Origin of the sequence: Micromonospora sediminicola (genome assembly GCF_900089585.1) — a bacterium.
Classification (GTDB): domain Bacteria; phylum Actinomycetota; class Actinomycetes; order Mycobacteriales; family Micromonosporaceae; genus Micromonospora; species Micromonospora sediminicola.
The window spans coordinates 500,259-555,916 of record NZ_FLRH01000003.1; the positions used below are offsets into that span (position 1 = coordinate 500,259).

52 protein-coding genes and 1 tRNA gene (2 of these 53 cut by a window edge) are annotated in these 55,658 nt (G+C 72.9%); 24 read left to right on the plus strand and 29 right to left on the minus strand.

All coding sequences use genetic code 11. The features are described 5' to 3' along the window. Window positions 1-954: the 3' portion of a sialidase family protein gene (locus GA0070622_RS02845; protein ID WP_091568027.1), read on the plus strand. It extends 231 nt beyond the left edge of the window; the window shows 954 of its 1,185 coding nt (coding positions 232-1,185); its start codon lies beyond the left edge, outside the window; its stop codon occupies window positions 952-954. 52 nt (window positions 955-1,006) lie between these two features. Here GA0070622_RS02845 and GA0070622_RS02850 read toward each other — a convergent pair whose 3' ends face one another. The 6 genes from GA0070622_RS02850 to GA0070622_RS02875 all read right to left on the minus strand — a co-directional run bounded on the left by GA0070622_RS02850 (window position 1,007) and on the right by GA0070622_RS02875 (window position 8,626). Beyond that, window positions 1,007-3,091 (minus strand): carboxypeptidase-like regulatory domain-containing protein, encoded by a 2,085-nt coding sequence (locus GA0070622_RS02850; RefSeq protein WP_091568031.1) that lies wholly within the window; start codon window positions 3,089-3,091, stop codon window positions 1,007-1,009. 148 nt (window positions 3,092-3,239) lie between these two features. After that, complete coding sequence (locus GA0070622_RS02855; RefSeq protein WP_091568035.1) at window positions 3,240-3,902, minus strand: DUF5701 family protein; 663 nt, start codon at window positions 3,900-3,902, stop codon at window positions 3,240-3,242. A 49-nt stretch (window positions 3,903-3,951) separates the two neighbouring features. Then, window positions 3,952-4,713, minus strand: coding sequence for a LytR/AlgR family response regulator transcription factor (locus GA0070622_RS02860; RefSeq protein ID WP_091576795.1), 762 nt, complete (start codon window positions 4,711-4,713; stop codon window positions 3,952-3,954). Between the two features lie 31 nt (window positions 4,714-4,744). Continuing rightward, complete coding sequence (locus GA0070622_RS02865; RefSeq protein ID WP_091568039.1) at window positions 4,745-5,968, minus strand: sensor histidine kinase; 1,224 nt, start codon at window positions 5,966-5,968, stop codon at window positions 4,745-4,747. A 10-nt stretch (window positions 5,969-5,978) separates the two neighbouring features. Continuing rightward, window positions 5,979-7,484, minus strand: coding sequence for a sugar transferase (locus GA0070622_RS02870; RefSeq protein ID WP_091568043.1), 1,506 nt, complete (start codon window positions 7,482-7,484; stop codon window positions 5,979-5,981). Window positions 7,485-7,765: 281 nt separating this feature from the next. Beyond that, window positions 7,766-8,626, minus strand: a complete 861-nt coding sequence (locus tag GA0070622_RS02875) for an Fpg/Nei family DNA glycosylase (protein WP_091568049.1) — start codon at window positions 8,624-8,626, stop codon at window positions 7,766-7,768. Window positions 8,627-8,762: 136 nt separating this feature from the next. On the opposite strand from GA0070622_RS02875, the gene GA0070622_RS02880 reads away from it, so the two are divergent. Further along, window positions 8,763-10,031: a glycosyltransferase family 4 protein gene (locus GA0070622_RS02880; protein WP_091568051.1), complete on the plus strand. Its 1,269-nt coding sequence runs from the start codon at window positions 8,763-8,765 to the stop codon at window positions 10,029-10,031. A 62-nt stretch (window positions 10,032-10,093) separates the two neighbouring features. Here GA0070622_RS02880 and GA0070622_RS02885 read toward each other — a convergent pair whose 3' ends face one another. The 4 genes from GA0070622_RS02885 to GA0070622_RS02900 form a co-directional block, all read right to left on the minus strand. Then, window positions 10,094-10,816: a CDP-alcohol phosphatidyltransferase family protein gene (locus tag GA0070622_RS02885; protein WP_091568054.1), complete on the minus strand. Its 723-nt coding sequence runs from the start codon at window positions 10,814-10,816 to the stop codon at window positions 10,094-10,096. Continuing rightward, window positions 10,791-11,858 (minus strand): iron-containing alcohol dehydrogenase family protein, encoded by a 1,068-nt coding sequence (locus GA0070622_RS02890; protein ID WP_091568057.1) that lies wholly within the window; start codon window positions 11,856-11,858, stop codon window positions 10,791-10,793. Before GA0070622_RS02890 ends, GA0070622_RS02885 begins: the two co-directional genes overlap by 26 nt. Further along, a complete protein-coding gene (locus GA0070622_RS02895; protein WP_091568060.1) occupies window positions 11,846-12,577 on the minus strand; it encodes a phosphocholine cytidylyltransferase family protein in 732 nt (243 codons plus the stop codon). The genes GA0070622_RS02890 and GA0070622_RS02895 overlap by 13 nt, the downstream gene beginning before the upstream one ends. Window positions 12,578-12,663: 86 nt before the next feature. Next, entirely contained in the window at window positions 12,664-13,113 is a 450-nt protein-coding gene (locus GA0070622_RS02900) for an NUDIX domain-containing protein (RefSeq protein WP_245666107.1), read from the minus strand. Window positions 13,114-13,225: 112 nt separating this feature from the next. Between GA0070622_RS02900 and GA0070622_RS02905 the strand changes: the two genes are divergently transcribed. Continuing rightward, a complete protein-coding gene (locus GA0070622_RS02905) occupies window positions 13,226-13,618 on the plus strand; it encodes a CBS domain-containing protein (RefSeq protein ID WP_091568068.1) in 393 nt (130 codons plus the stop codon). Window positions 13,619-13,701: 83 nt separating this feature from the next. On the opposite strand, the gene GA0070622_RS02910 is transcribed toward GA0070622_RS02905, so the two are convergent. The 8 genes from GA0070622_RS02910 to GA0070622_RS02945 form a co-directional block, all read right to left on the minus strand. Next, complete coding sequence (locus tag GA0070622_RS02910) at window positions 13,702-16,773, minus strand: malectin domain-containing carbohydrate-binding protein (protein ID WP_245666108.1); 3,072 nt, start codon at window positions 16,771-16,773, stop codon at window positions 13,702-13,704. Between the two features lie 218 nt (window positions 16,774-16,991). Next, window positions 16,992-18,038 carry a glycoside hydrolase family 26 protein gene (locus tag GA0070622_RS02915; protein WP_091568076.1) on the minus strand — a complete coding sequence of 349 codons (1,047 nt, stop codon included), beginning with the start codon at window positions 18,036-18,038 and terminating at the stop codon, window positions 16,992-16,994. Window positions 18,039-18,106: 68 nt separating this feature from the next. Further along, entirely contained in the window at window positions 18,107-19,654 is a 1,548-nt protein-coding gene (locus tag GA0070622_RS02920) for a lipopolysaccharide biosynthesis protein (RefSeq protein ID WP_245666109.1), read from the minus strand. Continuing rightward, window positions 19,642-20,502 carry a sulfotransferase domain-containing protein gene (locus GA0070622_RS02925; protein ID WP_091568082.1) on the minus strand — a complete coding sequence of 287 codons (861 nt, stop codon included), beginning with the start codon at window positions 20,500-20,502 and terminating at the stop codon, window positions 19,642-19,644. Before GA0070622_RS02925 ends, GA0070622_RS02920 begins: the two co-directional genes overlap by 13 nt. Continuing rightward, window positions 20,499-21,725, minus strand: a complete 1,227-nt coding sequence (locus GA0070622_RS02930; RefSeq protein WP_091568086.1) for a hypothetical protein — start codon at window positions 21,723-21,725, stop codon at window positions 20,499-20,501. Before GA0070622_RS02930 ends, GA0070622_RS02925 begins: the two co-directional genes overlap by 4 nt. Further along, window positions 21,725-23,191 (minus strand): O-antigen ligase family protein, encoded by a 1,467-nt coding sequence (locus tag GA0070622_RS02935; RefSeq protein ID WP_091568089.1) that lies wholly within the window; start codon window positions 23,189-23,191, stop codon window positions 21,725-21,727. The genes GA0070622_RS02930 and GA0070622_RS02935 overlap by 1 nt, the downstream gene beginning before the upstream one ends. Next, a complete protein-coding gene (locus GA0070622_RS02940) occupies window positions 23,188-24,183 on the minus strand; it encodes a DUF3048 domain-containing protein (RefSeq protein WP_091568093.1) in 996 nt (331 codons plus the stop codon). Before GA0070622_RS02940 ends, GA0070622_RS02935 begins: the two co-directional genes overlap by 4 nt. Further along, on the minus strand, window positions 24,180-26,054 hold the full coding sequence (locus tag GA0070622_RS02945; protein WP_245666110.1) for a Wzz/FepE/Etk N-terminal domain-containing protein: 1,875 nt from the start codon (window positions 26,052-26,054) through the stop codon (window positions 24,180-24,182). Before GA0070622_RS02945 ends, GA0070622_RS02940 begins: the two co-directional genes overlap by 4 nt. A gap of 337 nt (window positions 26,055-26,391) precedes the next feature. Between GA0070622_RS02945 and GA0070622_RS02950 the strand changes: the two genes are divergently transcribed. Next, window positions 26,392-27,171 (plus strand): core-2/I-branching beta-1,6-N-acetylglucosaminyltransferase family protein, encoded by a 780-nt coding sequence (locus GA0070622_RS02950; RefSeq protein ID WP_141561954.1) that lies wholly within the window; start codon window positions 26,392-26,394, stop codon window positions 27,169-27,171. Window positions 27,172-27,213: 42 nt separating this feature from the next. Here the strand turns inward: GA0070622_RS02950 and GA0070622_RS02955 are convergent, their stop codons facing one another. After that, window positions 27,214-28,203 carry a sulfotransferase gene (locus GA0070622_RS02955; protein ID WP_091568104.1) on the minus strand — a complete coding sequence of 330 codons (990 nt, stop codon included), beginning with the start codon at window positions 28,201-28,203 and terminating at the stop codon, window positions 27,214-27,216. 236 nt (window positions 28,204-28,439) lie between these two features. Between GA0070622_RS02955 and GA0070622_RS02960 the strand changes: the two genes are divergently transcribed. Genes GA0070622_RS02960 through GA0070622_RS02975 form a run of 4 tightly spaced genes read left to right on the plus strand, consistent with a single transcriptional unit; the run spans window position 28,440 to window position 31,340 of the window. Continuing rightward, complete coding sequence (locus GA0070622_RS02960) at window positions 28,440-28,880, plus strand: glycosyltransferase family 28 protein (RefSeq protein ID WP_091568107.1); 441 nt, start codon at window positions 28,440-28,442, stop codon at window positions 28,878-28,880. Between the two features lie 56 nt (window positions 28,881-28,936). Next, window positions 28,937-29,470 carry a glycosyltransferase gene (locus GA0070622_RS02965; RefSeq protein ID WP_091576798.1) on the plus strand — a complete coding sequence of 178 codons (534 nt, stop codon included), beginning with the start codon at window positions 28,937-28,939 and terminating at the stop codon, window positions 29,468-29,470. Further along, window positions 29,458-30,429, plus strand: coding sequence for a sulfotransferase family protein (locus GA0070622_RS02970; RefSeq protein ID WP_091568112.1), 972 nt, complete (start codon window positions 29,458-29,460; stop codon window positions 30,427-30,429). The genes GA0070622_RS02965 and GA0070622_RS02970 overlap by 13 nt, the downstream gene beginning before the upstream one ends. Then, on the plus strand, window positions 30,426-31,340 hold the full coding sequence (locus GA0070622_RS02975; protein ID WP_091568117.1) for a glycosyltransferase family 2 protein: 915 nt from the start codon (window positions 30,426-30,428) through the stop codon (window positions 31,338-31,340). The genes GA0070622_RS02970 and GA0070622_RS02975 overlap by 4 nt, the downstream gene beginning before the upstream one ends. A gap of 10 nt (window positions 31,341-31,350) precedes the next feature. Here the strand turns inward: GA0070622_RS02975 and GA0070622_RS02980 are convergent, their stop codons facing one another. Further along, window positions 31,351-32,502, minus strand: a complete 1,152-nt coding sequence (locus GA0070622_RS02980; RefSeq protein ID WP_091568122.1) for a glycoside hydrolase family 26 protein — start codon at window positions 32,500-32,502, stop codon at window positions 31,351-31,353. A gap of 96 nt (window positions 32,503-32,598) precedes the next feature. After that, the gene (locus GA0070622_RS02985; RefSeq protein WP_245666112.1) at window positions 32,599-33,414 is read right to left on the minus strand and encodes a 3'(2'),5'-bisphosphate nucleotidase CysQ; all 816 of its coding nucleotides are present in this window, start codon (window positions 33,412-33,414) and stop codon (window positions 32,599-32,601) included. Window positions 33,415-33,616: 202 nt separating this feature from the next. Here GA0070622_RS02985 and GA0070622_RS02990 point away from each other — a divergent pair, with 202 nt between their 5' ends. Together GA0070622_RS02990 and corA are read left to right on the plus strand one after the other, a co-directional pair. After that, window positions 33,617-34,711, plus strand: a complete 1,095-nt coding sequence (locus GA0070622_RS02990; RefSeq protein WP_091568130.1) for an aminotransferase-like domain-containing protein — start codon at window positions 33,617-33,619, stop codon at window positions 34,709-34,711. A gap of 362 nt (window positions 34,712-35,073) precedes the next feature. Then, on the plus strand, window positions 35,074-36,222 hold the full coding sequence (gene corA, locus GA0070622_RS02995; RefSeq protein WP_091568134.1) for a magnesium/cobalt transporter CorA: 1,149 nt from the start codon (window positions 35,074-35,076) through the stop codon (window positions 36,220-36,222). Window positions 36,223-36,297: 75 nt separating this feature from the next. On the opposite strand, the gene GA0070622_RS03000 is transcribed toward corA, so the two are convergent. Further along, on the minus strand, window positions 36,298-37,119 hold the full coding sequence (locus GA0070622_RS03000; RefSeq protein WP_091568138.1) for a hypothetical protein: 822 nt from the start codon (window positions 37,117-37,119) through the stop codon (window positions 36,298-36,300). 84 nt (window positions 37,120-37,203) lie between these two features. On the opposite strand from GA0070622_RS03000, the gene GA0070622_RS03005 reads away from it, so the two are divergent. Both GA0070622_RS03005 and GA0070622_RS03010 read left to right on the plus strand, forming a co-directional pair. After that, window positions 37,204-37,734: a peptidylprolyl isomerase gene (locus tag GA0070622_RS03005; RefSeq protein ID WP_091568142.1), complete on the plus strand. Its 531-nt coding sequence runs from the start codon at window positions 37,204-37,206 to the stop codon at window positions 37,732-37,734. A 25-nt stretch (window positions 37,735-37,759) separates the two neighbouring features. Then, on the plus strand, window positions 37,760-38,704 hold the full coding sequence (locus GA0070622_RS03010) for a rhomboid family intramembrane serine protease (RefSeq protein ID WP_091568146.1): 945 nt from the start codon (window positions 37,760-37,762) through the stop codon (window positions 38,702-38,704). Window positions 38,705-39,425: 721 nt separating this feature from the next. On the opposite strand, the gene GA0070622_RS03020 is transcribed toward GA0070622_RS03010, so the two are convergent. Beyond that, on the minus strand, window positions 39,426-39,860 hold the full coding sequence (locus tag GA0070622_RS03020) for a PH domain-containing protein (RefSeq protein WP_176558966.1): 435 nt from the start codon (window positions 39,858-39,860) through the stop codon (window positions 39,426-39,428). Window positions 39,861-39,960: 100 nt separating this feature from the next. Between GA0070622_RS03020 and GA0070622_RS03025 the strand changes: the two genes are divergently transcribed. The 6 genes from GA0070622_RS03025 to GA0070622_RS03050 all read left to right on the plus strand — a co-directional run bounded on the left by GA0070622_RS03025 (window position 39,961) and on the right by GA0070622_RS03050 (window position 45,395). Then, on the plus strand, window positions 39,961-41,133 hold the full coding sequence (locus GA0070622_RS03025; protein ID WP_091568155.1) for a thiolase family protein: 1,173 nt from the start codon (window positions 39,961-39,963) through the stop codon (window positions 41,131-41,133). Between the two features lie 106 nt (window positions 41,134-41,239). Then, window positions 41,240-41,752 carry a hypothetical protein gene (locus GA0070622_RS03030; RefSeq protein ID WP_091568159.1) on the plus strand — a complete coding sequence of 171 codons (513 nt, stop codon included), beginning with the start codon at window positions 41,240-41,242 and terminating at the stop codon, window positions 41,750-41,752. Between the two features lie 69 nt (window positions 41,753-41,821). Then, entirely contained in the window at window positions 41,822-42,514 is a 693-nt protein-coding gene (locus tag GA0070622_RS03035; RefSeq protein WP_091568163.1) for a response regulator transcription factor, read from the plus strand. Further along, window positions 42,507-43,949, plus strand: a complete 1,443-nt coding sequence (locus GA0070622_RS03040; protein WP_091568167.1) for a sensor histidine kinase — start codon at window positions 42,507-42,509, stop codon at window positions 43,947-43,949. Before GA0070622_RS03035 ends, GA0070622_RS03040 begins: the two co-directional genes overlap by 8 nt. A 56-nt stretch (window positions 43,950-44,005) precedes the next feature. Then, window positions 44,006-44,605, plus strand: a complete 600-nt coding sequence (locus GA0070622_RS03045) for a hypothetical protein (protein ID WP_091568170.1) — start codon at window positions 44,006-44,008, stop codon at window positions 44,603-44,605. Window positions 44,606-44,684: 79 nt separating this feature from the next. After that, on the plus strand, window positions 44,685-45,395 hold the full coding sequence (locus GA0070622_RS03050) for a glycosyltransferase family 2 protein (RefSeq protein ID WP_091568173.1): 711 nt from the start codon (window positions 44,685-44,687) through the stop codon (window positions 45,393-45,395). 67 nt (window positions 45,396-45,462) lie between these two features. Here GA0070622_RS03050 and GA0070622_RS03055 read toward each other — a convergent pair whose 3' ends face one another. Continuing rightward, window positions 45,463-46,347 (minus strand): transketolase family protein, encoded by an 885-nt coding sequence (locus GA0070622_RS03055; protein WP_091576801.1) that lies wholly within the window; start codon window positions 46,345-46,347, stop codon window positions 45,463-45,465. Between the two features lie 14 nt (window positions 46,348-46,361). Further along, window positions 46,362-47,045, minus strand: coding sequence for a transketolase (locus GA0070622_RS03060; protein WP_091568178.1), 684 nt, complete (start codon window positions 47,043-47,045; stop codon window positions 46,362-46,364). Window positions 47,046-47,091: 46 nt separating this feature from the next. On the opposite strand from GA0070622_RS03060, the gene soxR reads away from it, so the two are divergent. Then, window positions 47,092-47,535: a redox-sensitive transcriptional activator SoxR gene (gene soxR, locus GA0070622_RS03065; RefSeq protein ID WP_091568183.1), complete on the plus strand. Its 444-nt coding sequence runs from the start codon at window positions 47,092-47,094 to the stop codon at window positions 47,533-47,535. A gap of 4 nt (window positions 47,536-47,539) precedes the next feature. Here soxR and GA0070622_RS03070 read toward each other — a convergent pair whose 3' ends face one another. Continuing rightward, window positions 47,540-48,514, minus strand: a complete 975-nt coding sequence (locus GA0070622_RS03070; RefSeq protein WP_091568187.1) for an NAD(P)H-quinone oxidoreductase — start codon at window positions 48,512-48,514, stop codon at window positions 47,540-47,542. Between the two features lie 71 nt (window positions 48,515-48,585). On the opposite strand from GA0070622_RS03070, the gene GA0070622_RS03075 reads away from it, so the two are divergent. The 3 genes from GA0070622_RS03075 to GA0070622_RS03085 all read left to right on the plus strand — a co-directional run bounded on the left by GA0070622_RS03075 (window position 48,586) and on the right by GA0070622_RS03085 (window position 49,948). Continuing rightward, window positions 48,586-48,672: transfer RNA gene (locus GA0070622_RS03075), tRNA-Ser, on the plus strand. 50 nt (window positions 48,673-48,722) lie between these two features. Beyond that, window positions 48,723-49,373: a DNA alkylation repair protein gene (locus GA0070622_RS03080; RefSeq protein ID WP_091576804.1), complete on the plus strand. Its 651-nt coding sequence runs from the start codon at window positions 48,723-48,725 to the stop codon at window positions 49,371-49,373. A 41-nt stretch (window positions 49,374-49,414) separates the two neighbouring features. Then, the gene (locus tag GA0070622_RS03085) at window positions 49,415-49,948 is read left to right on the plus strand and encodes a YbhB/YbcL family Raf kinase inhibitor-like protein (protein WP_091568190.1); all 534 of its coding nucleotides are present in this window, start codon (window positions 49,415-49,417) and stop codon (window positions 49,946-49,948) included. Window positions 49,949-50,041: 93 nt separating this feature from the next. Here GA0070622_RS03085 and GA0070622_RS03090 read toward each other — a convergent pair whose 3' ends face one another. After that, the gene (locus GA0070622_RS03090; RefSeq protein WP_091568193.1) at window positions 50,042-50,752 is read right to left on the minus strand and encodes a class I SAM-dependent methyltransferase; all 711 of its coding nucleotides are present in this window, start codon (window positions 50,750-50,752) and stop codon (window positions 50,042-50,044) included. Window positions 50,753-50,959: 207 nt separating this feature from the next. On the opposite strand from GA0070622_RS03090, the gene GA0070622_RS03095 reads away from it, so the two are divergent. Then, window positions 50,960-52,726, plus strand: coding sequence for a DUF6311 domain-containing protein (locus GA0070622_RS03095; protein ID WP_091568198.1), 1,767 nt, complete (start codon window positions 50,960-50,962; stop codon window positions 52,724-52,726). Between the two features lie 14 nt (window positions 52,727-52,740). Here the strand turns inward: GA0070622_RS03095 and GA0070622_RS03100 are convergent, their stop codons facing one another. After that, window positions 52,741-53,523, minus strand: a complete 783-nt coding sequence (locus GA0070622_RS03100; RefSeq protein WP_091576806.1) for a hypothetical protein — start codon at window positions 53,521-53,523, stop codon at window positions 52,741-52,743. Between the two features lie 322 nt (window positions 53,524-53,845). Here GA0070622_RS03100 and GA0070622_RS03105 point away from each other — a divergent pair, with 322 nt between their 5' ends. Then, window positions 53,846-55,375 carry a peptide deformylase gene (locus tag GA0070622_RS03105; RefSeq protein ID WP_091568203.1) on the plus strand — a complete coding sequence of 510 codons (1,530 nt, stop codon included), beginning with the start codon at window positions 53,846-53,848 and terminating at the stop codon, window positions 55,373-55,375. Window positions 55,376-55,441: 66 nt separating this feature from the next. On the opposite strand, the gene GA0070622_RS03110 is transcribed toward GA0070622_RS03105, so the two are convergent. Beyond that, window positions 55,442-55,658, minus strand: partial view of a globin domain-containing protein gene (locus tag GA0070622_RS03110; protein WP_091568206.1) — the end only. 905 nt of this gene lie beyond the right edge of the window; the window shows 217 of its 1,122 coding nt (coding positions 906-1,122); its start codon lies beyond the right edge, outside the window; its stop codon occupies window positions 55,442-55,444.

The following is a 55,658-nucleotide window of genomic DNA, read 5'->3' on the forward strand; positions in this document are numbered from 1 at the left end:
CCGGGCATGCCCGGCGACTTCACGCTCACCGGTCCGGAGTCCGGCGTCGACGTACGCGTCGAGCCCTGTGTGCTCCGCTTCGCCCGGACCATCGACCGGGGGCGGACCTGGACCGACTGGGACGAGGCGCGGTACGAGGCCGACGACTGCGGGCCCGGCTCCACCCTGGAGTACTCGGTACTCGGCGACGGTACCTATCTGGTGCGCGACGGTCTGCGCCGTCTCTCCACCGACTACGGCCGCACCTGGCAGGACGCGGAGCGGGCGATCATCCCGGTGCGGGCGTTCCCCGCGAACACCCGCCCGGTGCACTGCCAATTCATCTGTCCGGCGATCGACGAACCACTGGCGGTGGACCCGTCCACCGGTCTTGTCTACCGGCTCAGTGGAACGCCACCGTCGCCGCTCCAGCTCGCCAGCCTCTATCCCGCGTCGGACGGCAGCATCTGGACCACGTACGACCCCGGCCGCGGCACGGTCGCCGCCCGCAGCACCGACCGGGGGGCGACCTGGAAAACCTGGAGCCCGGCGGCGGGTCGGAGTGTGCTGGCGCTCGTGGGTGTCGACAGTCAGGAGGGCTACCAGGTCGTGTCCGGCCCGGACGGCGAGGTGGCACTGGAGCGGACCACCGACGGAGGGACGACCTGGTCGACCACCGGGACCAGCCTGGGGAGAGGGCTCCAGTGGGACCTGACGGTGGGCGCGGACGGATCCCTGCTGGTCGTCACGCAGTCCGGTCCGGAGGGCAACCGGACGACGAAGATCCTGGTCAGCCGGGATGACGGACGGAGCTTCACGACGACCTACGACGACGGCATGCCGGTCGCGTCGGTGAGTGTCGCCCCCGGCTACGCCTGGCTCTTCAGCCCGGGTGGCCCGCGCGGCGAGGCGGATCACCTGTTGCTGACCCGGGACGGGCGTACCTGGGACCGGTTCCTGCTGGCGTCCCCCTGAGCCGCCGCGAGGGCCGGTCCCACCGGACCGGCCCTCGCGGAGGTCGTCCGGATCAGCTGGTCGGGACCACCAGGTCCGCGGTGAGCGTGCCGGTGGCCGGCACGACGAACAGCCCCAGCTTGCGGGTGCCGTCCGCGCCGGTCACCAGGTAGCGGCCGGAGTAGTCCTGGTCGGCGAGCCTGACGTCGTAGGTGAAGTAGACGCGCTGCTTGCCGGTGACCCGCATGGTGAACCGCCCGTCGGACATCCAGCCGGCGCCGGCGATGTCGCCGGTGTCGGCGCTGCGGGCGATGACCCAGCCGCTGGTGAACGGTGCGCCGTCCGGGTCGGTGAACGTGCCGGTCACCGTGGTGCCCGCCCGCATGGTGGTGTCGTGGGTCGCCGTGCCGCCGGCGGTCACCGTCACCGGCGTGGCGGTGTAGCGGCTGACCGCGTCACCGGACCAGTGGGGGGCGTACGGGTGGGCGCCGAACACCACCGGCCAGTCGTACGGGCCGAGCCGGTCGAGCGTGTACCGGCCCTGCTCGTCGGTGGTGGCATCGTTGACACCCACACCGGGGTGACCGGTCAGCACCGAGACGTCGACCGAGTTCGCCGGCTTGCCCGTGGCCGCGTCCGTGACCGTGCCGGTGATCCGGCCGGCCGGATCGAGCCGGACCTGCGGCCCGGCCGTCACCGTGCCGACGGTCGCGGCGACGGTGGCGGCCTGCCGCTCGTCACCGGTGCCGCCCTCGGCGCCCACCCACTGCCGGCCGTAGGAGGTCTGGCCCGGGTCGGCGAAGAGCCGGTAGGTGCCGGCGGCCAGCGGACCCACCCGGATCCGACCGGCCTGGTCGCTGCAGTTGCCGTGCCCGTCCACCAGCCTGGCCTGCTTGGGCAGGAAGGCGTCGAGGCAGACGTCGGCCACCGGCCGCCCGGTGGCCCGGTCGACGATGGTGGTGCTGATGGCCGCGCCCGGCCGCAGCTTCGGAGCGACCTCGGTGGTCTGGCCGGCCACCACCTTCACGCCGGTGAGCTGGCGGGCGAAGTGCAGGCCGTCGGGTGAGTGGAGGTAGAGGTCGTGCCGGCCCTGCGGCAGGCCGGTGAGGGTGACGACGCCGGTGCCTCCGCTGCACGTCTCGTCCGAGTTGACGCAGAAGTCGGCCACCGGGGCGCCGCTGACCGAGTCGACGGCGCGGATCCGCACGGATCCGGTACCGACCAGCGCGTCGGTGATCCGGGTCCGCTGGCCGCCCCGCACCACCACCAGGTTCGCGTCGGTGTAGTCGAGCTTGCCGCGGTAGTACTGCGTCCGGTCGCCGGCCTCGAAGCGCACCTTGTAGGAGCCGGCCAGCAGCGCCGGGACGGTGAAGGTGCCGTCGGCCCCGGTCTGGGTGTCGACCCCGCCGTACATGTTGGCGGTGTTCACCGCGACCTGGGCGGAGGCGAGCGGCTCGCCGGCCGCGGTGGTGAAACGGCCGGTGAGGCTGCCGGTGGGCAGCACCGTCTCGTCGACGACGGTCTCCTCGTCGGCGGTCACCCGGTAACGGCCGGCGTCGACCTCGTCGAGCTTCCCGGGGACGTACTGGGTCTGGTAGGAGCCCTCGATCGGCCGGAAGGAGAGGGTGTAGCTGCCGGGGACGGCGGCGATCCGGAAGCGGCCGTCCTCGTCGGTCGACCCGTAGGCGTGCTCCGAGTTCTCGGACTCGTCGGCGAAGACGCTCAGCCAGGCGACGGGTGCGCCGGCGGCGTCGGTGATCCGCCCGGTGAGCAGCCCGGTGGCGCGGAGCTGGTCGTCGGCGGTGACGCTCTCGCCGCTGCCGACCGTCACCGGGTCGGCGTCCCAGATCATGGCCTTCTGCCGGTAGTACTGGTCGGGGCGGTCGACCGGGTGGAAGCCGACGATGTAGCGACCGGCGTCCAGACCACCGACCGACCAGCGGCCGTCGTCGTCGGTGGTGGTCCAGCCCGCCGTGGCGTAGCTGTCGGCGTCGAACACCTCGACCTGGGCATCGGCCGCACCGGCGCCGGCGCTTGTGGTCAGTCGTCCGCTGACCGTGCTGGTCTCCGCGGCCTGCGCCGGGGTGACCCCGGGCAGGACCAGGAGGCCGGTGACGACGGCCGCCGCGGCGGCACGACGTGCGAGGGCAAAACGCATCTGCGTCCCAACGTGAGAGTGGTCGGGGCGACCCCACGCAGGCTCCGCCCACGCCGCCCCCCGCGCCCCGTCCGGGATCGGCTCGGAAAGGATAGCGACAAGGTGTGACAGGCATCGATCAGCCGTACCGGCGGGATCGACTGTGGACTCACTCCAGGCCGACCCGGACCGGGTGGGCGGTGGCGGAGCCGAGCCAGGTGTGCGGGTTGCCGAACCAGCACCAGCCGAGCTTCGGCGCGCCCTGGCTGATCCAGAGCGCCGGCACCCGCTTGTCGCCGCAGCGCGAACCGACCAGCGAGAAGCACCGGTTGCTGGCCAGCGCCTGCGGGCGCAGGGTGACGAGGGCCAGTCCCTCGTCGATGGTGATCGGCAGCCGGCCCTTCGCGGTCATGTCCTCCAGCGCGGCCGACGGTGTCTGGTTCCGGTACTCCTCGCCGCGGTCCACGTCGAAGAGCAGGTACGCCGGCCCGGGCGGCACCTCCAGCTCCTTGATCGGGTGGAACGTGGGCAGGTCGTCGGCGGGAAAGTTCCGGTCCAGCACGCCGGGCTTGCGTCGGCCGGCGAGCGTGGTGAGCGCGATCCGCTCCGGGACCGGCGTCAGCTCCCGCGTGGTCACCAGCAGGAACGGCGCTCGCGCGTCGGTGGGGGCGGCCAACCCGACGGCGCCGGCGACCGCCGCGTCGCGCAGCGGGCTGAGCAGGGTGCGGAACGCCTCCTCGGCGCGCCCGGCGAGGGCCGGGTAACCGAGCCGGACCAGGTGGTCGAGCTGGCGGTCGAATTCGGCGCCCGGGTCGAAGCGGTCGTCGGTCATGCCCTCTCCGCTCTCTCGTACCGTCTGCCGTACATTGTACGTCAGGGCGTCAGCGGCTCCAGTCCTGCTTGGCGGCGCGGACCAACTTGTCCTTCAACTCGCGGGTGTGCCGGCGGCTCACCGGCAGCTCGCTCCCGTCGATCACCACCACGTAACCGGAGTTGACCAACCGCAGCTCGGCGATGAGCCGCAGCTGCACCAGGTAGGAGCGGTGGATCCGGACGAACCCCGCATCCGCCCAGCGCTCGGCGAGCGTGGCCAGCGAGACCCGGACCAGATGCGACCCCTCCGCGGTGTGCAGCCGGGCGTAGTCGCCCTGCGCCTCCACCCAGCGCACCGCCGACCGGGGCAGCATCCGGGTGGTCCCGGCCAGCTCCACCGGGATGGTCGGATCCTCCTCCGCCCGGGCCAGCGCCGCCGGGTGCGACGGCACCACCCGCGAGCCGATCACCCGGCGCAGCGACTCGGCCAACCGCTCGGCGCGGACCGGCTTGCGCACGTAGTCGGTGGCGCCCAGGTCGAACGCGTCCACCGCGCCGTCGTCGTACGCGGTGACGAAGACGATCGCCGGCGGCCGGGCGAACCGGCGCAGCACCCGGGCCAGCTCCATGCCGTCCAGCCCGGGCATCCGGATGTCGAGGAACACCACGTCCACGTCGTCGTCGCGGAGCACCCGCAGCGCCTCGGTGGCGTCCCCGGCGGTGTGCAGCCGGGCCACCCGGGGATCGGCGCGCAGGTGGTAGGCCAGCTCGTCGAGCGCCGGCGGCTCGTCGTCGACCGCCAGCACCCGCAGGAATCCGGAGGCGCTCACCACGCCGACCCGGTTCGCTCGCTCCGCTCGCTCACGACGACACCCGGACGCCCGGATGGAACTTCGGCACCCGCATGCTGACCTTCGTACCCGAGCCCAGGCCGGTCTCGACGACCAGGCCGAACCGGTCCCCGAAGGCCGACCGGAGCCGCTCGTCGACGTTGGAGAGGCCGACGTGCTGCCCCGGGTCGTCGGCCGGGTCGCTGCCCGCGCCGGAGACCTCGGCGATGCCGGCGGTCAGCGTCGTCGGATCCATCCCCACTCCGTCGTCCTCCACCGTGATGTGACACTCGGCGCCCGCGTCCCGGGCCTCGATGCTCACCATGCCGGTGCCCGGCTTGCGGGACAACCCGTGCCGGACCGCGTTCTCCACCAACGGCTGGAGACAGAGGAACGGCAACGTCACCGGCAGCACCTCGGGGGCGATCTGCAGGCGCACCTGGAGCCGCTCGCCGAAGCGGGCCCGCTCGATGGTCAGGTAGCGGTCGATCGAGCGCAACTCCTCGGCGAGCGTGGTGAACTCCCCGTGCGCCCGGAACGAGTAGCGGGTGAACTCGGCGAACTCCAGGATCAGCTCCCGGGCCCGCTCCGGGTCGGTGCGCACGAACGAGCCGATCGCGGTCAGCGCGTTGTAGATGAAGTGCGGGCTGATCTGCGCGCGCAACGCACGGACCTCGGCCCGGGCCAGCCGCTCCCGCGACGAGTCCAACTCGGCCAGGGCGAGCTGGTCCCCCGCCCAGTGCGCGGTCTCCAGCGTGGCCTGCACCAGGCCCGGCGCCGGTCGCTCGTCGGCCACCGCCACCAGCGCCCCGACCACCCGCCCGTCCGCGCTCAGCGGCGCCACCACCGCGCCGCGCACCGGACAGTCGACCAGGTCGCAGTGCAACTCCGACTCGTGCAGCACGGTCGAGCGCCCGCTGCCGACCGCCCGCCGGGCCGCCGCGACCAGCTGGTCGGTGTGGTGCGCGCCGCGCCCGTCGATGGCCAGCAGTGCGTCCCGGTCGGTCAGCGCCAGGCCCGCCGCGCCCACCAGGGCGCGCAGATGGCGTACGGCCTTCGCCGCGTCCGCGGTGCTCAGGCCCGCGCGCAGCGGCTCCGCGGCGAGGCCCGCCGTGTGCAGCACCTCGTACGTGGCCCGCTGGGTGGCCGTGGCGATGCCCCGCCGGGCACGCAGGCGCAGCACCGCCCAGAGCGCCGCGGCCAACGCGGTGACCAGCGAGACGACGGCGAAGACGGCCGAGAGGTTGCCACCCACGCAGCGAAGGCTAGTACGCGCCCTTGCGCGCCAGCACCACCCCGACGGTCCGCCACAGGATGCTCAGGTCGTAGGCCAGCGACCAGTTGTCGACGTAGTAGAGGTCGAGCCGGACCGCCTCGTCCCAGGAGAGGTCGGAGCGGCCGGAGACCTGCCACAGCCCGGTCATGCCCGGGCGCACCAGCAGCCGGCGCCGGACATCGCCCAGGAAGTCGCCGTCGTCGGCGGGGAGCGGACGCGGGCCGACCAGCGACATCTCGCCCCAGAGCACGTTGATCAGCTGGGGCAGCTCGTCCAGCGACGAGGCCCGCAGGAAACGGCCCACCGGGAAGACCCGGGGATCCTGCTTCATCTTGAACAGCATGCCGTCGGTCTCGTTCTGGTCGACCAGGCCGGCCAGCCGCTCCTCGGCGTCCACGTACATGGTGCGGAACTTCCAGACCCGGAAGGTACGCCCCTCGTGCCCGACCCGGGGCTGCCGGAAGAAGACCGGACCGGGGTCGGAGATCCGGATGGCCAGCGCGATCGCGGCGAACAGCGGGGTCAGCAGCAGCAGGCCCAGGCCGGCGGCGACCCGGTCCATCAGGTTCTTGACCAGCAGCGCCGGCCCGGAGAGCGTCGGCTCCTCGACGTGCAGCAGCGGCAGGCCCTCGATGGGGCGGATGTGCACCCGGGGACCGGCGATGTCGGTGAGCTGGGGCGCGACCACCAGGTCCACGCCGGAGCCCTCCAGCTGCCAGGCCAGCCGGCGCAGCTCGCCCGGCTCGGCGCTGGCCGAACCGCAGACCGCGATGGTGTCGCCGCCGACCTCCCGGACCAGGGCCAGCACGTCGCGGCCGGCGTACACCGGCACCGGCGTCTCCATGCCCCGCGCGGCGGCGTACCCGTCGGTGAGGTGGATGGCCACCGGCACGAGACCGACGTTGGGGTTGCGGGTGACCGTGGTGAAGACCTCCAGGCACTCCGGCAGCGTGCCGACCAGCACCATCCGGTGCCCGGCCTGACCGATGCGGCGGCGCAGCGCGTGCAGGCAGGCCCGGGCGATCATCCGGCCGAACAGGATGAGCAGCATGGCGCCGAGCAGCGCGAACCCGACGGTCCACCGGGACAGCGTCGTCTTGGTGGCGAAGGCCAGGAACGAGACGGTGGCGGCGACCGCCACGCCGGAGCGGATCACCCGCTTGTACTCGTCCGGCCCGAGCCCCAGGTAGCGCCGGTCGTACGTCCGGTTGCCCCAGAGGATGAGCACCCAGCCGAGCGGCAGCAGCAGGAACGCCACGGTGTAGAACCAGGCGGCGGGCGCGTCCCGGAAGCCGGAGTCGGCCTGCTCGAAGATCTGCACCGCCAGGAAGCTGGCGAGAGCCGCCGCGCCGAAGTCGAGCAGCAGCAGAGCGGCGATGTAGGGGCGGTGCCAACGGGAGACCCGACGCCGGGCGCGGGCCCACGCCGACCGGGGTACGCCGTTGTGCGACGGCGGAGTCGGCGGCTGGATCTCAAAGCTGTCGACGTGCCGCACGCTCTTGCTCCGGCCTGTGTCGGTTACCGGGCGCTGGAGGCTTGTCGTCACCTCAACCCATGTCCTCCCGCATGACCCGCGTCCTCACTCGCCGTGAGGACCCGGGTCGCTCACCGTCCCAGTCTCCCACGTTGCCCGTGGGGATCTGGCCGGCTCCGAGTCAGTTGTGAAGCCGGGGACCGAGCCACTATACCGATGGATGGCGGCTCGGGTAGAGCCGGCGACCGGGACCTTCGGCGATCGCCGGACGATTCCGCTCAGTAGTCGGCGGGTGCGGTTACTCACCGTACGAGACGGGACAACCTTCGGTCAGCCAGCGGTTTGCCGCCGGTCTGACAGGTGGGGCAGTACTGGAGGCTCGAGTCGGCGAACGAGACCTCCCGCACCGTGTCGCCACAGACCGGACAGGGCAGGCCCTTCCGGGCGTGCACCTTGAGGCCCGAGCGCTTCTCACCCTTCAGCTCCGCGGCCCGCTGCCCCATCGACCGCCGCACCGCGTCGCCGAGCACCGTCCGGGTCGCCGCGTGCAGGGTGGCGAGCTGGTCGTCGGTCAGCCGGTCGGTGATCGCGAACGGGGAGAGCCGCGCCGCGTGCAGGATCTCGTCCGAGTACGCGTTCCCGACGCCGGCGAGCACCGCCTGGTCGGTCAACACGCCCTTGACCTGCCCCCGGCGGCTGCGCAGCCGCTCGGCGAACATGGGCAGGTCCGCCTCCAGCGCGTCCGGACCCAGCTTCGCCACGCCCGGCACCTGGGCCGGGTCGGTGACCAGGTAGGCGGCCAGCTTCTTCTGCGTGCCGGCCTCGGTCAGGTCGAAGCCGGACCCGTCGTCGAGGCGGACCCGCACCGCGATCGGTCCCTTGCCGGGCCGCAGCGGCGTCGTGGACGCGAACGCCTCCCGGTAGTGCAGCCAGCCCGCCCGGGCCAGATGGACCACCAGGTGCAGGCCCTCGTCGAAGCGGACGTCGAGGAACTTGCCGTACCGGCCGGCTCCGGTGACCGTCCGCCCGGCGACCGTGCTCGGCGGCGGGTCGTACGTCTTCAGCGCGTTGATCGAGGCGACCTCGAAGCGGTCGACCCGCCGCCCCACCGCCCGCTCGCGCAGGTAACCGGCGAGCGCTTCCACCTCCGGTAGTTCAGGCACGGGACAACGGTAGCCTTCTTTTCCGTGAGCGCGAGGAATGAGCTTGCGAGTCCCATGCGCGAGCGCGAGGAGTGAGCTTGCGAGCCTCGCAGTCGCGAGCAGAGATCGGCACAGTCGCGAACGAAGGGCAAGCTCCGTGAGAATCGTGGTGGCGCACAACCGGTACCGGGAAGCTCAGCCCTCCGGCGAGAACACCATCGTCGACGCGGAGATCGCCGAGCTCACCGCCGCCGGCGTGGAGGTGCTGCCGTTCCTGCGCAGCTCCGACGAGATCCCGTCGATGTCCAGGGCCGCCAAGGCGCTGCTGCCGATCTCGCCGATCTGGGCCCCGAAGGCCCAGCACGACCTCGACCGCCTGCTCACCGAGCACCGGCCGGACGTGCTGCACCTGCACAACCCGTACCCGTTGCTCTCGCCCTGGGTGGTGCGGACCGCGCACCGGCACGACGTGCCGGTGGTGCAGACGGTGCACAACTACCGGCAGGTGTGCTCCTCCGGCCTCTACTTCCGCGACGGCGTGATCTGCCAGGACTGCCGCGGCCGGGCGTTGGGCGTGCCGGCGGTCGTGCACCGCTGCTACCGCAACTCCCGGGCGCAGAGCGCGCTGATGGCCACCACGCTCGCCGTGCACCGGCCCACCTGGAAGTCGGTGGACCGCTTCATCGCGCTGACCACGGCGGTCGCCGACCATCTGCGGGACTACGGCATCCCGGACGAGCGGATCGTGGTGAAACCCAACGCCGTGCCCGACCCGGGCACCCCGGCGCCGGTCGGGAACGGCTTCCTCTTCATGGGCCGGCTCAGCCCGGAGAAGGGGCTGGACCTGCTGCTGGCGGCGTGGCGGCGGCACCCGGTGGGCACGCTCGGCCCGCTGCGCATCGCGGGTGACGGCGAGCTGCGCCCGCTGGCCGAGGAGGCCGCCGCCGAGCGGCCCGACATCCACTACCTGGGCCAGCTCGACCGGGCCGGGGTGCGCGCCGCGCTGGCCGACAGCTCCGTGGTGCTGGCCACCTCGACGTGGCACGACGTGCTGCCCACCGTGATCATCGAGGCGCTGGCCGCCGGCCGGCCGGTGCTCGGTACCGCGCTCGGCGGCATCCCGTACCTGGTGGGCGCGGACACCCCGCGCGAGCCCGCCGGCACCGGTCCGGCCGAGGTGGCCACGGCGGCCCCGGGCGACGGCCGGGTCGCGTTGCCGTCGGGGGTGCAGCGCGGCGAGGCCGGCTGGGTGGTGGCGCCGGAGGTCGAGGCGTTGGCCGCCGCCCTGCCGCTGGCCACGGCCGAGGCGCCGGTGCGGGCGGGCGCGGCGCGGAGCCGCTACGAGCGGACCTTCCACCCCGACGTGATCACCAAGCGCCTGATCGACATCTACGCCGGCCTGGCCGGCCGGCGGCTCTCGAGCTGACCGCTGTGAAAAAGGGGCCCTTCTTATGCACGAGGCGTTAAGAAGGGGCCCCTCCTTACACCTCAGCGCAGGGAGGCGCGGGCGGAGAACGCGATGCTGGCCAGCAGGAAGCCGCCGTTGACCACCGTGAACGCCACCACCACCCAGAACGCGAGCGCGGGCGCGAACACCAGCACCAGCCCGGCCAGGAAGATCACCGCGCCGTAGTCGCGGACCAACTTCACCACACGCACCGGGAACGAGGTCGAGGTGACCATGCTGGCCGCGTTCGGGCCCGCCTGCATCACCGAGGTGACCAGGTTGACCATCCAGGTGCCGGCGAAGACCGCGACCAGCCAGACCGGGGTGGACGGGCGCTGCGCCACGGCCGTGGCGGACAGCGCGGCCACCAGCGCGATCTGGGCGGCCACGTCGCAGAGCACGTCGACCCGGGCGCCCGCCGCGCTGCCCTGACCGGTGACCCGGGCGAGCTGCCCGTCGGCGCAGTCCAGCGCGTACGCGACCTGCCAGCCGACCAGGGCGACCAGCCCGACCAGCCAGGCCGGGACAGAGCCGGCGGCCACATCGTCGGCGAGCGCGACCACTGCCACCGAGGCCCCCAGCCCCAACACCAGGTTGGTCAGCGTCAGCGCCGTCGGGCGCAGCCCCAGGCGCTGGGCGACCAGCGCGAAGGCCGCCCCGATCCACTGGCTGATCGACTCGCTGAACAGGCCGCCGCCCCGGTTGACCCGGTGGAAGTCGGCGACGGTGGGACGGGGCTCAGCCAAGGTGGTCGCGGAGGGCACCGGCGTAGTCTGCCAGCCGCTCCCGGGTCTCGGTAGACGACATCGCGAGGTGTTCGAGGATGGTGTAGCGGTCCGGTCGGGTGGCCGGCGCGAACTGCACCGCCTCGACGAACTGGTGGTCGGTCAACCCCACCTCGGCCGGCAGCCGGGGCAGCCCGTGCCGGGCCAGGCAGGCCGACATCTCGGTGAACCGGCGCTCGTCGCCACGAAGGAACGTGCAGAACAGCGCGCCGAGCCCGGCCAGCTCGCCGTGCGAGGCGGTGCCGGGGAAGAGCGCGTCGACCGCGTGCATGATCTCGTGGCAGCCGCCGCTGCACGGGCGGCTGGTGCCCTCGATGGCCATCGCCAGACCGCTGGAGATCAGCGCGTCCGCGAGGACCGTGACGAATCCGTCGTCGGTCATGTCGCCCGGATGGTTCAGCACCGCCTCCGCGCCGGCCCGCGACAGCGAGGCGGCCAGCCCGTCGAACGGCTCGCCGCGGACCGTACGGGCCAGCTCCCAGTCGGCCAGGGCGCTGATGTTGCTCACCACGTCGCCCACGCCGGCGCGGTTGTGCCGCTCCGGGCCGGCCTCCACGAAGTCCAGGTCGACGATCACCGCGATCGGGATGTGCACGCCGTAGGAGCCCTTCAGGCCCTCGGTGATCAGGCTCGCCACCGGGGAGGCGATGCCGTCGTTGGCCAGGCTCGTCGCCACCGAGACCATCGGCAGCCCGCGCCGGGTGGCCGCGTACTTGGCCACGTCGATGGTCTTGCCGCCACCGATGCCGACCACCGCGTCGTACGAGCGGGCGCGCAGCTTGCCGCCCAGCTCGTCGGCGGCGTCCAGGGTGCCCCCGGCCACCGTGAACACGTCCGCCGAACGCAGCGACGGCCGGAGCAGTTCGGCGATCTTCTCGCCCTGCCCCGGACCGACCACCACGGCGACGTCGCCGCCGGCCGAGATCCGGCCGTCGGAGAGGATCGCCGCCAGGTCCGCCACCGCGCCCCGCCGCACGTCGATGTGCAGCGGGGTGAGGACGCTACGGGCTAGTAGCGGCACGCGATCTCCCGCGCCCGGGCCAGGTCCTCGTGGTTGTCGACCTCGACCCAGGAGACGTCACCGATCGGCGCCGCCCGCACCTCGCCGCCCCGGTCGGCGAACTCCTGGTAGCCGTCCTCGTAGTAGAGGTTCGGGTCGCGTCGCCAGGTCGCCTCCAGCGCGTCCGCGAGCGCGTCGGCCACCTGCGGCTCGATCAGCGTCGCGCCGATGTACTCGCCGTACGCCTCGCCCGGGTCCATCAGCTTGGTGATCCGGGTGAGCTGGCCGGCGGCGTCGAAGGTGGTCTTCATCTCCTCCTCGGCCAGCGCCTTGAGCGTGTCGACGGCCAGCAGGATGCCGGGGCCACGCTCGGCCAGCAGCGTCTTCTCCACGCTCACCGGGTGCACCGTGTCGCCGTTGACCAGCAGCACGCCGCGGGCGAAGTGCTCCCGGGCCAGCCAGAGCGAGTACGCGTTGTTCCACTCCTCGGCCTTGTCGTTGTGCACCAGCGTGAGCGTCACGCCGTACTTCTGCTCCAGGTCGGCCTGCCGCTGCCGGACCGCGTCCGCCGCGTAGCCGACCACGATCACCACCTCGGTCAGCCCCACCTCGGCGAGGTTGCGCAGCGCGATGTCGAGGATGGTGGTCTCCCCGTCGACCGGCACCAGGGCCTTGGGCAGGGTGTCGGTGTACGGCCGCAGCCGGCGCCCCGCACCGGCGGCGAGCACCATCCCGATCATGCCGACACGCTCCTCTTCTCGACCGGATTCCACGTGGCGAGGATATCGTCGGCGGCCGGACGGCCGTGGTGCAGCCCGTGATCGCCCTACAGCCCGATGGAACGGAGGGCGGCGAAGCCGTCCTCGGCGATCCGGCGGATCAAGCCGTCGTTGACGTCCCGGTGCTCGTCGAGCAGGGCGACGTCCGACTCGGCCAGCCAGCGGAACTCGGTGTGCTTGCCGGCCTCCAGCCGGGGCCGGCTGAGGTCGCCGTCCACCCGGACCAGGAAGTCGGTCTCGACCCGGGCCAGCCCGTCGTCGGCTGTGTACCGGTATTCGCCGACCAGGCCGAGCACGTGCGACACCGCCCAGCCGGTCTCCTCGGCGACCTCACGACGCAACGCGTCGTCGATCTCCTCGCCGGGTTCGAGGTGGCCGCCGACGATGTCCCAGCAGTTGGGGAAGATGCGCCGCTCGGGGGACCGGCGCTGGATGAAGATGCGGCCGTCGTCGTCGACGATCAGCGCGCCGGCACAGCGGAGGGGCTCGGTGGGCACCCTCCGACAGTAGCCATCCGCACCGATTCCGGCGATGCCCGTTCTTGTCCCGGTACGCATCGATGGCCCACCATGTCCGTACCCAGTCGCCGTCCCACAGGAGTGATGTGTGATGCAGGTTCGGGAAGCGATGTCCAGTGAGGTTCTCGTGGTCGGCCCGGAGCACACGCTCCGCCAGGCGGCCCGGATGATGTCGGCCCGCGGTGTCGGGTCGGCGGTCGTGATCGACCCGGACTCCGAGGGGGTCGGGATCATGACCGAGCGCGATGTGCTGAAGGCGATCGGCGCCGGGCTCGACCCGGACGTCGAGCGTACCGGTGCCCACCTGACCTGGGACGTGGTCTACGCCGGCCCGGACTGGACGGTGGAGGAGGCGGCCGCGGCGATGGCCCGGGGTGGATTCCGCCACCTGGTGGTGCTCGACGGCCGGGAGGTCGCCGGGGTGATCTCGGTGCGGGACCTGATGCGGGTGTGGGCGCGGGAGCACGCGCCGACCGGGACCTGACCCGGCCCGAAACGGGCGATGGCCCGGCCGATACCGGCCGGGCCATCGTCGCTTGCGGTGCTGTCAGGTCGTGTCCGCCCCGGTCAGGGGCCGACGAAGACCGCGGTGCCGCGCCAGTCCACGTCGTCCACGCCGGGACCGCTGCGGACCGTGGCGGAGCCGGTCGGCACGCCGTCCGACCACGCCATCGAGGACAGGTTGCCGGTGGTCCGGGAGACGACGTAGAGGTTGTCGCCGTCCAGGAACAGACCACCCGCGTCGGCGAACGCCGTGGTGCCGGCGACCGTGGCCCGCTCCGCGCCGACCGTGCCGGTGTCCGGCGTGAAATAGCGCCAGAACAGGGTGCTCTGACCGGCCAGCGAGTAGTAGAGCCGGCCGCTCTTGTAGAACATCGCGGTCACGTTCGGCAGCTCGGCGGCGAAGTTGACCGTCATGCCGGCGTACGTCTGGCCCTCCGGCGCGGAGCCGGTGATGACCGTGTCCCACTTCGCGTCGTGGTAGGGGTCCAGCTTCTTCGGGCTGCCGAACTCGGCACCGTCGAAGGAGCGCTTGTAGAGGTCGCCACCGACGCCGTAGAACAGGTCACCGCCGACCCAGAACGCGCCCTTGACGGTGGACCAGCGGGTGTTGTCCGGGTTCGCCACCGACATCGCGTTGCCGACCGTCGTCGCGCCGTCGTACGACCGCTTGGTGATGCTGTCCACCGTGGTGGCCGGCGGCACCGGCGGGAGCTTCACGATCTCGATGCCCTGCACCAGCGGGTTCTCCAGGACCCGACCGAAGTCGATGTCGATGTTGCCGTCGCTGGTGATCGAGAACGCCCGCATGGTGCCCTTGTTGGTGGCGCCGATCGCGGCGATCGGGTCGAAGCTGTTCAGCTTGAGCACACCGTCGATGCTCACGTTGAACTTGCGCTTGCCCGCGGTGGCGGTGCCGGCGTACCGGTTGGCCAGGTAGAGGCGCACCTGCACCGGCGTGCCGGCCGGGACCGGGAAGTCCCACTGCATGTCCGGCGTGGTCGTCTGGTCCCACCGCTCGCTGTTGAACAGCTCGACCGGGGTGCCGGCCGGGACGGTGGCGTCGACCGAGGCGTTCGTGGTGTACGTCGTGACCGTGCTGCCGTCGTTGTGGTAGGTGCTCGGCGCGGCCAGCGAGTCCCCGGCCCAGGCCGGGCCGTTCGCGCCGGCCAGCTGGTCGCCGCCCGCGTTCACCCGGTAGAGCACGTCCGAGGCGTCCGGCGTCGGGGCGGTCTTGACCACCTCGATGCCCTGGATGAGCGGGTTCTCCAGCACCCGGCCGAAGTCGATGTCGACCACGCCGTCGCTCACCAGCGAGAAGGACCGCATGGTGCCACGGTCGGTGCCACCGGCTTCGGCGACCGGGTCGAAGTCGTTCAGCTTGAGCACGCCGTCGATGGTGACGTCGAGCTTGCGCTTGCCCACCGTGGCGGTGCCGCTGTAGCGGTTGGCCAGGTAGAGGCGGACGTCGACCCGGGTGCCGGCCGCGACCGGGATGTCCCACTGCATGTCCGGCGCGGTCGACTGGTCCCACCGCTCGGTGTTGAACAGCGTCGCCGGGGTGCTCGCCGGCACGGTGCTGTCGAACGTGGCGTTGGTGGTGTAGGCCTTCGCGCTGTTGCCGCCGTTGTGGTTCGGGCTCGGCGCGGCGTCGGTGTCGGCCGCCCAGTCCGGGCCGCCGTCGGTCGCCGGGATGGCCGGGCCACCCGCGTTCACCCGGTAGAGGACCTCGGTCTGCGCCGCCCGGCCGGCCTGGTAGACGTCGCCGGGCAGGCCCTTGGTGCTGGTCGAGTGGGGTGCGTCGCCGCCGTCCAGCGGGAAGAACGCGATCTTCTTGCGCAGGTGCTCGCCGGCGCCGATGTAGTCCTGGTCGCTGCCGAGCCAGAGACCCTGCGGGGTGACCATCATCTCGGTCACGCCGTAGCCGCGCGGGTGGCGCCCCGGGTTCCAGGACAGCGGCAGGCCGCTGGCCGGGTCGAGGGCCGCGATGCTGGCCCGCGGCACCGCGCCCGGTCCGGCCTTGTCGCGGGCGATCGGGTTGTTCGACCAGCGGAAGTGACCACCGACGTAGATGGCCTTCTCACTGATGCCGACGGAGAGGAACGTGTCACCGCCGCTGAAGTTGGTCCAGGTCGGCTGCTGGCCGCCACCGGTGGCGTCGGCCTCCCAGCGGGCGGCCGAGTCGCAGAGCGTGCCCGGGTAGGACGCGCCGGTGGTGACCACCACGAAGTACTTGCCGTCCGGGGAGAACTGGACGTCGCGGACCCACGAGTCGAACGCGGCGTACTTGCAGGCGCCGGAGTAGCCGTCCGTGTTCCAGTCGGCGACGGTGGCTCCGCTGTCGCCCAGGTTGATCCGGACGATCTGGTCGTGCACGACGCCGTCGGCCTTCTTGAAGTTGCCGATGACGACCATCTGCTTGCGGTCGGGCGAGACGGCGAGCTTCTCCGGACCCACGCCCGCCTTGGCGGTGCCGGTGCTGCCCTCGGTCCAGTTGTGGTTCTCGGTCAGGTTGGTGGTCAGGTAGTCGTCCACCGCGCCGGTGCTGGCGTCGATGGAGGCCAGGCCGCCGCGGTTCACGCCGGTGCCCGCGGTGGTGAAGATGCCACCCACCAGCAGGCGGTCGCCGACCTTGACGATGTCGTTGACCAGACCGTTGAAGGCCGGTCCCTTGAACGTGGTGACCAGCGAGCCGTCGGCGATGTTGAGCAGCGCCAGCTTCCGGCGGTTGACGCCGTTGACGGTGTTGAACGAACCCGCGATGTAGACCGTGCCGGCGGTGGGCCCGGCGACGACGGCCGAGACGTCACCGTCGATGACGGGCGCGAACGCGGGGTCGACGATGCCGGTGGCCTTGTCGAAGGAGAGCAGCTTGGTGCGCGGGATGTCCTGGGACTTGTCGCGGTTGCGCACCTCGGTGAAGGACCCGCCCGCGATCACCTTGCTGCCGGCGTCGTAGATGGCGTAGACCGCGCCGTCCTTGATGTTCGGCGTGGTGGTGGCGGGGGCGCTGCTGACCATGGTGCTGTGGTCCGGTGCGGCCAGCGCGGGGCTGGCCGACAGCACACCACCGACACCGAGGAAGGCGGCGGTGACCAGCGCGAATGATCGGCGCGTGGTCGCGGGAAGATTTAGCACGGGCAGCTCCGGAGGAGTGACGGAGAACGAGGTGGCCGGCCCGGCCGATCGGACGAGGGGTGCAGGGGTCGCCGATCGGGGGCGCACGGCCGGTTGACGCGTGATGGGCACACAATTCCGCATTTCAGCTATGGCGTCCACCCCGGATGACCTTTATACCCGTCCACACGACCTGACGGATACCGGGAGAGGTGAACCGGCCACACGAACGGTGGAGGTCAGTTCACCGGGCCCCCCGGCGTGGCCGTCGGCGCGGGCGCCGAGAAGTACGGGTCGCCGGCCAACTCGCGGTACGCGGCCAGACCCTCCGGGTCGTCGTCGAAGGTGCTGTCGTACGTGGTGCCCTTGGTCTGCTTGGCCGAGAAGTAGACCACCGCCTTGATCTGCGGGTGCTGCTTGATGTAGGTGCGCGCCTCCCGCAGCCACGCCGCCCGCTGGCCCGGCCCGCCGTCGTGGGTGACGCCGAACTCGCCGATCAGCACCGGTCGCGGCCGCTGCCGGGCGAAGGCCATGAAGGTGTCCATCTGCTCGGCGAAGCCGTCGTAGTTCTTGCCCGGGTAGACGTCCGTGCACAGCCAGTCGACCTGGTCGTCACCAGGGTAGTAGGCGGCGGCGTCGCGGCTTGAGTCCACGAAGCCGAGCACGTGCGGGCACCACACCCAGCCGGCGTTCGTGGCCCCCTCCTCGGTGAAGATGGCCCGGATGTGCTTCCACGCGGCCACGTAGTCCTCGGGCGACCGGACGCTCTGGCGCAGGTTGGGCCGGTCCATCTCCCACCGCCACCGCAGCAGCACCGGAACCCCGAAGTCCTTGATCTTCTTGGCCCGCTGCCGGATCAGCTGGTCGTACACGCCGTCGCTGATCGACCGGGTGTCCGCGCCGGACCAGGAGATCATCTGCAGCATCTGGGCGGCCTGGAACGCGTTCTCGGTCGGGCCGGGGAAGTCGTCCTCCCACTCGTGGAACATGTGCGCCAACGTCACCTTGCCGCCGGTCTGCTCGCCGAAGGCGGTGAGGGCGCTGACCCGACCGTCGGGCGTCTGCCAGGTCGGCTTCACCCACGCGCCGAGCCAGGCACCCTGCGCCGGCATCTCCGGGCCCCGCCCGGTGGTCTCCAGGCCGCCCACCGGCCGGGGCTTCACCGGCGCGGTCTGACCGCCGGTCGACGGGGCCGGGGTGAGGGGCGCGGGCGCCTCCCGCTGACAGGCGGTCAGGGCGAGTGTCGCTCCGATCAGGAGCGCCGCCGAACTGCGGACCCACTTCATGATTGCCGTGCCTCCCCGTGTTGGTGCCACCGGCCGGGCCGGTGGTCGATGTCGTGTGGAGTCGCCGGTCATCGCCCCCGGTTGCGCCGCAGCGCCCGCAGGGCGTCGAGCTGGAGCACGCCACGGAGCCGCCAGACCGCCACGGCGTAGCCGGCGCCGCCCAGTGCGGCGACCACCAGCAGGGACGCCATACCCGGATCGGTGACCGCGTGCAGCGCCAACGACGGCGCACCGAAGCAGGCCAGCGCCAGCCCGGCGGCGGTGAGCGTGCCCCGACCGAACGGATGCAGCCGGAACGCGCGGTGCAGCTGGACCAGCGGCACCAGATTGGTGATCAGGATGGACGCGGACCAGGCGATCGCCGCACCCATGACGCCGTAGCGCGGGATGAGCAGCACGTTGGCGACCACGTTGACCACCGTGCCGGAGAGCGCGTTGTAGAACGTCCAGGCCGTCTTCCCGGCCATGTTCAGCACGGTGTCGACCATGCCGCAGCCGGTGGCGACCAGCATCGTCAGGGCCAGGTAGACGGTGACCGTCCGCCCGGCGTCGTAACCGGAGCCGAACAGGGACAGCATGGGCTCGGCGAACGAGGCGAACAGCAGGTAGGCGGGCCAGGCCAGCAGCACCAGCCACGCGGTCGCGGCCTGGTACAGCCGTCCGGCCGCGGCCCGGTCGTCCCGGGCCAGATGCTCCGCCAGCCGGTGCTGGACGGCGGTCGACAGGGCCTGACCGGAGAGCTGACCGAGGGTCAGGAACCGGGTGGCCGCCGTGTAGAGCGCCGCCTCGGACAGCCCGCGCAGCGCGCCCAGCAGGACGATGTCGAGCCGTTGCACCACCATCTGGGCGAGCCCGCTCAACGCGCGCGGCCCGCTGTACCGCCAGTACGGGACGAACTCCTGCCGCCAGCTCACCGGCGGCGGCGCGTCCGGGCCGGCCGAGCGTTCCGCCCGCCGGACCAGGCGGGCCAGCCAGAACACGGCGGCGAGCGCGGCCGGCACGTACGGCAGCGCCCACGCCAGCGGCAGCGCCGTGGTGGCGGAGAGGCCGAGCACGGCGACCACCAGCACGGCGAGGAACTGGAGCAGGGTGCGGCCGAGCCGCTCGATGAGCAGCAGCGGACGCATCTTGCCGAAGCCCCGGCAGGCGGACAGCGTGAAGTCGCAGAGCGCGGCCACCGGTACGAAGAGCAGCAGCGCACGCAGCGCGGGCACCGCGCCCGGGACCGGCTCGGCGAAGGTCAGCTCGACGATCCGCGGGGTGAACAGCCAGCCGACCGTCGTGAGCAGAACGCCCATGACCAGCAGCGGAAGCAGTCCGGCCAGCACCGAGGCCCGGATCCGCTCCGGCTGCCCCAGCGTCCGGTAGCGGCTGATGAAGTAGACCGAGCCGATGCCCGTGCCGAGGCGGGCGGCCGCGTACGCGATCATGAACGCGCTGGTGGCGGCGAAGAACAGACCCGCGTCCGCCATCGACCAGCCACGGGTGACCACGATGTTCAGCCCGAAGCCGGCGACCGCCGCCACCGCCACGCCGAGCAGGTTCAGCACCCCGTGCCGGGCGGCCCCGCCCAGCTCGGCGCCCGCCGCCGGTCGGGTGGGAGTTACCGTCGCCACGACGGTACGCGTCCCCACCAGGCGGCGAGCCGTTCGTCGTACGGCGTGAAGTGCGCCTCCAGCCGGGCACGCAGCTCCGGGTCCATCGCCGAGCGGGACCGCGAGTTGTGCTTGCCGAACGAGATGTCCGCCCAGTGCGGCAGGCCGAGGAAGTCGCAGACCCCGTCGAAGGCCGGCCGCGGGTCGGCGAAGAAGTCGTCGGCGTCGATCACGTGCAGCCGGTCCCGCCCGAAGATCGACTCCAGCCGCTCCAGCTGCTCGACGTACTGCCCCCGGGTCAGGTAGGCGTTGTGCTGGTAGTGGTGGCTGTGCGCGGTCGGGTCGGCGAGCAGGCGCTCCCGCTCGCCGGCGATCCGGCTCTGCTCCAGTTCGAGTGCCCGCTCGAACGTCTCCGACTCGAAGCCCCGGGCCGACTCGTGCGCGTGCGCCGAGTACGCCCGCTCCACCGGGTCGCGCAGCAGCACCAGCAGCCGGACCTCGGGCAGGTCGGCGGCGATCCGCTCACCGGCCAGCGGGTGGAACATGTAGTACGGGCTCGACTCGCCGGTCACCCCGCGCACACCGAGCTGCGCGCGTACCGCCTCGGCCCGGCGGTTCGTCGGGAAGTGCCCGAGGTACCAGTCCATGCCCCGGTCGTAGCCGGTGTCGAAGTAGTGGACGCCCTTGTGGTAGACCGCCGGCAGCACGCCCGGGTGCTGGGAGAGCGTCTTGAACAGCGACGTCGTGCCGCACCGCTGGGCGCCCACGATCAGGAAGTCGGGGGTCATCCGCGAGTTCGCCGTCCACCGACCGACCGTCCGCGTCACCGACCGCACGGCCCGTCGGGCCTTGGCCTTGGCCAGCGTCATCTCAGCACTCCTCCCGCACCCGGCCGGGTCGCCAGGTGATCCTCCACCGCCGGCAACAGCCAGGCGGCCACGTGTCCCAGCCGGGCGCCGGCCTCGGCCTGCCGGTCGCGCAGGTAGCGCGCGGCCAGCTCGACCAGGTAGAGCACCGCCACCAGGTCCTCGGTGCGGGCCGGCGGCGCGAACGGGGCGAGCGTGCCCGCCGCCCCGCCCAGCAGCTCGCGGGCCGCCGTCGTCGGCTCCACCCCGGCCTTGGTGATCGCCGTCTGGAGCCGTCGGTGCAGCGCGTCGTAGCCGACCGGCACGCCCGCCGCGAACCGCTCCCAGTCCCAGACGAGCATCCGCCCGTCGGCCAGCGCCGCGCTGTTGCCGCCGTTCCAGTCGCCGTGCCAGGCGCCGAGGTCGAGCGTCGGGTCGAGGTCGACGACGGTGGCCAGCACCGCGCGCAGCCGCGCGGTCTCCGGCCGGTCACCCAGCGCCTCGACCTCGGCGGCGAGACGGTCGGCGTAGCCGCTGCCCGCGAGGGGTCGGCGGTCGACGCCCAGGCAGCGGCTGACCGCCACCATCGCCTCGCGTTCCCGCTCGGCGGCCGCCGCCGGCGTCGCCCGGGGCAGCCCCACGGGAAGTGCGCTCTGCACGAGCAGGGCGTGCGGGCCCCAGGCGCCGTGGTGCAACACGTCGGCCACCACGATCCCGGGCAGGTCGACGGTGGCCAGCCGGCGCAGGACCTCGGCCTCGGCGTCGACCAGGCCACGGGTGAGCGGGTCCACGCCCAGTTTGGCGTACCCCAACGGTCGGCCGTGGTCGTCGAGCAGCTGGATCACCGGCTTGCGGTTGGCGCGGGCCGGACCGATGTGCACGCTCAGCAACGCCGGGCGGCCGAGCACCTCGGTCAGGTGCTCCTCCAGCGTTCCGCCGGTCGCCCCGACCTGGAGACGGTCCCGGAAGGCGAGCCGGCCGAGACCGGTGCGGAAGGCGGTGGCCAGCAGCGACCGGCGCAGCCGGGCCCTCGTACCCACCGCCTCCGTCGAGTGCCGGACCGCGCTGGCCGCGGCCCGCCGCGAGCCGGCGGGCACCAGCAGCCGGGGTCGCGCGGCCGAGGGCACCACGGCGTAGCCGGCGCCGCCGCGGCGCAGCGTCGGGCCGGCCGGTTCCGGCCAGACCACGGCCGCCAGCTCGGGCAGGTACGCCGCGCGCGCGTCATCGACTCGTGGGGTTGCGGTCATCAGCGGGTCCGTTCCCGTCGGTTGGTCGGCACGGCGGACGCCACCGCGGCGAGCGCCTCCCGGCGCAGCGTCCGCAGGTACTGGTCGTTGCGGGCCAGCACCGCCACGCTGATCAGGCCGTACGCCAGCGTGGTGTTCAGGGCGCCGTAGAGGAACTGGAAGAACAGCATCAGGATCAGCACCGCGCTGCCGGCGATGCCGATGGCGGTATGGTCGCGTCGGAACCGCCACAGGCACCAGAGGAAGAACGCGCTGTAGCAGAACGCGCCGACCCAGCCCTGGCCCACGAGCAGGTTCCAGACCTGCCCGTTGCTGCCCAGCTCCCGGTTGCCGCACTGCTGGCAGTCGGCCGACTTGCCGATCGCGATCGACCGGTTGCTGCCGATCAGCGCCCGGTTGGCGCCGTAACCCAGCACCGGCGAGTGGTTGGCCGCCTCGACCGCCCCGTTGGACAGGGTGGCCCGGATCTCGTCACTGTGCCCGTTCTGCATCCGCTCGTCGAGCAGCCCGCCCAGCGGTGAGGCCAGCACCAGCACCCCGGCCAGCGCGGTAGCCAGCGCCATGCCGGCGAGGACCGCGATCCGGCCGCGCAGCGCCAGCCGCAGGGCGACGTAGACGGCGGCGATCACCAGCCCGATCCAGAGACCGCGGTTGAGGGAGAACACGATCGGGAAGATCGCGGCGGCCACCATCAGGTATCCGCCGAGCCGGCGCAGCCCTCGGCCGTACACCACCCAGCCGACGAGGAACCAGATGAGCAGGATGCCCATGTTCTCGCCCCAGGTGTTCGTGTACTCGAACGGGGCGGCCGGACGCGGGGAACTGGCTTCGCCCTCCAGCACCTCCTGCACCTGGGCCACCTCGACGTGCATGAGCCGGTTGACGAACGGCTCCTTGGCGATGACGTCGGGCAGGATGTAGTTGAGCGGGGCGGTGAACTTCAGGTCGGGCAGCAGCGCGCCGACGTAGCCGCCGATCACGGTGACCACGGCCAGGAACCCGAAGAGCCGCAGCATCCGGATCCGCGGCAGCTCCTTCTCGCTCAGGTTGAGCACGTAGAGCATCGTGATGGTCAGCGCCGTGTAGTTCATCACCCGGATGCCCCAGCCGATGTACCGGCCGAAACCGTCCGGGGCCAGCGTGTTCGGCGCGGTGACGTCCAGCATCAGCCCGGAGAGCACCACCCAGGCGAGCAGGATCAGCCAGAACCCGAAGCCGGGGGGCACCCGGATGCGGTCGCGCCGGCGCAGTTGGAACGCCATCGGCACGGCGAGGATGGCGAAGATGAACGACGGCAGGCCGAGCGCCCACCACACCGGGTAGAGCACGAAGAGCGCGATCAGCGGCCACGCGGTGGGCAGACCTCGACGTCCGGCGGCGCGTACGCCGGCCGGCGCCCCCGTCGGCACCGGATCACTCGGCACCGGCTCCGGCCGCGAGGGCTGGAGCGGGACGAGCGTCTTCATGTGACCGCTACCCGGGCCGTCGTCGGCGCGTAGACGATCCAGGTGGTGCCCGGCTGCGGGCGGACCTGGAATCCGGCCAGGTCGGTGACGTTGCAGACGAGCTTCTGCCCGGGCTTGCTCCACTGCGCCTTGGCGCTCGACGGCCCGGACACGACCAGGGCCGCGCCCTTGCCGTAGACGTTGGCGCTCGGCAGGGAGCGCGGGCTGGGCTTGCGGACGTTCAGCGTCCGGTATTCCATCGTGAGCACGACCACCGAGGCGGCGGTCACGGAGGTCTTGCCGACCCGTCCCGACCACTGCTGCTTCGCCTGGTCGTACGTCCAGGTCTGGGTGCGGTGACCGGACGCCGAGACGGTGAGTTTGCTGGCGGGCGCGACGTCCCGGGTGGCCAGCGCCGTGCCCGTGGTGGCGTAGTCGAACAGCGGCGCCGGTGCGGCGCCGCCCTTCGGCGCGGTGGCCCGCAGTGCCGTCGTGGAGGTGTTTCCGCCCGGGAACGCGGAGCTGCGCTGCGCCGGCGTCACGCCGCTCAGGTCGGCGGCCTTGAGCTGGCTGACGAAACCGGTGGGACCACCGTCGTAGCCGAGCCAGGGGCGGAGCACGCCGACGCTGCGGATGTCGACCGGGCGGATCTCGGCCACCGGGCCGATCTTCGCGGCGTCGCGGGACTGGTAGACCGCGCTCAGGTGCAGGCTGCCCGACTCGGCGAACTCCTGGTAGACCAGGTCCGCCGCGTCGAGGCCGGTCGCGGTGCCGGACTCGCTCACCCGGATCGGCACCGCCAGCGCCTGCCGCGCCTCCACTCCCGGCTGGGTCAGCGGCTGCCCGGAGAGCGGCCCCGCCGGCAGGCTGGGCGTCGGGCTGGGCTTCGGCGCCGGGGTGCCCGGGTCGACCAGGTCGGTCGCACCCGGGGGCGGCGGGTCGCTGCACGCGGCGCCCAGCGCGACGATCAGCACCCCGACGGCCGACGCCACGACAGACCGTCGGAGCCTCACTCCTGGTCCTCCACCGGGTCGAAGGCCATCGAGAGCCGGCCCTGGCCGTCGACACCGTCGATGTCACGCTTCGACCGGTAGACGGTGGACGGCGGCTGCCGGACCGCGCCGCCGGCCTGGACCGGCGCGGGCGGGCCGGGCTTGGCGGCGGGCACGGCGCTCGGGGCCGGGTTCGGGTTCGAGGTCGGCTTGCGAGGGCCCGGGGCCGGCTTGCGCGGGGCGGAACCACCGGACGACGAGCCGACCGGCCGGGGCAGGATCATCGTGCTGTCGCTGGTCGGCTGGCCACCACCCGGGCGGAAGACAGGCTCCGGGCGCGGTCGGGGCGACGGCCGGCGCTCGTCCCGCTGGTTCTCGGCGGCGGGGGTACCGCCGGCGGCCGGGCTGCCGGCCTGCTCCGGCAGGCGGGGCGCCATCACGCTGCCCAGCACCGGCGCGTCCACCTGCTCGAACTGCTGGAGGGCGGCGGTGATCTCGCTGGTCCGGGTCCGCCCGCTCTCGATCACGAGGATCACTCCGTCGACGTGCCGGGCCAGGGCCTGCGCCTCGACGGCCTGGGTGGGTCGGGCGGTCTCGATCAGCACGTGGTCGAAGCGGTCGGCGAGCTCGTCGAGGATCCCCAGCATGGTGGCGACCGGCAGCTCCACGTCGGTGTCCAGCTCGCCGGGCAGCAGGGCGCGCAGCGTGTTCAGCCCGGGGGCGGGGGTGAGCGCGGCGAGCGCGCCGACGTCGTGCCGCAGCACGTCGGCGAGGGTGTGCCGGGGCTTCGCCCCGCCGAACATGGCGGTCAGCGGCGAGTCGGGCCGGGTGGTGACGATCGCGACCTGGGCGCCGGTGCGGGCGTACGCGGCGGCCAGGTTACCGGCGACGAAACCGGCGGCCGGGCCGGGCGAGGTGTCGGTGAGCAGCAGTTGGCGGCCGCGCCCCGGCCGGGGCTCCGACATGATCGAGAGCAGCACGTTGCGCAGCCGGCCCAACTCACGCGAGACCCGGTGGGTGGGCGGCAGGATGCTCAGCGACGGCGCGCGGAGCGGCAGCTCCAGCAGCGTCGACAGGCCCGTGCGGGCGGTCACGTCACGACCCCGCCGGACGCGGGTGTCGAGCCGGTCCAGGACCAGGGCGAGCACGATGCCGAAGAGCAGCCCGGCGCCCATCCCGCTGGCCAGGTTCAGCGTGCGGTTCGGCGAACTGGGCTTCCGGGGCAGGGCCGCGTCGGAGATGATCTGGCCGGCGTCGGGCGCGTTGTCCTGCAGCGGGCTGAGCCGCTCGTTGAGTCGGGTCAGCTGGTTGGTGAGGACCTGCTTGCTGGCCTCGGCCTGGGCCCGGGCGGCGGAGTTGGCCGGCGCCGCGGCGATCTTGCCGGCGGTCGCGGTCAGCTGCTTGTTGACCTCGGCGATCTGCTGGGTGATCGAGGTGATCTCGTTCTCCACCGCCTTGGCCGCCGTGGCGAGCCGCAGGTCGAGGTACGCCTGCGCGAACGAGTGCGAGCCGTTCTGCGCCGCCTGCGGCGTGGTGCCCTCGTACGAGATCTGGAGCACCTGGCTGTTCGGCGGCACGGTGACCGACAGCGACCGCACCAGGTCCTCGTTGCTGGTGCTGGTCTTCAGCAGGGCGCGGGCCCGCTCGGCCACCACCAGGGAGCGGACCACCTGCGCCTCGGTGTCGAGGTTGACCTTGGTGCCCGGCACCGCGTCGGGGCCGACCTGGCGCACCAGCACCGACGTGGTGGAGGTGTAGGTGGGCGTCTGCAGCTTGGTGACGAGCAGACCCGATCCGATGCCGAGCAGGGCCGCGAGCGCGAGGATCCACCATCGGCGGCGGAGCCACTCGAGGTAGGACATCAGCGTGGGCCCGTCCGCGTCGTGCTGCACATCGGGGCGGTGAGGTGAGGGCATCGGAGTGTGTCGCTCCCTTTCGACCGGACCGGCCAGTCAGCCGTGGGACGTCCGCGCCACGGTGAATTCTGAGTCTCCCTGATCGGAGCGGAGAGTGGAAGTCGCCGAGGGTCCGCCACTTCTGCCCGGAGGGTGCCGGGACGATAATGCACTGGTGCGCTTCTGCTATCACATCCAGAGTCACCGTTCGCCCGACCAGCTGACCAGGCTGGTCCACGCGGTGAAGCGGTACAGTCCGGACAGTATCGTGCACATCAGCCATGACGTGAACGGGGCTCCGCTCGACCTCTCCGAGCTGCGCACACTACGCGACGTGACGGTTCAGTACCACGAGGGTGGTTACGGCGACTTCAGTCACGTCGATCGCTACATGGCGGCCGTGGACTGGCTGAACGGTGAGGGTGTGCAGGTCGACTGGTTGGTGAACATCACCGGTCAGGACTACCCGATCCGTCCGCTCGACCAGGCGGAGGCCGAGCTGATCGGCTCCGGCGCCGACGGGTTCATGGAGTACTGGGACGCGTTCGGTCCGGAGAGCCACTGGCCGCAACGTCGGGTCCGCTCCCGCTACCACTTCCAGCACCGTCGGCTGCGCGGGCTCAGCCCGCGGGCCAAGAAGCTGCTCCGGCCGGTGCAGGCGGTCAACCGGATCCAGCCGCTGATGCGGGTGCACGTGTCGTACGGGCTGGTGGTGGGTCGGCGGGCCCGCACCCCGTTCGGGCCCGACCTGCGGCTGCACGGCGGGTCGGCGTTCTCGTCGTTGACCTGGCCGGTGGTGGCCTACCTGCGGGAATACTTCGACCGGCGGCCGGACGTGGTCGACTACTTCCGGCACTGCCTCTCGCCGGTGGAGGCGGTCTTCCAGACCATCGTGTGCAGCGCGGACCGGTTCAACCTGGTGCCGGACTGCAAGCGCTACTTCGACTTCCGGAACAGCACGTTCAACCACCCGAAGTCGCTCACCGCCGACGACCTGCCCCGGGCGTTGGCCAGCGGCGCCCACTTCGCCCGCAAGTTCGACTACGAGCGCAACCCGGAGCTGCTCGACGTCCTCGACGCCCACCTGGCCGCCGCGGCGACCCCGAGGGCCTGACCGGTTCCGGCGGGCCGGCGACCGGCCCGCCGGACCGGCGGCTCAGCGGTAGTCGTACCGCCGACGCAGCGGCCAGGTCATCGCACCGACCATCCGGCGGCGGCCGGGCGCGTACTCACGACGCCACTTCTCGTCGAGGCTGAGCGCGATCGGCCCGGTGCGCATCCGGATCCGTCCGCCGGCCACCGCGTGCGACCCGGCCTGCTCGAACTCGGTGCCGTGCAGGAACGACAGCGGGTCGACCTGGCCGGTCACGTCGGCCGTCAGGGCGGCGATCCGGCCCAGCTCCGTCCGTGGGTCGCGGACCAGGTCCTCGTACCGGACGACCACCCGCGGGACGCCGGACCGGGCGAGCGACGAGATCATCGCGTTGACGGTGACCCAGCGCCGCGCGGTCAGCCGGGCCGAGCGCTGGTTCATCCGGCCCTTGGTGGAGGTGCCCTCGGGCAGCTCGACGAGCTGGCTCCAGGAGTAGGCCACCCCGCGCGGGTCGCGGAGGATGTGCACCAGCCGCAGGTCGATCTCCGGCGCGCGGGCCAGGATGTACGCCAGCGAGGGGCGCTTGGTCGAGTCGACCACCACCTTGGCGCCGGACACCTCGGCGATCGCCCGGTAGAGCTTCGTGATCAGCGTCGTGTAGCGCTCCAGGTCCTGCCGGAAACCCGGCACGACCCGGGCCCCCTTGATCATCGGAACCTTGCCGGTGGCGTCGACCCGGCGTTGCAGGGCGCGGACCTCCTGCACGTCGATGTTCGCCCAGCCGCCGTACGCGCGCCGGCCGACCTCACCCCAGAACGGGCACTCGTCGAAGTGTTCCCCGCAGGCGCAGCGGAAGTTCCGTTCCACCCCGGACTGCCACAGGTAGAACAACTCGCCGACGTCGCAGTGGTCGACGAACTGGCCGAGCATCAGGTCGAGCAGGGTGGAACCGCTGCGCGGCATCCCGCAGACGTAGAGCACCGTCACCCGGTCGGTGCCGGACGGAGCGCCCGCCCCGGAACCGTCCGCTGCCGCAGGCTGCTGGGCCGTCATCGATCGCTTCTCCTCGTCCCCGGTGGATGTCAAGCGGCAGTGTAGGCGCGATCGGAGGAGCCGGGGATTGGCGGAATGCGTGAAGGAATCCGACCGGCAGGACGTGAATCGTGACTCCCACTTCTGTTCCGCGTGCGCTGCCGTTAGATTGTTCCGGCGCTCAGCTGACCGTCCCACGGAAGTGGCACGGGTGTGCGGTGGGGGAGGCGGTTGGAGACGTGGAGCCCGGTGAAGTCATGCTCGTGGGTTCCAGTGGCGGGCACCTTGCCCAGCTGCTGGCGCTCGCACCCTGGTATCGCAACCGCGCTCGTTCCTGGGTGACCTTCGACACCCCGGACGCGCGCTCGCTGCTCGACGGGGAGCAGGTCGTGTGGGCGCACCACCCCACCACCCGCAACGTGAAGAACCTGGCCCGGAACATGCTGCTCGCGGTCCGGACGCTCAAGCGCCGCAACATCGACGCGGTGGTCACCACCGGCGCCGGTGTCGCGTTGCCGTTCGTCGTGGTGGCGCGGCTGCGCGGGATCCCCACCGTCTACATCGAGGTGTACGACCGGATCGACAGCCCCACGCTCACCGCCCGGCTCTGCCGCCCGTTCCTCTCGGCGATGCTGGTGCAGTGGGAGGAGCAGCGCCGCTTCTATCCCGACGGCACCGTGGTGGGGAATCTCCTGTGACCTCGTTCATCCCCCGGCAGCGGCAGACCGACCCGGAGCCGGACACCGTGCTGGCCATGGTCGGCACCGACGTGCACAGGTTCGACCGGCTGGTCGGCTGGCTGGAACGCTGGTGGACCGCCCGCGCCGACGGTCCGCGGCAGGTCCGGCTGGTCCTCCAGTACGGCAGCAGCACCCCGCCGGACCTGCCGGACGCGGTGCCGTTCCTGGCCCACGACGAGTTGCAGCGGGCGATCGCCGAGGCGAACGTCGTGGTCTGCCACGGCGGGCCGGCCACCATCACCGAGGCCCGACGCAACGGCCACCTGCCGATCGTGGTCCCGCGCGACCCCGCCCACCACGAGCACGTCGACAACCACCAGCAGCTCTTCTCCCGCCGGCTCGGCTCCGCCGGCATGGTGCGGCTGGTCGAGACCGAGGCCGACCTGGTCGAGGCGCTCGACAAGGCGCTCGTCGACCCGGCGACCTTCCGGCTGGACGCCGACCCGGACCGCCCCGACCCCCGCGCCGCCGCGGCGGCGCGCGTCGGCCAGATCGTCGAGGACCTGGTACGCCAGCGTGCGTCGGGACGACGCCGGTGGTGGCGGTGACCGCGCCGGTCCGCGTGCTCTTCGTCGGCGGCCTCGGACGCAGCGGCTCCACCCTGCTGGAGCTGATCCTCGCCCAGCACCCCGACGTCTGTGCCGTCGGTGAGGTGGTGCACCTCTGGGAGCGGGCCCTCGGTGGCGACGAACGCTGCGGCTGCGGCGAGCGCTTCACGGTCTGTGGCTTCTGGCAGCAGGTCGGCGACCACGCGTTCGGCGGTTGGGACGCGGTCGACCGGGACGAGGTGCTGGCGCTCAAGGCCGAGGTCGACCGGACCCGGCACATCCCGCAGCTGGCCCGGGGCGACCTGCCGGCCGAGCAGTTGGCCGCCGTGCGCCGCTACGCCGACCTCTACACCCGCATCTACCGGGCGGCGACCGAGGTCACCGGCGCCGAGGTGGTGGTGGACTCCAGCAAGCACGCCTCGACGGCGTTCGCCCTGCGCTGGGCGCCCGATCTCGACCTGCGGGTCGTCCACCTGGTCCGGGACAGCCGGGCGGTCGCCTACTCCTGGGCCAAGCAGGTCCGCCGCCCCGAGGTGGTGGACGGCGAGGCCTACATGCCGACCTTCTCCCCGTTCACGGTGAGCAGCCTGTGGACCGCGCAGAACGCGGCGTTCCACCTGCTCGCCCAGCGGGTGCCGGTGGTCCGGCTGCGCTACGAGGACTTCACCGCCGACCCGCGCGGCACCGTGACCCGGGTGCGCCGGTTCGCCGGTCTCACCGACACCCCGGACGCGCTGCGGGTCCTCGACGAGCCGCCCGTGCCGCTGGTCCGGGCGCACAGCATCGCCGGCAACCCGCTGCGGTTCAGCGCGGGTCCGCTGAAGGTGCGCCAGGACAACGCCTGGCGGGAGAACCTGCCGACGCGCAGCCGGGCCGTGGTCAGTGCCGCGACGCTGCCGCTGCGCCTGCGCTACGGATACCTCGGCGGCGGCCGAACCAACAGCACGGAGGCGTCGTGACCGGGAGCAACCCACCGCAGGTGACCGCCGTGGTCCCCACCCGGGACCGGCCGGTGCTGCTGCGCGCCGCCCTCGACGCGATCCTGGGACAGGACTACCCGGGCGGGATCGACGTGGTGGTCGTCTACGACCAGTCCGAGCCCGACCACACCCTCGCCGAGGACCCGCGGATCCGGGTGATCACCAACAGCCGTACCCCCGGCCTCGCGGGTGCCCGCAACACCGGCATCCTCGCCGCCGAGGGTGAGCTGGTCGCGTTCTGCGACGACGACGACGAGTGGCTGCCCGGCAAGCTGGCCGCCCAGGTCGCCGCGCTGGAGGCGACGGCGGACGGCGCGTTCGTCAGCTGCGGCATCCGGGTCGACTACGACGGCCGCCAGGTCGACCGCTCGTTGTCGATGGAGCGGGTGCCGCTGGCGTCGCTGCTGCGCGACCGGCACACCGAACTGCACCCGTCCACGTTCCTGATCCGGCGGGACGCGCTGGTCGACGCGATCGGGCTGGTCGACGAGGAGATCCCGGGCAGCTACGCGGAGGACTACGAGTTCCTGCTCCGGGCCGCCCGGCACGCGCCGCTGGTCAACCTGACCGAGCCGTACGTGACGGTGCGCTGGCACAAGCGGTCATACTTCGCCCAGCGCTGGGAGACCATCTCCACCGCGTTGCAGTGGTTGCTGGAGCGCTACCCCGAGTTCGCCACGGTGCCGGCGGGGGAGGCCCGGGTCGCCGGGCAGATCGCCTTCGCCCAGGCCGCGATGGGCAACCGTCGGGAGGCCGTCCGCTGGGCCCGCCGCACGCTGGCCGGCAACCCGAAGGAGGCCCGCGCCTACCTGGCGCTCGCCGTGGCCAGCAAGGCCGTGGACCCCGACCGCGTCCTGCGTACGCTGCACAAGCGCGGCCGGGGCATCTGAGCCGGAGCGGTCAGGCGGACGCCGAGCACCAGGCGCGCCAGGCGTCCCTGCTGGGTTGGTCGGTGAGCCGGAAGTCTCCGCCGGACACCTGGTAGTCGTAGTACGCCACCCAGAGCGGGCGCTGCCCGTTCAGGTAGCTGCTCATCGATCGGATCCAGGCGGCGCGGCCGGTGCCGCTGTCCCCGGCGATCCGCACGCTGCCGGTCTCGGCGAGGCCCCAGGGCTTGCCGAGCTCCTTCGACTTGCTGATCATCGGTCCGAAGACCTTGGCCGGCTCGGTGTAGCGGTTGTACTTGCCGCCGCTGTTGTAGCAGTCCCAGCCGAGCACGTCGACGACGTCGCCGCCGGGGTAGTAGTCGGTGAAGCTGCGCCGGGAGTTCGGGTTCAGCGTCCAGCACATGAGGATCAGCGTCGCCCGCAGCCGCGGGTTCTGGGCCCGGTCGGCGAGGCCGGCCACCCGGCGCCAGGCGGCCCGGAACTGGGCGGTGGTGTAGTTGCCGCTCTCCACGTCGTTCTCCGGCTCGTGGAAGTACGACCAGTAGACGTCGTGGTCGCGCGGGATCGAGGCGAACCACTGCGTCAGCCGGGCGTCGTGCTTACCGGCGGCGACCTCCGCCGGCGGCGCCTTGAAGGACACCACCACGGTCCGGTTGACCACGTCGGCGCGGCTGCCCGACCAGGCGGGCGGCAGACCCGGGTAGAACACCCGGACCATCCGCAACGGGCCGTAGGTGCGGTCGGAACGGGCCACGCCGGCGCTGAAGCTCTCGCCGCCGACCAGGTGGATGCTCGCCCCGGGCAGGGTGGCCCGCGGCGCCGGGAACGGCTGGAAGCCGGGCCTGGCCGACGGGGACTGGCCGGGCGAGAGGCTCGGGTTGGCGCCGAGCCCGGCGACCCCACCGGTCGGACGGGCGGACAGGGACGCGGCCCCGCCGGGCGTGGCCGCGACGCTTCCCGGCCCGTTCGCCTCCGGGGCCGGCTGCCGTGCGGGCTCCCGCTCCTGCGTGACCGCGACGGCGACCGTCGTGCTGAGCAGGACGACGGTCGCGGTGACGGCGACGAGCCAGCCGCGCCGGTAGAGGCGGCGTGGCCGCCGGCCCGGGGGTGGGGTCGGGGCCGGGTGGGCATCGCGAACGGGGGCGATTGACGGGCCGGGTCCCATGATCCTCCTCCGGATCGGCGTGTCAGCTGTCTCCCGGCTCAGCACCGGCGTCACCGCATAGTGCAACGAGCGAGGCGGCAGGTCGGTGCGGTGCCGTCACAGCAACCGGTCGATGGCCTTCAGCAGCTGCTCGGCCTGCTCGGGCCGGCAGACGAGCAGGTCGGGCAGGCGGGGGTTGGCGGCGTTGTAGCGCAGCGGTGACCCGTCGATCCGGGACGCGTGCATCCCCGCCCCGAGCGCGACCGCCACCGGGGCGGCGGAGTCCCACTCGTACTGCCCGCCGGCGTGCACGTACGCGTCGGCCTGGCCGGTCACCACCGCGCAGACCTTGACACCGGCGGAGCCCATCGGCACCGCCTGCGCGCCGAGGTCCTCGATGAGCTGGGGGACGAACGCGGGCGGCCGGCTGCGGCTGACCGCGATCCGCAGCGGACCGTCGACCGCGGCGGGTGTCGGCTCGCCCGTGCCCAGGATCAGCGGGGTGCCGTCCGCGCCGGTCCGCGCCGGCATGCCGACGGCGCCGGCGGTCAGACCGCCGTCCGGGCCGGCCGAGCGCTCCCAGAGGGCCACGTGGACGGCCCAGTCGGTGCGCCCCTCCTCCGAGAACTCCCGGGTGCCGTCCAGCGGGTCGATGATCCACACCCGGTCGGCGTCGAGGCGGGCCGCCCGGTCGCCGGTGGAGAAGTCCTGTCGGGAGTCCGCCTGCTCCTCGGAGAGCACCGCGTCGGTCGGCCGGTAGCGGGCCAGCGCGGCCAGCATCAGCTCGTGCGAGGCCTGGTCGCCGGCGTCCTTGAGCGCCCGCGGGTCGGCGAAGCCCTGGCCGGCGCGCAGCGCGGTCAGCGCCTCGCCGGCGCGTCCGGCCAGCCAGCGCGCGAAGGCCTGATCGTCGAGCCGGTCGATGTCGTCGGACACCTTGCCATCCACCACCTTGTCTGATGTCGACGGGCGGCCGGCGGGTGCCCGCCGCCCGGACCGCACCATCTTGGCCGGTGGGGCGAGTGGACAACAAGTACGGGGGCCGAAACGGTACGCCCGGCCCACCGAGTTCTGCCCGCATGTTGAACTTCGCGTGTATGCCGGTCGGACCGCCGGATGCAGGCCCTAGGCTCTGCGCATGACCGCCGAGCAGCTGATCTCCTTCGCCCGTGGGGCTCCTTCGCTGGACATCGTCGATGTCGAGGGGCTCAAGGCCGCCGCCGTCCGCGCCTTCGACGCCGACCCCGCCGGGGTCACGGCGTACGGCACCTCCGTCGGTTACCCGCCCCTCCGCCGCTGGATCGCCGAGAAGCACGGTGTCGAGGCGGATCAGGTGCTGGTCACGAACGGCTCGCTGCAGGCCGACGCGTTCCTCTTCGACCACCTGGTCCGGCGCGGCGACGCGGTGGTCGTCGAGCGCCCCACGTACGACCGCACGCTGCTCAACCTCCAGCAGATGGGCGGCGAGGTGCACGGCGTGACCATCCAGCCGGACGGCCTCGACACCGCCGAGCTGCGCAAGCTGCTGGAGTCCGGGGTCCGGCCGAAGCTGGCCCACGTGATCCCGAACTACCAGAACCCGGCCGGCGTGACGCTCTCCCTGGAGAAGCGCCGTGAGCTGCTCGATCTCGCCGCCGAGTACGAGTTCACCATCTTCGAGGACGACCCGTACGCGGACATCCGCTTCCGGGGCGAGCCGCTGCCGTCGATGCTGTCGATGGACAGCCGCGGCGTGGTGGTGCACGCCTCCAGCTTCACCAAGACGGTCTGCCCGGGCGTGCGGGTCGGCTACCTGGTCGGCCCGGCGGAGCTGATCGCGGCGATCGCCAAGCGGGCCACCAACCTCTACATCTCGCCGGGCATGGTGGCCCAGGCGATCGTGCACCAGTTCTGCGTCTCCGGGTCGATCGAGCAGTCCATCCGGACGGTCCGTACGGCGCTCGGCGAGCGGGCCGCGGTGCTGGCCGAGTCGCTGCGCCGGCACATTCCGGAGGCCCGGTTCGTCGAGCCGGACGGTGGCTACTTCCTCTGGGTCGAACTGCCGGAGGACGTCGAGGTCGACCGGCTGGCGCCGGCCGCCGCCGAGCGCGGCGTCGCGGTGGTGAAGGGCAGCGACTTCATGGTCGACGGCGGCCGGCACGCGCTGCGGTTGGCCTACTCCGCCGTGACGGCGGACCGGATCGACGAGGGTGTCCGGCGGCTCGCCGAGGCGATGGCGGCGGTTCGCGGCTAGTTTTCTGTCGGGTTTTTGACAGAACGGCCCTGCTGGCCGGCTCGGCTCTCCCGCTGGGCCGGCTGGCGGCCCACAATGCTGCGAGCGCCGCTCACCTTTTCCCGGTGACCGGCCCGCACGCCCCGGGCGGCAGTTCCCCGCCCCGGGCCGGGCCGGGGGCGCGCCCAGGCATCACTCCCGCCCCCAAGGGGTGCCGGGTGGGCCGTGTCGCCCCTCACCCCCCTGACGCGGCCCGGCCCGCCCGGCGCCACACCGCGTGACGCCCGTCGCAGCCGCCCGTCCGGGCCCGCGTCCGCCCGTGCCGCGCCCGCTCCCGATCGGCGTAACCTGCAAGCCGCAGCTTCGCGGAGAGGGGGCGAGAGATGACGGACCGGGTGGCACGCGACCGCACCGCCGGGGAGAACGGCGGCCGGGCACTCCGGCCACGCGCCTGGGCCGCCCCGGTACGCGCGATGTCCCGCATCCTCAACGCCGACGGCTCCCCGCGTACGCCCCAGCCGGCCGGCCCCGGCCGCAGCGGCATCGTCGACTGCGGGCTCTACGTCGACGGCGAGCGTCAGCCCGGCCGCCCGCAGTACGCCGAGGCCCTGGCCGCCGCCCGCCGGGAGCGGGACGGCTTCGTCTGGCTCGGCCTGCACGAGCCGGACCTGGCCGAGATGACCGAGATCGCCGCCACGTTCGGCCTGCACGAACTGGCGGTGGAGGACGCGGTCAAGGCCGAGCAGCGCCCGAAGCTGGAGCACTTCGGGGAGATCGTCTTCCTGGTGCTGCGCACCGCCCGCTACTGCGAGCACACCGAGCTGACCGAGAACTCCGAGGTGGTGGAGACCGGCCAGGTGATGCTCTTCATCGGGCCGAACTTCGTGATCAGCGTCCGGCACGGGGACGCCTGCCGGCTGTCGCCGGTCCGGGCCGACCTGGAGGCGAAGCGGGACCTGCTCCGGCAGGGGCCGTGGGCGGTCGCGTACGCGATCACCGACCGGGTGGTCGACCTCTACCTGGAGGTCGCCGACCGGCTGGAGGACGACCTCGACGTGCTGGAGGCGGACGTCTTCGACCGCCAGAGCAGCGGCCGGATCCAGCGGATCTACCAGATGAAGCGGGAGCTGGTCGAGTTCAAGCGCGCGGTGGTGCCGTTGCAGCGCCCGCTGATGACGCTCACCTCCCAGGTCAACCGCGCGGTGCCGCAGGAGGTGCGCCGCTACTTCCGGGACGTGCAGGACCACCTCAGCCGCACGGTCGAGCAGGTGAACTCCTACGACGACCTGCTCAACTCGATCCTCCAGGCCCGGCTGGCCCAGGTCACCGTCGACCAGAACAACGACATGCGCAAGATCGCCGCCTGGGCCGCGATCGGTGCGGTGTGGACGGCGATCGCCGGCATCTACGGCATGAACTTCGACAACATGCCCGAGCTGAGGTGGACGTACGGCTATCCGGGCGTGTGGGCGCTGATGCTGGCGGCGTCCTTCACGCTCTACCGCCTGTTCCGCCGCAACGGCTGGCTGTAGGCACGCCGCCCGCAACGGGAAGCGCCGGCCACGCGGGACGTACCCGCGCGCCGGCGCTGCTCCGAGAACCGGGGGTCAGCGGCGACCGCTGGCCTTCGCGGCGCTCTTGCCGTTCTGGGTGGCCTTGGTGATGTCGTCGGCCGGACGGCCGCTGACGTCCCGGGCGCCCTCGGCGACCGAGGGGACCTTGCTGTTCGGGTGGATCACCGGGTCACCGGCGGGGGCGGTGGTCGACGAGCTGCTGCCGTTGGCGACGGCGGAGCTGCCGGCGCCGGTCGGGCCGGCCTGGGTCACCTTCGCGCTCGCGTCGGGGGTGTCCACCACGATCGTGTCCACGTCCTCCCGCATCGGCTCCAGCTTGTCCTGGCCGGTCGGGCCGAGCGTGCCGGTCGGGTCGTACTCGGCCCACTCCTGCTGCTCGCGGCGGCGGCGCATGGCCATCGCCCCGGCCAGGCCGGCCACGGTGCCGGCGATCAGCAGGCCGGTGGTCATGCCGCGCGACCTGCGCTGCTTCTTCTTGCCCACCTTCATGTTCTTCGCCTTCTTCGTCATCGCGGACTGCTTCGCCGCCACGGCCCGGCGACCGGTCGACGCCTTGCCGGCGGCCTCGGTCCGCGCGTTGCGCACGGCGAGGACCACCGGGGCGAGAGCGGCGACGCTCGACGCGACGCCGCTGGACGCCCGATCCCGGACCAGGACGGCGGTGGGTGCGACGGCGACCCGGGCTGCCTGGACCCGCGGACCGACAGTGGCCCCGGCGCCCTTCGCCGCGTGCGTGGCGGCCTGCCGCAGGTGACCGATGCCCTGGTTCAGCTCGGCCTTCGCGAGCTGGCCCTGGGTCTTTCGCCGCCCGATTCCAAACACGGTCCCACCTCCTGGGAGTTGTTCCTTCGTCATCCTCCACCTTCGGATGCCTCCGCATGGCCAGATCGGGCACATGGGAGGATCCGCAAGGAACTGACCAACGAGTGAGGAGTACCCGTGGCCGAGGCTGTCTACGCCACCTTGCACACCAACGCCGGCCCGATCCGGCTGGAGCTCTTCCCGAACCACGCGCCGAAGACCGTCCGCAACTTCGTGGAGCTGGCCGAGGGCACCCGGGAGTACACCGACCCGCGGACCGGCCAGCCGGGCAGCGGGCCCTACTACGACGGCACCATCTCGCACCGCGTGATCAGCGGCTTCATGGTCCAGATGGGCGACCCGACCGGCACCGGGCGCGGCGGCCCGGGCTACAAGTTCGCCGACGAGTTCCACCCGGAGCTGCGCTTCGACCGGCCGTACCTGCTGGCGATGGCGAACGCCGGGCCGGGCACCAACGGCTCGCAGTTCTTCATCACCGTGGGGCCGACCCCGCACCTGAACAACCGGCACACCATCTTCGGCCAGGTGGCCGACGAGCAGTCCGCGAAGGTGGTCGACTCGATCGCCAACACCCCGACCGGGCCGAGCGACCGGCCGCTGCAGGACGTGGTGATCGAGCGGGTCGAGATCGAGCGGCAGCCGTCCTGAGCGTCACGCGGGTACCTTTGCTCGCATGACTGAGCGCTCCGGGCAGGCAGGTGACGCCACCGAGGGGCCGGTGCCGACCACTCCGGTCTGCTACCGGCACCCCGATCGGGAGACGTACATCCGGTGCACCCGCTGCGACCGGCCGATCTGCCCCGAGTGCATGCGGGACGCCTCCGTCGGCCACCAGTGCCCGGAGTGCGTCGCCGAGGGACGCCGCAGCGTGCGGCCGGCGCGTACCGCCTTCGGTGGCGGTGCCGCCGGCCGCCAGGGCTATGTGACCAAGGCCCTGATCGCGCTGAACGTGCTGGTCATGCTGCTCTCCATCGCCTCCGACCGGGGAGGTGACGCGGCCGCCGGTGGCTCCGGCTTCGGCGGCCTGATGGGCGGCTCGACGCCGCTGACCAACTGGGGTGCGGTGCTCGGCCAGGCGATGTTCCCCGACGGCACGGTCGGCGGGGTGGCCGAGGGCCAGTGGTACCGGCTGGTCACCGCGATGTTCCTGCACTACGGCCTGGTGCACCTGCTGCTCAACATGTGGGCGCTCTGGGTGCTCGGCCGGACGCTGGAGGCGGTGCTCGGGCCGCTGCGCTTCCTGGCGCTCTACCTGATCGCCGGGCTCGGCGGCAACGTCGCGGTCTATCTCTTCAGCGCCCCGAACCAGCCCGCGGTCGGCGCGTCGACGGCCATCTTCGGCCTGTTCGCCGCCATCTTCGTGATCATGCGTCGGCTCGGCCGGGACACCTCGGCGATCGTGCCGATCCTGGTGATCAACCTGATCTTCACGTTCACCGTGCCGGGCATCTCCGTGGCCGGGCACCTCGGTGGGCTGGTGGTCGGCGCGGTGATGGCCCTGGTCCTGGCGTACGCCCCGCGGATGCGGCGGACCGTCTTCCAGGCGGCGGGCGGCGCGATCCTGCTGGTGGCGCTGATCGGCCTGGCCGTCGTCCGCACCGCGGCGCTGCTCGGCTGACCCGCTGCCGCTGCCGCGGCTGACGACGCCGGTTTCGCGCGAGCAGGTCCGGCGGTCGAGGTCTGACACTGCGCGGGCAGGGCCGTGCAGTGGGGCACCGCTCGGCCACGTTGCCGTCGGCCAGGTTGCCTTGGGGGCTTCCTCTTCGGCGGTTCCCTTGGGACGCGTCCCCCTCGGGCTTGTTCCTCTGGGCGCGTCCACCTCGGGCGTGGCCCTTGAGACGTCGCGTCTCGGGCGTGTTCCCTCGAGGCATGTCGCGTCTCGGCGGCAGTGTGCCCGAGAGCGATATACCGCTCAGTCATAATTATGACTGAGCGGTATATCGCTCATCAGTGATGAGTTGTCCCGGTGGCTCCCGCTCCTGCGGCTTCCACCGCCATTCCCGGTCCGGCTCCGCCCTTCCCGGGCCGGCCCTTATCGGCCCGGCACTTCCCGGCTCGGCCCGCTTCGGCCCAGGCCCGCCCGGCCCGCCCGGCCCGCCCGGCCCGCCCGGCCCGCCCGGCCCGCCCGGCCCGCCCGGCCCGCCCGGGCCCGCCCGGGCCCGCCCGGGCCCGCCCGGTACGCCCGGTACGGCCCGCTCGGCTCGGCCCGTCTCGGTCCCGTCCGAGCCGCGACGCCCGGCTCTGGCGACCGGCTCGGTCCGCCGGGCCCGCGCCTGAAGGCGCGCGATCACCCGAGCCTGACGGCGGCGGGCGGCGCGCGTGAACGGTCGGTGTGTGGGTCAGCGTGCGGCGGCGCGGGCGGCGGTGAGCGCGGCGGCCACCTCGTCCAGCGGCGCGTCCAGGTCGCGCCGGCCGTACAGGTGCAGCGACTCCCCCGCGTCGATCTCGAGGGTCTCGGCGGTGAGTCCGCGGCGGCTGCGCCGGTCCAGCCGGATCGCCTCCACGGTCGCCCAGGGCAGCCGGCGGCGCCCGGCGAACCCGCGGAGCACGGTGATCCCCTCCGGGTCCACGGCGAGTCGGACCGGCGCGACGACGTCGCGCAGCGCCCAGACGAGCAGCCCGGCGGCGGCCAGGCCGGCGAGCGCCGGGCGGACCGGGTCGCCGGCGGCGAGCAGCAGGCCCAGGGCCAGCAGGAGCAGCGCGCCGAGCGCCTTGACCACCGGCGACGTGCGCGGCACCCGCCACTGTCGGGCCGGTGACGACTGTGGATCCATCCGACCAGCATGCCAGCCGCCGGTGTCCGCAGGGCGGGGGAGGACGACCGGTCGGGTCAGCACGTAGGATCGGGGCAAGCGAGGTTACCGGGGAGTAGACATGAGTGACGCGGTCATCGTCGGCGCGGTGCGGACCCCGGTCGGGCGACGCAAGGGCAGTCTCGCCGGCGTGCATCCGGTCGACCTGTCGGCGCACGTGCTGCGCGCGCTCGCCGAGCGCACCGGCATCGACCCGGGCCAGGTCGACGACGTGATGTGGGGCTGCGTGTCGCAGGTCGGCGAGCAGTCCTGGAACGTGGCGCGCAACGCGGTGCTGGCCGCCGGCTGGCCGGAGTCGGTCCCCGGCACCACGCTCGACCGGCAGTGCGGGTCCAGCCAGCAGGCGCTGCACTTCGCCGCCGCCACCGTCCTCTCCGGCCAGGCCGACCTGGTCGTCGCCGGCGGCGTCGAGTCGATGACCCGGGTGCCGATGGGCTCCAGCGTGGCCGGCGGGTTGCCGTTCAGCCCGGCGATCCTGGAGCGCTACCGCGGCGTCGAGGGCGTCGCCGAGGACTCGCCGCTGCCGTTCAACCAGGGCGTCGGCGCCGAGCTGATCGCGCAGCGGTGGCGGTTCTCGCGTACCCAGCTGGACGATTTCGCGCTGGCCAGCCACGAGAAGGCGGCCGCCGCGCAGGACGCCGGCGCGTTCGACCCGGAGCTGGCGCCGGTGGCGCTCGCCGACGGCGGCAAGTTCGCCGCCGACGAGGGCATCCGTCGCGACACCTCGCTGGCCAAGCTCGGCGAGCTGGCCACCCCGTTCCGCCCCGACGGCGTGGTCACCGCCGGGTCCGCGTCGCAGATCTCCGACGGCGCCGCCGCGCTCGCGGTGACCACGAGCGAGTGGGCCAGCCGGCACGGCCTGCGTCCACTCGCCCGGGTGCACACCGCCGTGGTCGCCGCCGACGACCCGGTCGCCATGCTCACCGCGCCCATCCCGGCCACCGCGAAGGCGCTGCGCCGCGCGGGGCTGGGCATCGAGGAGATCGGGGTGTACGAGGTGAACGAGGCGTTCGCGCCGGTGCCGCTGGCCTGGCTGGCCGAGACCGAGGCCGACCCGGAGCGGCTCAACCCCCGCGGCGGGGCGATCGCGCTCGGCCACCCGCTCGGCGGGTCCGGCGCGCGGATCATGACGACGATGCTCCAGCACATGCGGGACAACGGCATCCGCTACGGCCTCCAGACGATGTGCGAGGGCGGCGGGATGGCCAACGCCACCATCGTCGAGCTGCTCTGAGCCGGAGTCGGCGGAGTCGCACCGCGGGTGCGATTTGCACGGGTGGAAGTTCCAAAAATCGGGCGTGACCCATATCACCCCTGGTCAGCCGCTCGTTGCACCGGGCATGGACGTGTTCTCGCGAACGTTCCTTCCGGCCGCCGCCGAGACCGGCCTGGCCACCCAGACCGTCACCCGACACATGCCGGTGTTCCGCCGGTGCGTCGGCTCCGGCGACGCCACCATCCTGGTCACCCGGTGCAGCCGCCCGGACCACCCGGTCGGCGGCGAGTACCTGATGCTCCTCACCCACCGCCGGCTGGTGGTCACCCGGCAGACCCGGGTGTTGCACCGGCTCCGTCTGCACCTCAACACCGAGCTGCGGGAGCTGAGCAACGTCACCTGGAGCCCCGACCCGCGGGCGCACAGCCTGGAGCTGGCGGCCACCGCGATCGACGGGGTCCGTGAGCGGTTCCTCATCCGTACCCACCACCCGAAGCAGGTGTGGCAGCTCGACGCCCTGCTGAACCACGCCTTCCGCACCCGGCTGCGGACACCGGCGGAACGGCTCGTCGCCACCATCGGCGACTCCCCGACCGCCGCCCGACCCGCCGTGCTCCACCCGGCGCGGGCGCGCTGACGTTCTTCTTACCTGACCCGAACGTTCCCCAGACCTTCCCGGGCACCACCGAGCGGTCATCATGGGCCGGTGACCGCCGACGCCGCACAGCGCGGGCTCGTCCTCGTGGTGGAGGACGAGCCGGCCATCGCCGACCTGGTCCGGCTCTACCTGACCCGGGACGGGTTCGGCGTACACCTGGAACGGGACGGCGACGCCGGCCTGGCCGCCGCGCGGCGCCTGCGCCCGGTGGCCTGCGTGCTCGACATCGCGCTGCCCGGCCTGGCCGGCACCGAGATCTGCCGGCGGCTGCGCACGTCGGGCGACTGGACGCCGGTCATCTTCCTCACCGCCCGCGACGACGAGGTGGACCGGGTGGTCGGGCTGGAGCTGGGCGCGGACGACTACGTCACCAAGCCGTTCAGCCCGCGCGAGCTGGTCGCCCGGGTCCGCGCGGTGCTGCGCCGCACCTCGGGCACACCGGCGACCGCCGAGCGACCACGGGTGCTCGGCGCGGTCACCCTCGACCCGGGCCGCCGCACGGTCACCGCCGGCGGCGTTCCGGTGCAGCTCACCTCCACCGAGTTCGACCTGCTCGCCCACCTGATGGCCCGGCCCGGCCGGGTGTTCACCCGGGAGGAGCTGCTGGCCGGCGTCTGGGGGTACGCGGCGCACGCCGGCACCCGGACCGTCGACGTGCACGTGGCGCAGGTCCGGGCGAAGCTCGGCCCGGCCAGCGTGATCCGCACCCACCGCGGCGTCGGGTACGCGGCCGATGCCTGACCACCCCACCGTCGCGCTGCCGGTCGTCGGCCCGCCTGCGCCGCCCGCCCGCCGCCGGAGCGCGCACACGCTGACCGCCCGCGCGGTGCTCGTCACCTGCGCCGTCGCGCTGGTCTCGGTGCTGGTCACCGCGCTGGTCGCGGTTCCCCTGGCGGTGCGCGGCGCCGAACGGCGGGACCAGGAGGCGCTGGCCGCCCAGGCCCGACTCGCCGCCGAGGTGCTCCGCGTCCGGGCGGTACGCCAGCGGGACAGCGCCGGGGACCGGCTCATCCGCCAGCTCCGCCAGCAGCAGATCGAGGTGTACGTGATCCGAGGTGGCCGGGTCGACCGCCCCGGCCTGCCCGCACCGCTGGTCACCCGGGTCACCGCCGGCAAGAACGTCTCCGGTCGACGGCTGGTCGACGGGGAACGCCGGCTGGTCGAGGCGCGGGCGCTGCCGGGCGGTGACGGCGTGGTGCTCACCCGGGCCGTCACCACCGGCCCGTGGCGGCAGGTGCTGCGCGGTCTCTGGCTGCCGCTGCTCGCCGGCCTCGCCGCCGGCGCGGCCGCCGGGCTGCTGCTCGCCCGTCGGCTGGCCCGACCGATCCGCGTCGCGGCCACCGCCGCCGCCCGGCTCCGGGCCGGTGACCGGGCGGTCCGGGTGCCGGTCGAGCCGCCCGACGAGGTGGCCGACCTGGCGTACGCGCTGAACGGGCTGGCCGCCGCGCTGGCCACCAGCGAGGGTCGGCAGCGCGAGTTCCTCCTCTCCGTCTCGCACGAGCTGCGCACCCCGCTCACCGCCATCCGGGGCTATGCCGAGGCGCTGGCCGACGGCGTGATCGACGCCGACGCGGTGCCGGCGACCGGCCGGACCGTGCTCGCCGAGGCGGAGCACCTGGACCGGCTGGTCAGCGACCTGCTCGCACTGGCCCGGTTGGAGGCCGCCGACTTCCCGCTGGATCCCGGGCCGGTGGACCTGACCCGGCTCGCCGCCGACGCGGAGCGGACCTGGTCGGACCGGTGCGCGGCGGTCGGGGTGCCGTTCCGGGTCGAGTCGCCGGGCGCGCCGGTGCCCGCGTACACCGATCCGGGTCGGATCCGGCAGGTGGTGGACGGGTTGCTGGAGAACGCGCTGCGGGTCGTACCCCCGGGGGCGCCGGTGGTGCTCGCGGTCCGGGCCGCCGGCGCGGACCCGGCGGCCGGCGGCGTGCTGGAGGTCCGGGACGGCGGCCCCGGCTTCACCGACGACGACCTGGCGGTGGCGTTCGAACGGGGCGCGTTGCACCAGCGGTACCGGGGGGTGCGCAAGGTGGGCAGCGGCCTCGGGCTGGCGCTCGCCGCCGGGCTGGTACGCCGGCTCGGCGGCGACATCACCGCCGCACACGCCCCGGAGGGCGGGGCGGCCTTCACCGTCCGGCTGCCCGGAGATCCTTACCTGGCTCGAACATCGGCCTGACGCTCCGCTCGTGGGGGTGGGGAACGCTGACGTCACCACCGACGAGAGGAACACAGATGGCACGCCAGCGAATCGTCACCGGCGCCACCGCGCTGCTCACCGCCGCGGCGCTCGGCCTGTCCGGGTGCGGCGCGGGCCGGGTCGGCGCCGAGCCGGTCCGGGAGACCGCGGTCGAGGTGGCCGCCGCGATGGGCGCGGACGGTCAGGCGCTCGCCGCGCTCGGGGTGGACGCCGCCGACCTGGACGTCGACCCGGTCGCCGCGCCCGCGCCGTCCGCCTCCGGCACCCCGGACGAGCAGGCCCGACCGGACCGCAAGGCCGGTGCGCAGGAGTGGCGCAAGCGACACCGCGCCCGGGTGCTGCTGCGCAAGAACACCCTGCACGGCGAGGTCGTGGTGCAGACCAAGGAGGGCACGAAGACCGTCGCGGTGCAGCGGGGTCAGGTCACCGCCATCGATGACCGTTCGATGACCGTGAAGTCCACCGACGGCTTCACGAAGACCTGGACGTTCGACGAGAAGCTGCGGGTGGTGGAGCGCCGATCCACCGTTCGGTCGAGTGACATCAAGGTCGGCACCACGGTGGGAGTGGCCGGGGCTACCCAGGGTGACGGTGGGGTCGCGCGCCTGGTCGTGGTGCCGCTCAAGCAGGGCTGACGAGGACGGCTGTGGGTGACCTCAGGGATCTGCCAGGCTAGGCTATGCCCCGACCTGCCGCCGCCTTTGTGGAGAACCCGTGAAGCTCTCGATCCTCATGCCGGTCTACAACGAGGAAGAACGCATCGCGGACGCCCTCAAGCAGGCGTTGGCGGTGGACTACCCCTGCGAGATCGAGCTGGTCGTCGTGGACGACGGCAGCCGGGACGGCACCGGCGAGGTGCTCGGCCGGGTGGACGACGCCCGCCTGCGGGTGATCACCCACCCGCGTAACGCCGGCAAGGGCGCGGCCATCAAGACCGCCGTGGACAACGCCGAGGGTGAGTACATGGTCATCCTCGACGCCGACCTGGAGTACGACCCGCAGGACATCCCGCGCCTGCTGGAGCCGGTGCTCGACGGCCGGGCCACCGTGGTCTACGGCAATCGCACCTTCGGCAGCCACAGCTCCTACAGCTTCTGGTACGTGATGGGCAACAAGGGCGTCACGCTGGCGGCCAACGTGCTCTACAACTCGTACATCGGCGACCTGGAGACCTGCTTCAAGCTGATGCCGCTGGCGCTCTACCGCTCGCTCCAGGTGCGCTCGCGCGGCTTCGGCATGGAGGCCGAGGTCACCGGCAAGCTGCTCCGCCAGCGGATCCGCCCCTACGAGGTGCCGATCAGCTACCGGGCCCGGGGCCGCGAGGAGGGCAAGAAGATCACCTGGAAGGACGGCGTCGAGGCGATCTGGATCCTGGCCCGCGAGCGCGCCCGGCGCCGCCCGGTCGGCCCCGCCGCCGCGCGCTGACCCGAACGACACGAGGACCCCGCATCCCGGCGCCGGCCGGGGTCGCGGGGTCCTGTCGTGTCCGGGTTCAGGCGGTGGGTCCGAGGAACGCGTCGACCGAGCGGCGCAGCCCGGCGGCGTCCAGTCCGTGCCAGCGGTCGTGGTCCTCCGGCCCGCCGTAGCGGCGCAGGTCCGCCCGGCCGACGCCGAGGGCGAGCAGCCGGTGCGGCCGGTCGGCCAGCGCCTCGCTCACCACCCGGGTCGAGGTGCCGGCCAGGTACGGCTCGACGAGGATCACCTCGGCGCCGGCCAGCGCCCGCAGCCCGGCGGTGTCGAACGGCCGGGGCCGGTGGGTGTAGGCCACCGTGACCGGCCGGTCGGCCACCGCCTCCAGCGCCGCGTCCAGCGTCGGCCCGACCGCCACCAGCAGCGGCGCGCCCGCTCCGGCGTCCCGGACGACCCGCAGCTCACCCGCCTCCGGGTACGCGGTCGCGTTGCTCCGGGTGGACAACCGCAGGTACGCCGAACCCAGCCCGCACACCGCCGCGCGCAGCAGCGGTCGCACCTCGTCCGGGTGGCCCGGCACGTGCACGGTCCAGCCGTCGAGCGTGTCGACCAGGGCCACGTCGGCCGGCCCGAGGTGGGTGCGCCCGGACGCCGCCCGGTCGTAGGAGGCGCCGATGCCCACCAGCACCGCACCCACCCCCTGGTGGCCGAGGTCGAGTTTGATCTGCTCGTAGGCGCGCTCGACGAGGAACGGGGCGTAGCTGTGCACGATCGGCCGCTGCCCGGTCAACGCCAGTCCGCCGGCCACGCCGATCATGAGCTGTTCCCGGATGCCGACGTTGACCACCCGGTCCGGGTGGCGGGCGGCGGCCGGCTCGAAGGCGGCGGCGGAGATGTCGGCGAGCACGATCACGCTCCGGGGGTCGGCGAGCACCTCCTCGGCCGTGCGGACGAACTCCTCGCGCATGGTCGTGGTCATGGTCACTCCCCGTTGTCGACGACCGCGACGACGACGTGCGGCCGGTGGTGGTCGTGTCCGGTGAGGGCACGGTGCAGGGCGTCGTGGTCGCGCCCGTCGACGGTGGCGGCGCTCCACCCGTGCACGGTGAACCGGCTCGCCACGCCGCCCGGCCAGCCGTGCGTGGCCGAGTGGTTGTCCACCACGATCGCGGTCAGGTCGGCCAGGCCCGTCGCCCCGGCGTACGCGATCGCCTCGTGGTTGGATCCCTCGTCCAGTTCGGCGTCGCCGAGCAGCACGTACACCCGGGGGCCGGTCCGTCCCTGGGCCCGCAGGCCGAGCGCGGTGCCGACGCCCAACCCGAGGCCGTGACCGAGCGAGCCGGATCCGATCTCGACCCCCGGCACGAGGGTGCGGTCCGGATGGTCGCCGAGCCGGCTCGCCGGGCCGCCCTGGTCGTCGAGCCACTCGACCGGTACGAAGCCGCGGGCGGCGAGCAGCGCGTAGTAGCCGGCGACCGCGTGCCCCTTGGAGAGCAGGAACCGGTCCCGGTCGGGGTCGTCCACGGTGGCCGGGGTGATCCGGAGCACCCGGTCGTAGAGCACCTGGAGCACGTCCAGCGTCGAGTACACGTTCGGGCCGAACTCGCGGCCGGCGCGGACCCGGTCCAGCAGCGCGGCCAGCTCGGTGGCGGTGGTCGTCGTCATACGGATAGCCTCGGACCTGAAGCGAACTTCAACTCAAGGCCCTGTGATGCATGAGGCAACCCTGACCATCGGCCAGCTCGCCGACCGGAGCGGCGTGGCGCCCTCCGCGCTGCGCTACTACGAACGGCTGGGCCTGATCCGCGCCGCCCGTACCGGCGGCAACCAGCGTCGCTACGCCCGCACCGAGCTGCGCCGGGTGGCCTTCGTCCGGATCTCCCAGCAGGTCGGCGTGTCGTTGGACGAGATCCGGGAGGCGCTGGACTCGCTGCCCGCCGGGCGTACGCCGACCCCCGACGACTGGGCCGCGCTGTCCCGGGCCTGGCGGGACCGGCTGGACGAACGGATCCGGCTGCTCGGCAAGCTCCGCGACGACCTGGACGGCTGCATCGGCTGCGGCTGCCTGTCGTTGCAGCGCTGCACGCTCTACAACCCCGGCGACTCGCTCGCCGCCGAGGGCCCGGGCGCCCGCCTGGTGCTCCCCCGGGATTGAGGCGTCACCGCACCAGCAGCACCTTGCCGAGGTGGTCGTTGGTCTCCACCAGCCGGTGAGCGTCCGCGGCGTCCGCCATCCGCACCCGGGCGTGCACCACCGGGCGCACCCGACCGGCCTCCACCAGCGGCCACACCTGCTCGCGGACGCCGCGCGTGATCGCCGCCTTCTCCGCCACCGGACGGGACCGCAGCGCGGTGGCGTGCACCGAGCCGCGCTTGGCCAGCAGCATCCCCAGGTCGAGTTCGCCCTTGCGGCCACCCTGCATGCCGATCACCACGAGCCGCCCGCCGGTCGCCAGCGCCGCCACGTTCCGGGGCAGGTAGGACGCGCCCATGATGTCGAGGACCACGTCCGCGCCGCGCCCGTCGGTGACCCGGCGTACCTCCTCGACGAAGTCCTGCTCCCGGTAGTCGATCGTGTGCGCGGCCCCCAGCTCGCGCAGCCGGTCGTGCTTGGCCGACCGGGCGGTCACCACCACCGTCGCGCCCAGCGCCACCCCGAGCTGGATCGCGAACGTGCCGATCCCGCTGCCGCCGCCGTGCACCAGCAGCGTGTCGCCCTCGGCCAGCCGGGCCAGGTCGACCACGTTCGACCAGACCGTGCAGGCCACCTCCGGCAGGGCGGCGGCGTCGACCAGGTCCACCCCGGCCGGCACCGGCAACAGCTGCCCGGCCGGCACGGCGACCTGCTCGGCGTATCCGCCGCCGGCCAGCAGCGCGCAGACCTCCTGGCCCACCGACCAGCCGGTCACGTCGGGACCGAGCGCGCGGACCGTCCCCGAGCACTCCAACCCGGGGTACGCGGGCGCACCCGGCGGCGGCGGGTAGTGGCCCTGCCGCTGGAGCAGGTCGGCCCGGTTGACCGCGCTGGCCCGCACCTCGACGACGACCTCGCCGGGGCCGGGCTCGGGGTCGGGCACCTCCGTCCAGACGAGGGCCTCGGGTCCGCCGGGTTCGGTGATCGTGATCGCGCGCATGGCTCAGTCTTACCCGATCCCGGGTTCGTGGCAGACTATGCGCGGTCGGGTTCCCCTCGGGGAGCACGTCGGGAGGGTTCGCCTAGTGGCCGATGGCGCTGGTCTTGAAAACCGGTAAGGCAGCGATGTCTTCGTGGGTTCGAATCCCACACCCTCCGCCCGCAACGCCCTGGAGGCCGAGGTGACGGACGCGGCGTTGGCCGAGGTGATGGCCGAGTTGGTCGCGCTGGAGGACCCGAAGGTCCGCGCGGTCAACGAACGGCACGGCGACGACCACGGGGTGAACCTGGGCAGGCTGCGGGCGGTCGCGAAGCGGCTGAGGACGCAGCAGGAGCTGGCCCGCGAGCTGTGGGCGACCGGTGACAGCGCGGCCCGGCTGTTGGCGCTGCTGGTCTGCCGGCCGAAGGCGTTCGGGGCGGACGAGCTGGACGCCATGCTGCGCGAGGCGCGCACGCCCAAGGTGCACGACTGGCTCGTGACCTACGTGGTGAAGAAGAGCCCGCACGCCGAGCGGCTGCGGCTGGCCTGGCTCGCCGACCCGGATCCGGTGGTGGCGAGCGCCGGTTGGGCGTTGACCACCGAGCGGGTGGCGCGCAAGCCCGACGGGCTCGACCTGGCCGGCCTGCTGGACGTGATCGAGGCGGAGATGCGGGACGCCCCGGACCGCCTCCAGTGGGCGATGAACCACTGCCTGGCCCAGATCGGGATCGACCACGCGGGGCACCGTGACCGGGCGATCGCCGTCGGCGAGCGCCTGGCGGTGCTGAAGGACTATCCGACGCCGCCGGGCTGCACGTCGCCGTACGCGCCGATCTGGATCACCGAGATGGTGCGCCGGCAGCACGAGAGCGGGGTATGAAGGGGCGCAGAACATTTCGCGCACCCGGAAGGACCGTTTCGATGACCCTGGAACGACCGATCGCCCCGGACCCGTACGAGCTGCTGCCGACGGTGTCGGCGTTCGACCTGACCAGCGACGACGTGCACAACGGCGAGCCGATGGACGCGCGGTACGCGCACGGCAGCGCCGGCGGCGAGAACGTGTCGCCGCACCTGTCCTGGTCCGGCTTCCCGGCGGAGACGAAGAGCTTCGTGGTCACCTGCTTCGACCCGGACGCCCCGACCGGCAGCGGGTTCTGGCACTGGGTGCTGGTGGACGTGCCCGCGTCCGTCACCGAGCTGCCCACCGGGGCGGCGGAGGCCGACCTCGGGGGCGCGTTCAGCATCCGCAACGACTACGGCGACACCGGTTACGGCGGCGCGGCGCCGCCCCCGGGGGACCGACCGCACCGGTACGTCTTCGCGGTGCACGCGGTCGACGTCGAGCGCCTGGACGTGGGCAAGGACGCCAGCCCGGCCTTCGTCGGCTTCAACCTGGCGTTCCACACCCTGGCCCGCGCGGTGATCCGCCCGACCTACCAGGTCAAGGACTGACCAGAGGTAAGCAGGGGCCCCTTCTTAACACGTGGGTGTGAGAGGGGGCCCCATCTATACCGGAGGCGTTAAGAGGGGGCCCCTCCTTTCGCCTCAGGCGGGGACGCGAGCGACCGCGAAGACGGACTGGCCGAACGGCGGCCGGACCCGCTGCTCCGCCGCCTTGGTCGCGGGCAGCACCAGCGTGTCGTAGACCTTCACCATCGGGCCCTCCTTCGGCATCAGCCGGAAGACCTTGGTGGCCATGAAGTAGCCGATCAGGCCGAGCGCGTTCGCGTAGTGGATCTTCTCCACGGTGAGCCCGGCCTCGGTCATCGCCGCGCCGAGCGTCTTCTTCGTGTAGCGCCGCACGTGGCCGGTGGCGATGTCCGCCGGGCTCATCGCGAACTGGAACGCCGGCACGATGATGACCACCGCGCCGCCGGGCCGGACCAGGTCGCGCATGCTGCGCAGCGCGCCCACGTGGTCGTCGATGTGCTCCAGCACGTTGTAGGAGACGGCGGCGCTGTAGTCGCCCCGCTCGGTGTGCGGCAGCAGCATCTGCCGGACCTCGACGCCCGGGTGGTCGGCCAGCCGTTCCTTGAGCTTGATCAGCCGCTCCGGGTCTGCCTCGGTGGCGGTGATCCGGGGGAGGTGCTCGGCCCACTCCAACGCGTAGTCGCCGAGGCCGCTGCCGATCTCGATGGGGTTGTCACCGAGGTAGGGCACGGCCAGCTCGACGAACCACCGTCGGTGGTTGACCGCCGTCGCCAGGCCTTCGAGCACCTCCGACTGGACGCGCTGATCCCCAGTGATTTCTGCCATGCGTCGATTCCTCACGATATGACTGACCCGCGCCTGGACCGTCAGAGTCAACCATCTGGATGGCTGGTGGGGAAATCGGGGCACCGGGGTGGCCGAATTGCGGTCGGGTGGGGCACGTGATCGGCGGTCGGCGAACTCGGCACATAGTACGTGAGTCCCGGAAACATGTCACGGGCCCGTCATACCCTGACTACGCTCTGAAATGTCATGACTACTCCGGAATCGGACGTCGGCCCACGGGGCCGGCGGTTCGACGCCCTCGCCGTGCTCAGCTTCGTGCTGCTCGCGTTCTGGCTCACCGCTCGCCTGTGGGTGGATCCGGCGAACGGGGTCCGGGACAATCGCACCGATCAGGCGCAATTCGAATGGATGATGGCGCACGGTGCGCGCGTCGTCACGGACTTCGCCTATCCATTCACGTCGGACCGGATGAATGTGCCGGACGTGGTCAATCTCATGGCCAATACGTCCGTATTATCCATTTCGGTACCGCTGTCGCCGATAACGCTGTGGTGCGGGCCGCGGTGGTCCTTTCTCATTTTCCTCACCCTCGGCCTCGCCGCCACCGGAGCGGCCTGGTATTTCCTGCTCTCCCGCGTGGTGATCGGCGCGCGCGGGCCGGCCTGGCTGGGCGCCGGCTTCTGCGCGTTCGCGCCCGCGATGGTGTCGCACGCCAACGCCCATCCGAACATCGTCAGCCAGTTCGTGGTGCCGCTGATCGTCTGGCGGACGCTGCGGCTGGCGCAGCCCGGCCGCTGGCTGCGCAACGGCGTGCTGCTCGGCCTGGTGATCGTCTGGCAGGCGTTCCTCAACCTGGAGATCCTGCTGATGGCCGCCATCGGCCTGGGCGTGGTGGTGCTCGCGCTCGCGCTCGGGCGGCCCGCGCTGCGGTCGGCGGCACGCCCGTTCGCCGCCGGGCTCGGGGTGGCCGCCGTGGTCGCCGGGGCGCTGCTCGCGTACCCGCTCTGGGTGCAGTTCTTCGGCCCCGGCGCCTACAGCGGGCTCTCCACCCTGATCCGGGGCTACTCCACCGACCTCGCCGCGTACGTCGCGTGGTCCCGGGAGTCGGTGGCCGGCGACGCCCGGGGCAGCGAACCGCTGGTGAAGAACGCGACCGAGGAGAACGCGTTCTTCGGGTGGCCGCTCGTGGTGCTGGTGGCCGCGCTGGTCTGGTGGCTGCGCCGGGACGCGGTGGTGCTCGGGCTGGCCGCGGTGGGGCTGGTGTTCGCGCTCTTCTCGCTCGGCCGGGAGGTCCGGTTCGACGGGCGGGACACCGGCGTCCCGGGCCCGTGGGCCGCGCTGGAGAACCTGCCGGTCCTGCACTCGGTGGTGCCCACCCGCTGGTCGCTCGCGCTCACCCCGATCGTCGGCGTGCTGCTCGCGCTCGGGGCCGACCGGGCCCGACGTCTCGCCGCGCGTCACCCGGCGGCGCGCGGGCAGATCCGGTTCGCCACCGGCACCGTGCTGGCCATGGCGCTGCTGCCGATCCTGCCCACCCCGCTGCCGGCCAAGCGACTCGACCCGACACCGGTGTTCGTCACCTCCGGGGCCTGGCGTCCCTACGTCGCCGACGGGCGGAGCGTCGTCACGCTCCCCCTGCCCGACACCACGTACGCGGTCCCGCTGCGCTGGTCCGCCGAGACCGGGCTGGACATGCCGCTGGCCCGGGGCTACTTCCTCTATCCGGACACCCGCCCGGGCGGCGACCGGATCGCCCTCTTCACCGCGCCACCGCGTCCCACCAGCACGTTCTTCGACACGGTGCGGCGCACCGACGCGGTGCCCCCGATCACTCCGCAGGACCGGGTGGCCGCCGTCGACGACCTGCGGTACTGGCGGGCCGGCGTGGTGATCCTCGACCCCCGGCTGCGGCAGGCCGAGGCGCTGCGCCGGGCGATGACCGAGTTGACCGGGATCACGCCCACCCGCTCCGGCGGGGTGTGGCTGTGGGACGTCCGGCCACTTGCCGACTGAACGCGCCCGGGGGGTCAGGTCTGGCGGACGCAGCAGCCCTGGCAGACCTTGGGCCGGGGCAGCGTGAACGCGAGGCAGCAGGTGCGTCGCTGCACGGTCGGTTCGCCGGTCGGGCCGGGCACCAGCTCGACCAGGTCGCCCAGGTCGAGCGCGTCCAGCAGCGTGGTCACGGTCGCGGCCGACGGGCCGGGCAGCGCGTCCGCCGCGCGCAGGATGCCGTGCGCGATGCCGGACGCCACCGAGCCGAGCAGCGTACGGGTGCCGATCCGGACCTCGCCCTGGATGGCGGTGATCAGCGGGGCGAAGTGCGCGTCGAGCAGCGACGCGCGCAGCTCGCCGAGCAGTGCCGTCTCGTCGGCGACCACCCGGATCCCCGGCGCGCCGCTGAGGGCGAGCGGGTCACCCGGCAGCACCGCCACCGGGGTCGAGGCGCGCAGCCCCAGGGTGAGCAACTGGTGGTGGTCCTCGAAGTGCACCAGCACGTGGGCCGGGTCGAGCAGCGGCACCCGGCGGGCCGAGGCCCAGCCGAGCACGGCCGGCAGCGCGGTCCAGTAGCTGTAGGACTTCCAGGCCAGCGCGGCGCAGGCGTGCGGGGTGCCGCCCCAGCGCCGGCCCGCGGCGGTGAGGAACTCGGGCAGCAGCGTGCCGTCGACCAGGCGGGCGGCCGGGGTCCAGCGGTCCAGCTCGTCGCGGACCAGCAGGCCGGGCGCGAGCCCGGGCAGGTCGTCGGTGCCGAACATGACGCGCAGGGTCGCGGTCACCGGGGCGAACGGGGTGGCGACGTCGCGCCCCGGCATCACCGCAGTCACCTGGCCGTCCCCTGTCTGGTCGCCCTGCCGGCCGGCGCGTGCCGTCGACCGAAGCTAAGGCTAGCCTAACCACATTCCCCGGCGGAGGGAAAGTGGTGCCACGGGCTTCAGGGGGAGGTCCCGGTCACTCCGTCGCCGTCGCGTACTACCCGGCGGGGTGGGCGGAAAACGCCGCCGGGCGAGCCGGGCGGGTCGCGCAAGCATCGACGCGCGCCGTTGAATTGTCAAGGCGAGTGTCGAATACGAGGCAGTTTCCGTACACGTCCGGCCACCCAACGTGAAAATGGTCGTCCCGGCTACGAGGAAGCTGATGACGACCTCACCGATCGAGCGTGCCGCCGACTCGTTCGCGGCCGAACTCGCCCGGCACCGGACCGGCCGAGGGCTGTCCAAGAAACAGTTGGCGACGCTGATGGGCTTCGACCCGTCCTACGTCAGCCACGTCGAAGGGCGCCGCCACCGGCCCACCGAGGACTTCGCCCGCCGGGCCGAGGCCGTCCTGGAGGCCAGCGGCGCGATCTGGCAGCGCTTCCGGGAGTACGACGAGCTGCGGCACGGCCGGGCCGCCGGCGCGCACCGGGATCCGCCGGTACCCGGCCAGTGGCTGCCGCCCGGCACCGGCCTGGTGGTCGAGCGCGAGGTCGCCACGCTCACCCACACCGGCGACGGCTACCACTGCGCCATCCGCCGGGAGCTCTACAACGCCGGCACCGAGCCGGTCACCCGCTACCTGGTCCGGGTCGCGGTCGACCGCTACCCGAACGATCCGGGGCGCTCCAACCGGCACCACCGGGAGCATCCGCTCACCTTCGCCGAGCTGCAACTCACCGCGTACCGGGACGACGGCAGCGGGCGGGAGCCGATGCACTGGCGGGCCAAACACGACCGGGACGCGTTCAAGGAGATCTGGCTGCTCTTCGAGAACGACGAGGGCCGCTTCCCGCTCTACCCGGGCGACCGGGTCACCATCGAGTACGCGTACCAGGTCGGCCGGGACAAGTGGGGCCCCTGGTTCCAGCGCGCCGTACGCCTGCCCACCCGGCACCTGGCGGTGCGCCTCGACCTGCCCGCGGACCTCGACCCGAAGGTGTGGGGCGCGGAGACCTCGCTGTCGGCGGAGGAGGGACCGCTGCGGACGCCGATCCAGCGCACCACTGCCGACGACCGGCTGATCTTCGACTGGGGGACCGACGACCCGCCGCTGAACGCCCGCTACCGGTTGCAGTGGCGGTTCCGCAGTCCGGCGCCGGAGGCCGAGCCGGACGGCCCGCCGGCCGGCGGCCGGGTGCGGGCCAGCGACCGGATGCGCGCGGTGGGCATCGTGCAACGCGGCGACGACCTGCTCCGGCAACCGGCCCGCCCGTTCGACCTGCCGGCCGAGGAGCCGCACGCCCGGAAGGTGGTCGACCGGCTCGCCGGCATGCTGGTCCGCCTGGACGAGCTGCACCCGTTCAGCAAGGGCGTCGGCCTCGCCGCCCCCCAGCTCGGCCTCGGCTGGTCCGCCGCCCTGGTCCGCCCCGCCGACCGGGCGGCCGAACCGGTGGTGCTGCTCAACCCCCGCGTGGTGGACGCCGCCGCCGAGACCGACGAGCAGTACGAGGGCTGCCTCTCCTACTTCGACCACCGCGGCCTGGTGCCCCGGCCGCTGCGGATCGACGTGGAACACGCCCTCTGGGACGGCAGTCGGGTGATCACGTCCTTCGAGTACGCGATGGCCCGGCTGGTCGCCCACGAGATCGACCACCTGGAGGGGCGCCTGTACGTCGACCGGATGGCCCCCGGCGTACCGCTGGTGCCGGTGGAGGAATACCGCGAGACCGGTACCCCCTGGCGCTACTGACACGGGGGGCCGGGTCGCGTGCCCCAGGGGGCGGGGGCACGCGACCCGGCTCGGGGGGAGAAAGGTTCAGAGGTTGCCGAACGTGTCGTAGCGGATGTTGTCCGGCGGGACGTCGTCGGCGGCGAGCGCCCGCAGCGTCGCCCGGACCATGGCCGCCGAACCGGAGACGTAACAGTCGTGCGTGGTCCACGGGCCGTACCGGGTGACCACCTCGGAGACGTCACCCTGCTCACCGGCGTAGTCCGCGTCCTCGCTGCACGCCGGCGTCACCGACAGCCAGGGG

What these genes read in the sequence shown, in the direction of transcription:
- GA0070622_RS02850 (WP_091568031.1), bottom strand. Translation starts at nt 3,091, where the DNA reads ATGCGTTTTGCCCTCGCACGTCGTGCCGCCGCGGCGGCCGTCGTCACC.
- GA0070622_RS02855 (WP_091568035.1), bottom strand. Translation starts at nt 3,902, where the DNA reads ATGACCGACGACCGCTTCGACCCGGGCGCCGAATTCGACCGCCAGCTC.
- GA0070622_RS02895 (WP_091568060.1), bottom strand. Translation starts at nt 12,577, where the DNA reads ATGATCGGGATGGTGCTCGCCGCCGGTGCGGGGCGCCGGCTGCGGCCG.
- GA0070622_RS02905 (WP_091568068.1), top strand. Translation starts at nt 13,226, where the DNA reads ATGCAGGTTCGGGAAGCGATGTCCAGTGAGGTTCTCGTGGTCGGCCCG.
- GA0070622_RS02915 (WP_091568076.1), bottom strand. Translation starts at nt 18,038, where the DNA reads ATGAAGTGGGTCCGCAGTTCGGCGGCGCTCCTGATCGGAGCGACACTC.
- GA0070622_RS02925 (WP_091568082.1), bottom strand. Translation starts at nt 20,502, where the DNA reads ATGACGCTGGCCAAGGCCAAGGCCCGACGGGCCGTGCGGTCGGTGACG.
- GA0070622_RS02930 (WP_091568086.1), bottom strand. Translation starts at nt 21,725, where the DNA reads ATGACCGCAACCCCACGAGTCGATGACGCGCGCGCGGCGTACCTGCCC.
- GA0070622_RS02935 (WP_091568089.1), bottom strand. Translation starts at nt 23,191, where the DNA reads ATGAAGACGCTCGTCCCGCTCCAGCCCTCGCGGCCGGAGCCGGTGCCG.
- GA0070622_RS02955 (WP_091568104.1), bottom strand. Translation starts at nt 28,203, where the DNA reads ATGACGGCCCAGCAGCCTGCGGCAGCGGACGGTTCCGGGGCGGGCGCT.
- GA0070622_RS02960 (WP_091568107.1), top strand. Translation starts at nt 28,440, where the DNA reads ATGCTCGTGGGTTCCAGTGGCGGGCACCTTGCCCAGCTGCTGGCGCTC.
- GA0070622_RS02965 (WP_091576798.1), top strand. Translation starts at nt 28,937, where the DNA reads ATGGTCGGCACCGACGTGCACAGGTTCGACCGGCTGGTCGGCTGGCTG.
- GA0070622_RS02980 (WP_091568122.1), bottom strand. Translation starts at nt 32,502, where the DNA reads ATGGGACCCGGCCCGTCAATCGCCCCCGTTCGCGATGCCCACCCGGCC.
- GA0070622_RS02990 (WP_091568130.1), top strand. Translation starts at nt 33,617, where the DNA reads ATGACCGCCGAGCAGCTGATCTCCTTCGCCCGTGGGGCTCCTTCGCTG.
- corA (WP_091568134.1), top strand. Translation starts at nt 35,074, where the DNA reads ATGACGGACCGGGTGGCACGCGACCGCACCGCCGGGGAGAACGGCGGC.
- GA0070622_RS03000 (WP_091568138.1), bottom strand. Translation starts at nt 37,119, where the DNA reads ATGACGAAGGAACAACTCCCAGGAGGTGGGACCGTGTTTGGAATCGGG.
- GA0070622_RS03010 (WP_091568146.1), top strand. Translation starts at nt 37,760, where the DNA reads ATGACTGAGCGCTCCGGGCAGGCAGGTGACGCCACCGAGGGGCCGGTG.
- GA0070622_RS03020 (WP_176558966.1), bottom strand. Translation starts at nt 39,860, where the DNA reads ATGGATCCACAGTCGTCACCGGCCCGACAGTGGCGGGTGCCGCGCACG.
- GA0070622_RS03025 (WP_091568155.1), top strand. Translation starts at nt 39,961, where the DNA reads ATGAGTGACGCGGTCATCGTCGGCGCGGTGCGGACCCCGGTCGGGCGA.
- GA0070622_RS03030 (WP_091568159.1), top strand. Translation starts at nt 41,240, where the DNA reads ATGGACGTGTTCTCGCGAACGTTCCTTCCGGCCGCCGCCGAGACCGGC.
- GA0070622_RS03040 (WP_091568167.1), top strand. Translation starts at nt 42,507, where the DNA reads ATGCCTGACCACCCCACCGTCGCGCTGCCGGTCGTCGGCCCGCCTGCG.
- GA0070622_RS03045 (WP_091568170.1), top strand. Translation starts at nt 44,006, where the DNA reads ATGGCACGCCAGCGAATCGTCACCGGCGCCACCGCGCTGCTCACCGCC.
- GA0070622_RS03055 (WP_091576801.1), bottom strand. Translation starts at nt 46,347, where the DNA reads ATGCGCGAGGAGTTCGTCCGCACGGCCGAGGAGGTGCTCGCCGACCCC.
- GA0070622_RS03060 (WP_091568178.1), bottom strand. Translation starts at nt 47,045, where the DNA reads ATGACGACGACCACCGCCACCGAGCTGGCCGCGCTGCTGGACCGGGTC.
- soxR (WP_091568183.1), top strand. Translation starts at nt 47,092, where the DNA reads ATGCATGAGGCAACCCTGACCATCGGCCAGCTCGCCGACCGGAGCGGC.
- GA0070622_RS03070 (WP_091568187.1), bottom strand. Translation starts at nt 48,514, where the DNA reads ATGCGCGCGATCACGATCACCGAACCCGGCGGACCCGAGGCCCTCGTC.
- GA0070622_RS03080 (WP_091576804.1), top strand. Translation starts at nt 48,723, where the DNA reads ATGGCCGAGTTGGTCGCGCTGGAGGACCCGAAGGTCCGCGCGGTCAAC.
- GA0070622_RS03085 (WP_091568190.1), top strand. Translation starts at nt 49,415, where the DNA reads ATGACCCTGGAACGACCGATCGCCCCGGACCCGTACGAGCTGCTGCCG.
- GA0070622_RS03090 (WP_091568193.1), bottom strand. Translation starts at nt 50,752, where the DNA reads ATGGCAGAAATCACTGGGGATCAGCGCGTCCAGTCGGAGGTGCTCGAA.
- GA0070622_RS03095 (WP_091568198.1), top strand. Translation starts at nt 50,960, where the DNA reads ATGACTACTCCGGAATCGGACGTCGGCCCACGGGGCCGGCGGTTCGAC.
- GA0070622_RS03100 (WP_091576806.1), bottom strand. Translation starts at nt 53,523, where the DNA reads ATGCCGGGGCGCGACGTCGCCACCCCGTTCGCCCCGGTGACCGCGACC.
- GA0070622_RS03105 (WP_091568203.1), top strand. Translation starts at nt 53,846, where the DNA reads ATGACGACCTCACCGATCGAGCGTGCCGCCGACTCGTTCGCGGCCGAA.